At 62.0% G+C, this 57,671-nt stretch carries 44 protein-coding genes (1 of these 44 running past the window's edge); 26 read left to right on the forward strand and 18 right to left on the reverse strand.

Features of this window, described 5'->3' with window-relative positions; genetic code table 11:
* The 4 genes from B0W55_RS07660 to B0W55_RS07675 form a co-directional block, all read right to left on the reverse strand.
* Nucleotides 1–760 (reverse strand): NAD(P)-dependent oxidoreductase (locus B0W55_RS07660; RefSeq protein ID WP_077045405.1); only part of this gene is annotated, 760 nt, incomplete at its 3' end.
* Nucleotides 761–913: 153 nt separating this feature from the next.
* Complete coding sequence (gene glgB / locus B0W55_RS07665; RefSeq protein WP_077045406.1) at nt 914–3,148, reverse strand: 1,4-alpha-glucan branching protein GlgB; 2,235 nt, start codon at nt 3,146–3,148, stop codon at nt 914–916.
* A 2-nt stretch (nt 3,149–3,150) separates the two neighbouring features.
* A complete protein-coding gene (gene treS, locus B0W55_RS07670; protein ID WP_077045407.1) occupies nt 3,151–6,492 on the reverse strand; it encodes a maltose alpha-D-glucosyltransferase in 3,342 nt (1,113 codons plus the stop codon).
* A gap of 184 nt (nt 6,493–6,676) precedes the next feature.
* On the reverse strand, nt 6,677–8,674 hold the full coding sequence (locus B0W55_RS07675; RefSeq protein ID WP_077045408.1) for an alpha-1,4-glucan--maltose-1-phosphate maltosyltransferase: 1,998 nt from the start codon (nt 8,672–8,674) through the stop codon (nt 6,677–6,679).
* Between the two features lie 206 nt (nt 8,675–8,880).
* Here B0W55_RS07675 and B0W55_RS30740 point away from each other — a divergent pair, with 206 nt between their 5' ends.
* Nucleotides 8,881–9,048 carry a hypothetical protein gene (locus B0W55_RS30740; RefSeq protein WP_175645478.1) on the forward strand — a complete coding sequence of 56 codons (168 nt, stop codon included), beginning with the start codon at nt 8,881–8,883 and terminating at the stop codon, nt 9,046–9,048.
* 119 nt (nt 9,049–9,167) lie between these two features.
* On the opposite strand, the gene B0W55_RS07680 is transcribed toward B0W55_RS30740, so the two are convergent.
* The gene (locus B0W55_RS07680; RefSeq protein WP_077045409.1) at nt 9,168–9,671 is read right to left on the reverse strand and encodes an MgtC/SapB family protein; all 504 of its coding nucleotides are present in this window, start codon (nt 9,669–9,671) and stop codon (nt 9,168–9,170) included.
* A gap of 118 nt (nt 9,672–9,789) precedes the next feature.
* Here B0W55_RS07680 and B0W55_RS07685 point away from each other — a divergent pair, with 118 nt between their 5' ends.
* The 3 genes from B0W55_RS07685 to mapR all read left to right on the forward strand — a co-directional run bounded on the left by B0W55_RS07685 (nt 9,790) and on the right by mapR (nt 13,113).
* A complete protein-coding gene (locus tag B0W55_RS07685) occupies nt 9,790–10,023 on the forward strand; it encodes a DUF3203 family protein (RefSeq protein ID WP_077045410.1) in 234 nt (77 codons plus the stop codon).
* Nucleotides 10,024–10,206: 183 nt separating this feature from the next.
* Nucleotides 10,207–11,637 (forward strand): cytochrome c oxidase accessory protein CcoG, encoded by a 1,431-nt coding sequence (gene ccoG, locus B0W55_RS07690; protein ID WP_077045411.1) that lies wholly within the window; start codon nt 10,207–10,209, stop codon nt 11,635–11,637.
* A 66-nt stretch (nt 11,638–11,703) separates the two neighbouring features.
* Nucleotides 11,704–13,113, forward strand: a complete 1,410-nt coding sequence (mapR, locus tag B0W55_RS07695) for a GntR family transcriptional regulator MpaR (RefSeq protein ID WP_077045412.1) — start codon at nt 11,704–11,706, stop codon at nt 13,111–13,113.
* A gap of 122 nt (nt 13,114–13,235) precedes the next feature.
* On the opposite strand, the gene B0W55_RS07700 is transcribed toward mapR, so the two are convergent.
* The 7 genes from B0W55_RS07700 to tpx all read right to left on the reverse strand — a co-directional run bounded on the left by B0W55_RS07700 (nt 13,236) and on the right by tpx (nt 26,253).
* A complete protein-coding gene (locus tag B0W55_RS07700; protein ID WP_077045413.1) occupies nt 13,236–13,982 on the reverse strand; it encodes an SDR family oxidoreductase in 747 nt (248 codons plus the stop codon).
* Between the two features lie 242 nt (nt 13,983–14,224).
* Nucleotides 14,225–16,306: a bifunctional diguanylate cyclase/phosphodiesterase gene (locus tag B0W55_RS07705; protein WP_077045414.1), complete on the reverse strand. Its 2,082-nt coding sequence runs from the start codon at nt 16,304–16,306 to the stop codon at nt 14,225–14,227.
* A gap of 272 nt (nt 16,307–16,578) precedes the next feature.
* The gene (locus B0W55_RS07710; RefSeq protein WP_077045415.1) at nt 16,579–18,057 is read right to left on the reverse strand and encodes an efflux transporter outer membrane subunit; all 1,479 of its coding nucleotides are present in this window, start codon (nt 18,055–18,057) and stop codon (nt 16,579–16,581) included.
* Nucleotides 18,054–21,161: an efflux RND transporter permease subunit gene (locus tag B0W55_RS07715; protein WP_077045416.1), complete on the reverse strand. Its 3,108-nt coding sequence runs from the start codon at nt 21,159–21,161 to the stop codon at nt 18,054–18,056. Before B0W55_RS07715 ends, B0W55_RS07710 begins: the two co-directional genes overlap by 4 nt.
* Nucleotides 21,158–24,262 carry an MdtB/MuxB family multidrug efflux RND transporter permease subunit gene (locus B0W55_RS07720; RefSeq protein WP_077045417.1) on the reverse strand — a complete coding sequence of 1,035 codons (3,105 nt, stop codon included), beginning with the start codon at nt 24,260–24,262 and terminating at the stop codon, nt 21,158–21,160. Before B0W55_RS07720 ends, B0W55_RS07715 begins: the two co-directional genes overlap by 4 nt.
* Nucleotides 24,259–25,575, reverse strand: a complete 1,317-nt coding sequence (locus B0W55_RS07725) for an MdtA/MuxA family multidrug efflux RND transporter periplasmic adaptor subunit (protein ID WP_077045418.1) — start codon at nt 25,573–25,575, stop codon at nt 24,259–24,261. The genes B0W55_RS07720 and B0W55_RS07725 overlap by 4 nt, the downstream gene beginning before the upstream one ends.
* Nucleotides 25,576–25,752: 177 nt before the next feature.
* Nucleotides 25,753–26,253 (reverse strand): thiol peroxidase, encoded by a 501-nt coding sequence (tpx, locus tag B0W55_RS07730; protein WP_077045419.1) that lies wholly within the window; start codon nt 26,251–26,253, stop codon nt 25,753–25,755.
* Between the two features lie 239 nt (nt 26,254–26,492).
* Here tpx and B0W55_RS07735 point away from each other — a divergent pair, with 239 nt between their 5' ends.
* The 16 genes from B0W55_RS07735 (at nt 26,493) to B0W55_RS07810 (ending at nt 47,362) form a co-directional block, all read left to right on the forward strand.
* Entirely contained in the window at nt 26,493–26,918 is a 426-nt protein-coding gene (locus tag B0W55_RS07735; RefSeq protein WP_077045420.1) for a YciI family protein, read from the forward strand.
* A 277-nt stretch (nt 26,919–27,195) separates the two neighbouring features.
* Nucleotides 27,196–27,987: a hypothetical protein gene (locus tag B0W55_RS07740; RefSeq protein ID WP_077045421.1), complete on the forward strand. Its 792-nt coding sequence runs from the start codon at nt 27,196–27,198 to the stop codon at nt 27,985–27,987.
* Between the two features lie 10 nt (nt 27,988–27,997).
* Nucleotides 27,998–29,449 (forward strand): DUF1254 domain-containing protein, encoded by a 1,452-nt coding sequence (locus tag B0W55_RS07745; protein WP_083743164.1) that lies wholly within the window; start codon nt 27,998–28,000, stop codon nt 29,447–29,449.
* 28 nt (nt 29,450–29,477) lie between these two features.
* Nucleotides 29,478–30,881, forward strand: a complete 1,404-nt coding sequence (locus B0W55_RS07750) for a DUF1254 domain-containing protein (protein WP_077045422.1) — start codon at nt 29,478–29,480, stop codon at nt 30,879–30,881.
* 12 nt (nt 30,882–30,893) lie between these two features.
* Nucleotides 30,894–31,841, forward strand: coding sequence for a transporter (locus tag B0W55_RS07755; protein ID WP_077045423.1), 948 nt, complete (start codon nt 30,894–30,896; stop codon nt 31,839–31,841).
* Nucleotides 31,842–31,854: 13 nt separating this feature from the next.
* The gene (locus B0W55_RS07760) at nt 31,855–32,898 is read left to right on the forward strand and encodes a hypothetical protein (RefSeq protein WP_139340879.1); all 1,044 of its coding nucleotides are present in this window, start codon (nt 31,855–31,857) and stop codon (nt 32,896–32,898) included.
* 11 nt (nt 32,899–32,909) lie between these two features.
* Nucleotides 32,910–33,890 carry a MoxR family ATPase gene (locus B0W55_RS07765; RefSeq protein WP_077045425.1) on the forward strand — a complete coding sequence of 327 codons (981 nt, stop codon included), beginning with the start codon at nt 32,910–32,912 and terminating at the stop codon, nt 33,888–33,890.
* Nucleotides 33,887–34,822, forward strand: a complete 936-nt coding sequence (locus B0W55_RS07770) for a DUF58 domain-containing protein (RefSeq protein ID WP_077045426.1) — start codon at nt 33,887–33,889, stop codon at nt 34,820–34,822. Before B0W55_RS07765 ends, B0W55_RS07770 begins: the two co-directional genes overlap by 4 nt.
* On the forward strand, nt 34,819–35,400 hold the full coding sequence (locus B0W55_RS07775) for a DUF4381 domain-containing protein (RefSeq protein ID WP_077045427.1): 582 nt from the start codon (nt 34,819–34,821) through the stop codon (nt 35,398–35,400). The genes B0W55_RS07770 and B0W55_RS07775 overlap by 4 nt, the downstream gene beginning before the upstream one ends.
* The gene (locus tag B0W55_RS07780) at nt 35,387–36,379 is read left to right on the forward strand and encodes a VWA domain-containing protein (protein ID WP_077045428.1); all 993 of its coding nucleotides are present in this window, start codon (nt 35,387–35,389) and stop codon (nt 36,377–36,379) included. The genes B0W55_RS07775 and B0W55_RS07780 overlap by 14 nt, the downstream gene beginning before the upstream one ends.
* A 1-nt stretch (nt 36,380) precedes the next feature.
* The gene (locus tag B0W55_RS07785; RefSeq protein ID WP_077045429.1) at nt 36,381–37,961 is read left to right on the forward strand and encodes a VWA domain-containing protein; all 1,581 of its coding nucleotides are present in this window, start codon (nt 36,381–36,383) and stop codon (nt 37,959–37,961) included.
* Nucleotides 37,958–39,379 carry a BatD family protein gene (locus B0W55_RS07790; protein WP_077045430.1) on the forward strand — a complete coding sequence of 474 codons (1,422 nt, stop codon included), beginning with the start codon at nt 37,958–37,960 and terminating at the stop codon, nt 39,377–39,379. The genes B0W55_RS07785 and B0W55_RS07790 overlap by 4 nt, the downstream gene beginning before the upstream one ends.
* Nucleotides 39,376–40,401 carry an HAD family phosphatase gene (locus B0W55_RS07795; protein ID WP_077045431.1) on the forward strand — a complete coding sequence of 342 codons (1,026 nt, stop codon included), beginning with the start codon at nt 39,376–39,378 and terminating at the stop codon, nt 40,399–40,401. The genes B0W55_RS07790 and B0W55_RS07795 overlap by 4 nt, the downstream gene beginning before the upstream one ends.
* A 68-nt stretch (nt 40,402–40,469) precedes the next feature.
* Nucleotides 40,470–42,059 carry an arylsulfatase gene (locus tag B0W55_RS07800; RefSeq protein WP_077045432.1) on the forward strand — a complete coding sequence of 530 codons (1,590 nt, stop codon included), beginning with the start codon at nt 40,470–40,472 and terminating at the stop codon, nt 42,057–42,059.
* Between the two features lie 198 nt (nt 42,060–42,257).
* Nucleotides 42,258–44,771 carry a fused MFS/spermidine synthase gene (locus B0W55_RS07805; RefSeq protein WP_077045433.1) on the forward strand — a complete coding sequence of 838 codons (2,514 nt, stop codon included), beginning with the start codon at nt 42,258–42,260 and terminating at the stop codon, nt 44,769–44,771.
* Between the two features lie 224 nt (nt 44,772–44,995).
* Nucleotides 44,996–47,362, forward strand: coding sequence for a tetratricopeptide repeat protein (locus tag B0W55_RS07810; protein ID WP_077045434.1), 2,367 nt, complete (start codon nt 44,996–44,998; stop codon nt 47,360–47,362).
* A gap of 135 nt (nt 47,363–47,497) precedes the next feature.
* Here the strand turns inward: B0W55_RS07810 and B0W55_RS07815 are convergent, their stop codons facing one another.
* Nucleotides 47,498–47,977 (reverse strand): DUF934 domain-containing protein, encoded by a 480-nt coding sequence (locus B0W55_RS07815; protein ID WP_077045435.1) that lies wholly within the window; start codon nt 47,975–47,977, stop codon nt 47,498–47,500.
* Nucleotides 47,974–49,647: a nitrite/sulfite reductase gene (locus B0W55_RS07820; RefSeq protein ID WP_077045436.1), complete on the reverse strand. Its 1,674-nt coding sequence runs from the start codon at nt 49,645–49,647 to the stop codon at nt 47,974–47,976. The genes B0W55_RS07815 and B0W55_RS07820 overlap by 4 nt, the downstream gene beginning before the upstream one ends.
* A 242-nt stretch (nt 49,648–49,889) precedes the next feature.
* Here B0W55_RS07820 and ccoN point away from each other — a divergent pair, with 242 nt between their 5' ends.
* Both ccoN and B0W55_RS07830 read left to right on the forward strand, forming a co-directional pair.
* Complete coding sequence (gene ccoN, locus B0W55_RS07825) at nt 49,890–51,317, forward strand: cytochrome-c oxidase, cbb3-type subunit I (protein ID WP_077045437.1); 1,428 nt, start codon at nt 49,890–49,892, stop codon at nt 51,315–51,317.
* On the forward strand, nt 51,317–51,538 hold the full coding sequence (locus tag B0W55_RS07830; protein WP_077045438.1) for a hypothetical protein: 222 nt from the start codon (nt 51,317–51,319) through the stop codon (nt 51,536–51,538). Before ccoN ends, B0W55_RS07830 begins: the two co-directional genes overlap by 1 nt.
* A 28-nt stretch (nt 51,539–51,566) precedes the next feature.
* On the opposite strand, the gene B0W55_RS07835 is transcribed toward B0W55_RS07830, so the two are convergent.
* The 4 genes from B0W55_RS07835 to B0W55_RS07850 form a co-directional block, all read right to left on the reverse strand.
* On the reverse strand, nt 51,567–52,061 hold the full coding sequence (locus tag B0W55_RS07835) for a hypothetical protein (protein ID WP_077045439.1): 495 nt from the start codon (nt 52,059–52,061) through the stop codon (nt 51,567–51,569).
* A 70-nt stretch (nt 52,062–52,131) separates the two neighbouring features.
* The gene (locus B0W55_RS07840) at nt 52,132–52,650 is read right to left on the reverse strand and encodes a GNAT family N-acetyltransferase (RefSeq protein ID WP_077045440.1); all 519 of its coding nucleotides are present in this window, start codon (nt 52,648–52,650) and stop codon (nt 52,132–52,134) included.
* A 175-nt stretch (nt 52,651–52,825) separates the two neighbouring features.
* A complete protein-coding gene (locus tag B0W55_RS07845; protein ID WP_077045441.1) occupies nt 52,826–53,806 on the reverse strand; it encodes a LysR family transcriptional regulator in 981 nt (326 codons plus the stop codon).
* A gap of 109 nt (nt 53,807–53,915) precedes the next feature.
* Entirely contained in the window at nt 53,916–54,356 is a 441-nt protein-coding gene (locus tag B0W55_RS07850; RefSeq protein WP_077045442.1) for a carboxymuconolactone decarboxylase family protein, read from the reverse strand.
* Nucleotides 54,357–54,645: 289 nt separating this feature from the next.
* Here B0W55_RS07850 and B0W55_RS07855 point away from each other — a divergent pair, with 289 nt between their 5' ends.
* The 4 genes from B0W55_RS07855 to B0W55_RS07875 all read left to right on the forward strand — a co-directional run.
* The gene (locus tag B0W55_RS07855) at nt 54,646–54,843 is read left to right on the forward strand and encodes a hypothetical protein (protein WP_077045443.1); all 198 of its coding nucleotides are present in this window, start codon (nt 54,646–54,648) and stop codon (nt 54,841–54,843) included.
* Nucleotides 54,844–55,220: 377 nt separating this feature from the next.
* The gene (locus B0W55_RS07860; protein ID WP_077045444.1) at nt 55,221–56,654 is read left to right on the forward strand and encodes a PLP-dependent aminotransferase family protein; all 1,434 of its coding nucleotides are present in this window, start codon (nt 55,221–55,223) and stop codon (nt 56,652–56,654) included.
* 120 nt (nt 56,655–56,774) lie between these two features.
* On the forward strand, nt 56,775–57,068 hold the full coding sequence (locus B0W55_RS07865) for an antibiotic biosynthesis monooxygenase family protein (protein WP_077045445.1): 294 nt from the start codon (nt 56,775–56,777) through the stop codon (nt 57,066–57,068).
* 483 nt (nt 57,069–57,551) lie between these two features.
* Nucleotides 57,552–57,671 carry the 5' end (the start) of a cupin domain-containing protein gene (locus tag B0W55_RS07875; RefSeq protein WP_077045447.1) on the forward strand. 291 nt of this gene lie beyond the right edge of the window, so the window shows 120 of its 411 coding nt (coding positions 1–120); it begins with the start codon at nt 57,552–57,554; its stop codon lies off the right edge, out of view.

Raw genomic sequence — 57,671 nt, forward strand, 5'->3', positions numbered from 1 at the left:
GCGGCACATGGTTCGGCTCTGCCGCTTTCAACGCCAACCCCACATCCTTCAAACCCAGGCGCAAGGTGAACCCCGCCCCCTCGGTTTCACGCCGGGCAATCTTCGGCCCGTAAACCTTGTAGGCCGGCGCCGCGAACAGGGTGCTGGTGATGAAATCGACGAAATCCTGATTGGCCACGCCATAGCTCTGGGTCAGGGCCATTGCCTCGCCCGTGGCTTCGATGGCGCTGATCAGCATCATGTTGGTGGCGATCTTGAGGATGCCGGCGTTGACCGGATCTGCCCCCATCGGCCAGGTTTTCTGCCCCAGTACGTCCAGCAGCGGCTGAACCTTGGCGATGGCCGCTTGCGGGCCGGCGACGGTGATGTTGAGCATGCCGGATTCGGCCAGGTCGTTGCGGCCGAACACGGGTGCGGCGATCAACTCGACGCCGGCGCTGGCATGCAGTTCGGCCATTTCCCGAATGAAATCCACCGACAGCGTCGCCATGCTCAGGTGGATCAAACCCGGCCGGCTCGACGCCAGCGCACCGCTGTCGATCAGCACCTGGCGGGTCACGGTGTCGTCGGCGAGCATGCTGATCACTACGTCGGCATCGAAGGCCTCGGTGGGGTGGCTGGTGGCGACGGCGCCCTGCTCTACCAATGCCTGCACCGCAGCCGGGCTGCGATTCCACACCCGCACCTGATGCCCGGCCTTGAGCAGATTGGCCGCCATGCCCTTGCCCATGGAGCCCAGGCCGATGAATCCGATTTGCATGATTACCCTCCTGCACACATTACAATGTGAGATCCCTGAAAGCTTCGCGAGCAAGCCCGCTCCCACAGGTTTGTGGGTGTACACAAATGATGTGAACGACCAAAAACACTGTGGGAGCGGGCTTGCTCGCGAAGGAAGCGACGCGGTCCTGAATCAGCCCTCCGGACTCAAGATCAACACCGCCAACGGCGGCAGGTTCAGCACCAGCGACAACGCCTGGCCATGGCTGGCCGTTGCCTCGGCATCCACCCCGCCGTTGTTGCCATAGTTGGACCCGGCATAGGTCGCCGCATCGCTGTTGAACAACTCTTTCCAGCGCCCGGCGAACGGTACGCCAATACGGTAAGCCTCACGGGGCACCGGGGTGAAGTTGGCCACCACCAGCACCGGCTTGCCGTCCTTGCTCCAGCGCAGCCAGGCGTAGACGCTGTTGATCGCGTCGTCGCCAATCAGCCACTGGAAGCCCTGCGGCACGTCGTCCTGCTCGTGCAAGGCCGGCACGTCGTGGTACAGGCGGTTGAGGTCGCCCACCAGTTTCTGCACGCCCTTGTGTTCCGAATATTGCAGCAGGTACCAGTCCAACTGCTGGTCGTGATTCCACTCGCGCCACTGGCCGAACTCGCAGCCCATGAACAGCAGCTTCTTGCCCGGATGGGTCCACATGAAACTCAGGTAGGCCCGCAGGTTGGCGAATTTCTGCCAGCGGTCACCGGGCATCTTGTCGATCAGCGAATGCTTGCCGTGCACCACTTCGTCATGGGAGATCGGCAGGATGAACCGCTCGGACCAGGCATACACCAGGCCGAAACTCAGTTCGTTGTGGTGATGGGCGCGGTACACCGGATCTTGCTGGATGTAATGCAGCGAATCATGCATCCAGCCCATGTTCCACTTGTAGGCAAACCCCAGGCCGCCCTGTTGCGTGCTCTGGCTGACGCCCGGCCAGGCCGTGGATTCCTCGGCGATCACCAGCGCGCCCGGTGCCTCCAGCGCAACCACATCGTTCAAGTGGCGCAGGAAGTCGATGGCTTCCAGGTTCTCGCGACCGCCGTGGCGGTTCGGCACCCATTCACCGGCCTTGCGCGAGTAATCGCGGTAGAGCATCGACGCCACTGCATCCACCCGCAGGCCGTCGACATGGAAGTGTTTGAGCCAGTGCAGCGCGGACGCCAGCATGTAGCCGTGCACTTCGGTGCGCCCCAAGTTGTAGATCAGCGTGTCCCAGTCCTGATGGAAGCCCTCCTGGGGGTTGCCGTATTCGTACAGCGCGGTGCCGTCGAACTGCGCCAGGCCATGGGTATCGGTGGGAAAGTGCGCCGGCACCCAGTCGAGAATCACCCCGATATCGGCCTGGTGACAGGCATTGACGAAGGCGGCGAATTCATCGCCGCTGCCATAGCGGGCGCTGGTGGCGAACTGCGACAGCAGTTGATAGCCCCAGGACCCACCGAACGGGTGCTCCATGATCGGCATCAGTTCGATATGGGTGAAACCCAGTTCCTTGACATAGGGAATCAGCCGCTCGGCCAGTTCCGGCCAGGAGTACTGGCGCGCCACTTCGCCCAGGTCATCCAGCTCGCACTGCCAGGACCCGGCGTGCAACTCGTAGATCGACAACGGTGCGGACGGCTTCTGACGCTCGGCGCGCGACTGCATCCAGTCGTGATCCTGCCAGTCGATGTTCAGCGGCGGCGCCACTTTCGACGCGGTGTCCGGCGGCAGGCTGGTGGCCAGCGCCATGGGGTCAGCCTTCAACGGTAAAATGCCGTGGGCGCCGAGGATTTCGTATTTGTAGGCCTCACCGGCCTGCATCCGTGGAATGAACACCTCCCAGACTCCGGTGGGGTGGCGCAGGCGCATGGGATGGCGGCGACCGTCCCAGTTGTTGAAGTCGCCCACCACCGACACCCGTTTGGCGTTCGGCGCCCACACGGCGAAGCGCACGCCGTCGACACCGTCCACGGTCTTGAGCTGCGCCCCCAGGGCACTGCTCAGATCCCGATGATTGCCTTCGGCGAATAGGTACAGGTCCATCTCGCCGAGCAACGGGCCGAAGCTGTAGGGATCTTCCGTGACCTGCTCGCCACCGGCCCAGCGGGTACGCAGCAGATAGGGTTGGGCCCGGTCGAAGTGGCCGACGAACAGCCCCGGGGTCTGGGTCGCCTCAAGGCTGCCCAGTTCCTCCCCGGAATCTCTGGCCAGCACTTGCACACTCAATGCATCGGGCAGATAGGCCCGGATGAACTGCCCGCCGGCGCCATCGCCATGGGGGCCGAGAATCGAGAAAGGGTCGTGATGCTCGGCTCGCACCAGTGCATCGATGTCCTTCGCACCGGGGAGCAGCGCTTCGCGGTGATGATGACCCTGTTCCTTGTTTGAGAAACTCATGACTACTCTCCACCAAGATCGGAAAAGGGTTTAAGCCCACTCAATAATCCAAATAGACCGTGCAATGGCACGGGCAGCCAGGTGGGGCGGTTTTCCGCCTCATAGGCCACTTCATACGCTGCCTTCTCCAGACCGAACAACGCCAGTGCAGCGTCCTCGCCTTGTGGATCTTGCCACGCATGGCCAAGCGTAGCTGCCGCCAGCCGATAAGCGTCGACAAATGCCTGTCGGGCTTCGCGAAGGTAACGTTCGGCGACCCGCTGACGGGCGGCCTGGGCTTGGGCAGTGTTGTCGACGTTATGCACGTTGATGGTCATCGCCGCTGCATAGTCGAAGGATCGCAGCACGCCGCTGACATCCTTGTACGGGCTGTGCTTGCCCCGTCGTTCGTTGAGCGGCCGCGCCGGCTCGCCCTCGAAGTCGATGAGGTAGGCGTCGCCCTTGATCACCAGCACCTGGCCCAGATGCAGGTCGCCATGCACGCGGATGCGCAAGCCACCGGCCGTCTGTTTCCCCAGCGCCTGGACGTGGCTGAGGATGGCTTTCCTGTTGTCCAGTAAACGGCTGACCAGGGTTTTGTCCGCCGGGTTCAGTTCGTTTTGATGCTGTTTGAGCAACGCCAGCGCACGCTCGATCTGCGCCGCCACATCCTTGGCCGAGGCCAGCGCTTCCTTTTGCGTGGTGACGTGGGGTTCGAAGTCCGGGTTGTCGGTCTGCGCTGCCAGCACCTGGTGCATTTCGCCCAGGCGTTGGCCGAGCATGCCAGCGAAGTCTTTCAGTTCACCCAGGGCGTTGTAGTGCTGTTCCTGCTCGGACATGGCGTCTGCCAATTCGTCGCGCAACGCCCGTTCGAGGTTGTTCTGGGTCCACTCCCAGGCATCGCCCTGGTTGTTCAAATAACCTTGGGCGATCATCAGCAGGTTGTCTTCGCCATCGGTGCCACGGCGCACCACCGAGCCGAGCAGCGGCGAAATATTGGCGAACCCGGCTTCGGTCAGGTAGGCGCTCATTTCCAGTTCCGGGTGCACGCCGGACGCGACTTTGCGGATCAGTTTCAGGACCAGGCTTTTGCCGACCACCACCGAACTGTTGGACTGTTCGGCGGACAGGTAGCGCACCTCCGACTCAGCTGTAAGGCCCAGTTTGCCCAACTCGTCGGTGGGTTCGAAGCGGATCTCGCCACCGTCCGAGGCCAGTACCAGGTTGTCCTGCATACCTTGCAACACGGTGCGGATGAAGTTTTCCAGGCTGAACGCATCGGTGATCAAGCCCACCTGCGGCCCACGGCGAACCCTTGATAACGCAAGTTGCTGCGGCAGTGCGGGGCCGACCTGATCCTCGGCGATGAAACCGAACGGCAGTTGATAGCGGTGGGTCTGGCCGGCGCTGGTGACTTCGATTTCGCTCAGCAGCACCGGGTGCTGCGCATCACCGAAACGCACGCCATAGGCCAGGTTGACTTGCTCGATGGCCGCGTCCTTGCCGGCGAACCAGCGACGGTTCTGCAGCCAAGTGGGCAGGATCTCTTTCTCGAGGGTGGCGCGGGTCGGGGCCTCGAGCAGTTCTTCCATGCGTTTTTTCAACACCAGGGTGGTGAAGTCCGGCAGGCTTTGCGCCGGTTCCACGTGCCAGCTCGGCATCTGGTTTTCCGCCGCCAGCACGAACCAATAGAAGCCGTAAGGCGCCAGGGTCAGCAGAAAGTTGAGCTGGCCGATGGGCGGGAAAGCGTTACCACCGAGCATTTCCACCGGCACCATGCCGACGTACGCTGACAAGTCCAGTTCCGCCGCCTGTGCGCTGCGCGACACGTTGGCCACGCACAGAATGATTTCATGCTTGCCGTCGGCGCCGGTGAATTCCCGGGTGTAGGCCAGAATCCGGCGGTTGCTCGGCGACAGCATTTTCAGCGTGCCACGGCCGAATGCCTTGGATTGCTTGCGCACCGCGAGCATGCGCCGGGTCCAGTTGAGCAGCGAGTGCGGATCGCCCGCCTGGGTTTCGACGTTGACCGACAGGTACCCGTATTGCGGGTCCATGATCGGCGGCAGCACCAGGCTGGCCGGGTCGGCGCGGGAGAAGCCGCCGTTGCGGTCGATCGACCATTGCATGGGCGTGCGCACACCGTCGCGGTCGCCCAGATAAATGTTGTCGCCCATGCCGATTTCATCGCCGTAATACAGGGTCGGCGTGCCGGGCATCGACAGCAGCAGGCTGTTGAGCAGCTCGACGCGCCGACGATCACGCTCCATCAACGGCGCCAGACGCCGGCGGATGCCCAGGTTGATCCGCGCCCGACGGTCGGCGGCGTAGTAGTTCCACAGGTAGTCACGTTCCTTGTCGGTGACCATTTCCAGGGTCAGTTCATCGTGGTTGCGCAGGAAGATCGCCCACTGGCAATTGGCCGGGATTTCCGGGGTCTGGCGCAGGATATCGGTGATCGGGAAGCGGTCTTCCTGGGCCAGCGCCATGTACATGCGCGGCATCAGCGGGAAGTGGAACGCCATGTGGCATTCGTCGCCGTTGAGGCCTTTCTTGTCGGTATCGCCGAAGTACAGCTGGGTGTCTTCCGGCCATTGATTGGCTTCGGCGAGCAGCATGCGGTCCGGGTAGTTGGCATCGATTTCGGCGCGGATCTGCTTGAGGACGTCGTGGGTCTCGGGCAGGTTTTCGTTGTTGGTGCCGTCGCGTTCGATCAGGTACGGAATGGCGTCCAGGCGCAGGCCGTCGATGCCCATGTCCAGCCAGTAGCGCATCACCGACAGCACGGCTTTCATCACTTGGGGGTTATCGAAATTCAGGTCGGGCTGGTGGGAATAGAAGCGGTGCCAGAAGTATTGGCCGGCGACCGGGTCCCAGGTCCAGTTGGACTTTTCAGTGTCGAGGAAAATGATGCGGGTGCCGTCGTACTTCTGGTCGTCATCGGACCACACATAGAAGTCCCGCGCCGCCGAGCCTTTCTTGGCCTTGCGCGCGCGCTGGAACCAGGCGTGCTGGTCGGAGGTGTGGTTGATCACCAGTTCGGTGATCACCCGCAGACCGCGCTTGTGCGCCTCGGCGATGAAGCGCTTGGCGTCGGCCATGGTCCCGTAGTCGGCGTGCACGCCACGGTATTCAGCGATGTCGTAGCCGTCGTCGCGGCGTGGAGAGGGATAGAACGGCAAGAGCCAGATGGTGTTGACACCCAGATCGGCGATGTAGTCGAGTTTGGCGATCAGCCCGGGAAAATCGCCGATACCGTCGTTATTGGAGTCGAAATACGATTTGACATGCACTTGATAGATCACCGCGTCCTTGTACCAGAGCGGGTCCTTGATGAAGGTGGCAGCCTTGGGTTTCTTCGCCATTTGTAACTCCTGAAAAATTAAAGCCAAGCAGGCGTTAACGCCTGCTCTGTGGCGAGGGAGCTTGCTCCCGATGGGTTGCGCAGCGACCCCTTGTATTTCGTCAGTCACACCGAGTTGGCAGGTTTACGGCTGCTGCGCAGCCGGACGGGAGCAAGCTCCCTCGCCACGGGGTTTTGGGGTGTTTCTAAGCAGTGGTAATCCGCCAGATGCCGAACGGCTGATACGCCGGGTCGATGCGCATGAATTGGTACTTGCCGTGCCAGGTCCAGCGATGGCCGTTCATCAGGTCTTCGCCCTGGGTGCTGGCGTCGTCGGGCAGGCCCATTTCCCACAGCGGCAGTTCGAAATTCGCCTCCTGCACGTTATGCGGGTCCAGGCACACCGCCACCAGGATGAAATTGCTGCCGTCGGCGCTGCGCTTGCCGAAGTACAGGATGTTGTCATTCCAGGCGTTGTAGATTTTCAGCCCCAGGTGCGTGTGCAGCGCCGGGTTCTGCCGCCGAATGCGGTTGAGCTGGGCGATTTCGGCAATGATGTTGCCCGGCGCGGTGAAGTCCCGGGGACGGATCTCGTACTTCTCGGAATCCAGGTACTCCTCCTTGCCTGGAATCGGTGCCGACTCGCACAGCTCAAAGCCCGAATACATGCCCCACAGGCCTGAACCCATGGTCGCCAGCACCGCGCGGATCAGAAAACCCGCGCGCCCGGATTCGTGCAGGAACGCCGGGTTGATGTCCGGGGTGTTGACGAAAAAGTTCGGCCGGTAGCATTCGCGCCACGGCGACTCGTTGAGTTCGCTGAAATAGGTCGCCAGTTCCTGCTTGGTGTTGCGCCAGGTGAAGTAGGTGTAGCTCTGGGAGTAACCGACCTTGCCCAGTCGCGCCATCATTGCCGGGGTGGTAAAGGCCTCGGCGAGAAAAATCACTTCGGGGTACAGCGCCCGCACATCGGCGATCAGCCATTGCCAGAACGGCAGCGGCTTGGTGTGGGGGTTGTCGACGCGAAACAGCTTCACGCCTTCGAGCACCCAACCGACGACGATATCGCGCAATTCGACCCACAGGCTGGGAATCGCCTCGACCGCATAGAAGTCGACGTTGACGATGTCCTGGTATTTCTTCGGCGGGTTTTCCGCGTATTTGATCGTGCCGTCCGGGCGCCAGTTGAACCAGCCAGGGTGCTGTTTCAGCCACGGGTGGTCCTGGGAACACTGGATGGCGAAATCGAGGGCGATTTCCAGGCCGTGATCCCTGGCCGCCGCCACCAGCCGCCGAAAATCGTCGCGACTGCCCAGTTGCGGGTGAATCGCTTCGTGACCGCCCTCCTCGCTGCCGATGGCATACGGGCTGCCCGGATCATCGGGCCCAGCGGTCAGGGAATTGTTCGGGCCTTTGCGGAAACTGCGGCCGATCGGGTGGATCGGCGGGAAATACAGGACGTCGAAGCCCATGTCCTGAATCATCGCCAGGCGTGAATGCACATCGTTGAAGGTGCCGTGGCGAGCCGGATCGTCGGTGATCGATCGGGGGAACAATTCATACCAACTGGCGAACTGCGCCAGTTCGCGCTCGACATCAATCGGGTATTCGGGGCTGAGGCTCAAAAAGGCGCGGTGATCGGCCTGGGCCATCAACTCGGCGCTACGTTGGTGCAGAAACAGCGCCACCTGCTCGGTTTCCAGCAGCCCTGACAGTTCGTGGTGCAACGCCGCCAGTTGTTCGCTCAGTTGCCCTTCGGAACGTTCCGCTGCCTGTTGCACGTGAAGGCGACCTTCCTGCAGCTCCAGGCTGACGGGAACGGCGGCGGCGTGTTTTTTTTCCAGTTCGTAGCGAAAACTGGCGAATTGGTCGATCCAGGCTTCGATGCAGAACACATGTCGGCCCTGATCCCGGACGCGGAACCGCCCTTGCCAACCGTTGTTGCCCAGATCGTTCATGACCTCTGCATGCCAGACCTCTTCGCCATCCGCGCGCCAGCGGATGCGCACGGCCAGCTTGTCGTGGCCGTCGGCAAATACCTTGCAGCTGACCACCACATCCTGCCCGGCCACGGCTTTGACAGCGAACTGCCCGCCATCGAGGGTCGGCATGGTGTCTTCGATTGCGATGCGCGGCAGTAACAGGGCCTGAGACAGCGGAATATGCGGGTTGTAGCTCAACTCAGTCGGTTTTTCAGCAGTCATCGAGCATCTCTCCTTTACGCCCCAAGGACGCTCTTGTGTCTGATAGTCATCCACATCGGTAGATCCCTCGCCGAATGAACTCACTTAGGTTCCGAGCCACTGGCCCGGGGAAAAGTTCAGCGAAAATTGCCCGGAATCAAATGACCCGCACGGTGGTCAACCAACTTAAGCACGACTCACGCCATGTGCCACTGGAGGCTCGAACCATGACCAATCCGTTCCCGGCTGAAACCCCCGATCCGAACATCGACGACCCGGTGATCCCGCCGACCGACCCGCAACCGGTGCCGGAACAGGACCCGCCGGGTACCACGGCGCCGCCACGGGAAGAGCCGCCGACCACCATGCCGCCGGTGATTGTCAATCCTGAATGACGACACAATGATGATCGCCATACCTGTAGGAGCGAGTTCGCTCGCGATGGACGTCAATGATGACGCGGGGCAACTGATGCCCCGCGGCGCTCCAAGGTTCATATCGAGCATGCTCGCGCCTACAGGGCGTCGCGGTTTTTATCGAACAGCTTCACGACCCTGGGCATCACACTGAAAATCGCCAGCGCCAGAAACGTACTGACCACCGCCGTGGCTTCTCGCCCCAACCCGGCCGACACGCCAATGGCGGCGGTCATCCACAACCCGGCGGCGGTGGTCAGGCCCTTGACGTGACCTTCATCACCCTCCTGGTTTTTCAGGATGGTTCCCGCCCCCAGGAAGCCGATCCCGGCGATCACCCCTTGCACCACCCGGCTCATGGCATCGGCCTGGGAACCGGACATCTGCGGCACCAACACGAACAGCGCCGCGCCCAGGGCCACCAGCATGTGAGTGCGCACACCGGCGGCCTTGCCCTTGTGCTCCCGTTCGAAACCGAGAATCCCGCCCAATACCGCCGCCATCAGCAGGCGCACGGTGATGCGGGTCAATTGCGTGGCATCGCCGATGTCGGCGAATTCCGCTTGCAGGGTCACCCAGACTTCATGCCACCAGGCGTTCATGACGCTGTCCTTGTGAAGGTCGATGGAGGATGGACCGCGCCGACCATTAATCGGTTGCACAGAACGATGGCTGCAGGCCGTGCCCTAACGTTCATCAGCCTGAAAAAAGGATCACGCCATGACCGTGCGCATCGAGAACCAGACCTGCTTCTTTACCACCGAGAATGGCGAGGAAATTCGCCTGGGGCCGGATGTGAAGATCATCACTGACGGTGAGAAATCCATGTCGGCGGTAGACCTCAACGGCCAGCGCATCTACATCACCGAAGCAGAAGCTGATGCATTGACCGTAGCAGGTGCCGTCGATGGTCGCCGGCACCTGAAGGCTACCAGCAGTGATTCGGTGATTTGACTGACAAGGTGCGAGCCCTTGATACAGGCGCTCGCACCCCGCCGCGGCAAGTGCTTCAACTTGTCGCAGGCGGCTTTCACGCGCCCATCTGATCCGGTTTTTAAAGCAATACCTGAGTCTGTTACGCAAACAGATCGCCGCTCATAGTGCTCACGCCTGATGGAGGCTGATGAGCGGAAGACCATGAGCGAGAGAATCCCCGTCCGAACCCTGGAAAGCGCAACGCCAGTCAAGACTGTCGAGCCTTCGCGTCCAAAGATGAAGGCCAAGTCCAGCGACAACCTGATCCACACCCGCAGCTTCACCGGCCTGTTCCGTTCCCTGCGCATCAGCGGCGCGGGGGTTCTGTTCTTGCTCTTCTTCGGCACGGTGTGGTTGAACTGGGGCGGCCGGCAAGCCGTGCTGTGGGACCTTTCCGAAAGCAAATTCCACATCTTTGGCGCCACATTCTGGCCCCAGGACTTCATCCTGCTGTCGGCGCTGCTGATCATCGCCGCGTTCGGCCTGTTCGCGATCACTGTGTTCGCCGGCCGGGTCTGGTGTGGCTATACCTGCCCGCAGAGCTCCTGGACCTGGATCTTCATGTGGTGCGAGAAGATCACCGAGGGCGAGCGCAATCAGCGCATCAAATTGCAGGCGGCGCCCTGGGGCGTGAACAAGTTGATGCGCCGATCGGCCAAGCACACGTTATGGCTGGCCATCAGCCTGCTGACCGGCCTGACCTTCGTTGGCTACTTCACGCCGATCCGCCCCCTGGCCGAAGAACTGCTGACCCTGCAATTGAGCGGCGTCAGCCTGTTCTGGGTGCTGTTTTTCACTGGCGCCACCTACATCAATGCCGGCTGGCTGCGTGAAGCGGTGTGCATGCACATGTGCCCCTACGCACGGTTTCAGAGCGTGATGTTCGACAAGGACACCCTGACCATTTCCTACGACGTGGCGCGCGGCGAAAACCGTGGGCCGCGCAAACGTGAGGTGAAGCCGGCCGAAGTCGGTTTGGGCGATTGCATCGATTGCCAGGTTTGCGTGCAGGTCTGCCCTACTGGCATCGACATTCGCGACGGTCTGCAGATGGAGTGCATCGGTTGCGCGGCGTGCATTGACGCCTGCGATTCGATCATGGACAGGATGAGCTACGAGCGTGGGCTGATCCGTTATACCTCCGAGCGCGAATTGCAGGGCGGCAAGACCCACCTGTTGCGCCCACGCCTGCTCGGTTACACCGCCGTGCTGCTGGTGATGATTGCTGCGCTGGTGATCGCGTTGATCGAACGGCCGATGGTGTCGCTGGACGTCAGCAAGGACCGGGGCCTGTTCCGCGAGAACAGCCAGGGCCAGATCGAAAACATCTACAGCCTGAAAGTCATCAACAAGACCCAGCAGCGTCAGGATTATCACTTGACCCTCGTGGACAGCGAAGGCTTCCAGCTGCAGGGCAAGACCGAGCTGAGCCTGGCGCCGGGGGAGATTGTCGATGTACCGGTGTCGGTGGCGATGACCACGCAACAGCCAAGCAGCAGTTCGCAGAGCATCGGCTTCAAGGTGATCGACAGCGACGAGCCTGGCGTCTTCAGCGTGGCCAACAGCCGGTTTGTTGCGCCGATGAACCGTTGATCCCTTAGACTGCTGTGCTTGCTTGCCACAACAGCAATTTTGAAACAATTCCATTGCGGGATATCGATGAAACGCTACGAAAAATTCGCCGATGACATCGCTGAACTGATCCGCTCCGGCGTTCTCGGTCCAGGCCAGCGCGTGCCGTCGGTGCGTTATGCCAGCCAGACCTACGGGGTCAGCCCGTCCACGGTGTTCCAGGCTTATTACCTGCTGGAGCGTCGCGGCCTGATCCGCGCCAAGCCGCGCTCCGGTTACTTCGTCAACGCCCTGACACCACGGCCGTTTTCCGAGCCAGTGATCAGCAGCCAGGTCAACGAGTCCACCGAAGTCGATGTCAGCGAATTGGTGTTCTCGGTGCTCGACTCGATCAAGGACCCGAACACCGTGCCGTTCGGCTCGGCGTTCCCCAGCCCCACGCTGTTCCCGCTGCAACGTCTGTCGCGCTCGCTGGCCAGCGCCAGCCGCGAGATGGACCCGCGCATGGTGGTCACCGACATGTCGCCGGGCAACCCGCAACTGCGTCGGCAAATCGCCCTGCGCTACATGGTCGGCGGGCTGATGCTGCCGATGGAAGAACTGCTGATCACCAATGGCGCCCTGGAAGCGTTGAACCTGTGCCTGCAAGCCGTGACCGAGCCGGGCGATCTGGTGGCCATCGAAGCACCGGCGTTCTATGCCTGCCTGCAGATTCTCGAACGATTGAAACTCAAGGCCGTGGAAATCCCGGTACACCCGCGCGACGGCATCGACCTTGGGGTGCTGGCGCAAACCCTGGAACGGCATCCGATCAAGGCCTGCTGGTGCATGACCAGCTTTCAGAACCCCATGGGTGCGACGATGCCCGAGGAAAAGAAACAGGAACTGGTGCAATTGCTTCGCCAGCATCAGGTACCGCTGATCGAAGATGATGTCTACGCCGAGTTGTATTACGGCCAGCAGGCGCCGAAACCGGCCAAGGCATTCGACACCGAGGGCCTGGTGATGCATTGCGGCTCGTTCGCCAAGAGCCTGGCCCCAGGCTATCGCGTCGGCTGGGTGGCCGCCGGGCGCTATGCGCAGAAGATCGAGCGCCTGAAATTGATGACTTCACTCTGCGCTTCCATGCCGGCCCAGGCTGCGATCGCCGATTATCTGCAACATGGCGGCTATGACCGTCACCTGCGCAAACTGCGCTACGCCCTGGAAGAACAGCAAAGCGCCATGATGGCGGCGATTGCCCGCTATTTCCCTGCCGAGACGCGCGTCAGCCAGCCGGCCGGCGGCTACTTCCTGTGGCTGGAACTGCCACCGCAGATGGATTCGTTGAAATTGTTTCAGATGGCGCTGGCCCAAGGGATCAGCATTGCGCCCGGGCCGATATTCTCCCCGGCCCAGCGCTTCAGCAATTGCATTCGTTTGAACTACGGCAGCCCGTGGACCGAGGCTTCGGAGAAGGCCATGGAGACCTTGGGGCGGATTGTGCGGTCGTTCTGATCGTTTGCGGCGCCACAGCTGACGCCTTCGCGAGCAAGCCCGTTCCCACAGGATGCATGCATTCCAATGTGGGAGCGGGCTTGCTCGCGAAGCGGCGGTACAGGCAGCGAAATATTCGGGACCTAGCGCCCACCACCCAGGTCGACAAAGGTCCCCGTCGCATAGGACGCCTTGTCCGACAGCAGCCAGACAATCGCCTCGGCCACTTCATCCGGCCGGCCGCCACGGGCCATGGGGATCGCCGATTCCAGCTTGCTGACCCGATCCGGGTCACCGCTCAGGGCGTGGAAATCGGTGTAGATGTAACCCGGTCGCACGGCATTGACGCGAATCCCCTCGCCGGCGACTTCCTTGGACAGGCCGATGGTGAAGGTGTCGAGCGCACCTTTCGAAGCGGCGTAGTCGACGTATTCATTGGGCGCACCCAGGCGTGCGGCCACCGACGAGACATTGACGATGCTGCCACCCTGCCCGCCGTGCTTGGGCGACATGCGCAGGATCGCGTGCTTGGCGCACAGCACCGGGGCCAGCACGTTGGTCCTGAGGATCTTGAGAATGCGGAATTCGGACATTTCGTCGACCCGGGACTTTTGCCCGACGGTGCCGGCGTTGTTCACCAGCGCCGTGACCCGGCCCAGTTCGTTGTCCACGCGATTGAACAGGGCAATCACTTCGTCTTCGATACTGACATCGGCGCGCACCGCAATGGCTTGGGCGCCCCGGGCGCGAACCTGCTCCAGCACACGTTGCGCAGATTCTTCATCGGAGTGGTAGTTGATGCAGATTCGATAGCCAAGTTCTGCGGCCAACAAGGCGGTGGCGGCCCCAATGCCGCGACTGCCGCCGGTGATGACGATGACTTTGTCCATGCAGGCTTTCCCCGTTTCAAGCGTAAGCGGTCGGGGCCAAGAATAACCGTCATTTCCAGATTTTGCATAAGACTGTTGACCGGCGCCGCACCCGGGGCGAGACACTCATCTGTGGCGAGGGAGCTTGCTCGCGTCCGACTGCGCAGCAGTCGCAATCGGTTGAGCCTGACCCATTGCCGGGGGGCCGCTTCGCGACCCACCGGGAGCAAGCTCCCTCGCCACAAGCACGCCCCCTGCCTGGATCAGGCCAGCGCCACCTTTTCCCCACGGTGAATCTCGACCATGAACCGGTCCGCCGGCAGCGGATGGCCCAGCAGGTAGCCCTGCAGCGAGTTGCAACCCAGTTGCGTCAGGAAGTCCTGCTGGACATCGGTTTCCACGCCCTCGGCAACGATCCGCAGCCCCAGCGCCTGCCCCAGGGCAACGATGGCCGACACGATGGCCGCGTCATCGCTGTCACGTTCCAGGTCACGCACGAAACCGCGGTCGATTTTCAGTTCGTTGGCCGGCAGGCGCTTGAGGTACATCAGGCTCGAATAGCCGGTACCGAAGTCATCGATGGACAGATCGACGCCCATTTCGGACAACTCCTGCAACACTGTCATGCTGGCATCGGCGTCGTTCATGGCGGTGGTTTCGGTGATTTCCAGGGTCAGGCTGTTGGCCGGCAAATGGTGAGTGGCCAGGGCCTTGGCAACACTTTGCACAAGGCCCGCATGACAGAACTGCAAGGCCGACAGGTTCACCGCGATGCGCCAGTCGGTATAGCCCAGCACATACCATTCGCGCATTTGCCGACAGGCCTCGTTGAGCACCCAGTCACCAATCGGAATGATCAGGCCGGTTTTCTCCGCGAGTTCGATGAATTTGTCCGGCAACAACAAGCCCTGGGTCGGATGCTCCCAGCGTAACAGCGCTTCGGCACCCACCGGCCGGCCGTTGCTGGCGTCGAACTTGGGTTGGTAATGCAGGCTGAACTGCTGCTCCTCAACGGCGGCGCGCAGGTCTTGCAGCATTTGCAACTGCTTGCGCGCGTTGCCATTCATCGAGGCATCGAAGAAGCGGTAGCCGTTTTTTCCGGCGCCCTTGGCGTGATACATCGCCGCGTCGGCGTTCATCAGCAGCTCGTGAGCGTTCTGGCCATTGCCTGGATAAAGCGCGATGCCGACGCTGGCAGAGATGTGCAGATCGTGCTCGGCCACCCGGAATGATCGACCAATCAATGCGACCTGACGGCCCGCCAGGTTCATGGCGTCGTCCGGTTCACTGAGCTGCACCAGCAACACGAATTCATCGCCGCCGATGCGCGCCAGGGTGTCCTGGTTGCGCAAGTCTTCGCGCAAACGCAGGCTGACTTCGCGCAGCAACTGGTCACCCATGTGATGGCCGAACGCATCGTTGACCGGTTTGAAGCCGTCCAGGTCAATGAACATCAACGCGAAACAACCGCCCTCTTCATCCACCCGGGAAATCGCCTGATCGATGCGATCGGCCAGCAATACCCGATTCGGCAAGCCGGTCAGGGTGTCGTGCAAGGCCAGTTGGGTCAGTTCGCGGTTGGCTTCAGTGAGCGAGTGGGCCAGGCTGGCGGTACGCGCTTCCAGGCGCGAATCGAGGATCGAGGTCAGCAAGGCGATGCTCAACACCGCCAGGGTGGTGATCAGCACCAGGTTGTCCAGGCCCTTGCCGTTCAAGCCGTCGACCGCCGCGCCGCAGAAACTGCCGTCGGCAAACCGGGCGGCGGCCATGCCGGTGTAGTGCATGCCGACGATGGCAATCCCCATGATCACCGCAGCCCCGCCACGGATCAGCCGTACGTAAGGGCCTTGCTGGCGCAGGCGGAAGGCGATCCACAACGCCGCGCCCGAGGCGCCGAACGCTATCACCAGCGATGCGCTGAACAGCGTCGGGTCGTATTCGATACCCGGTTGCATCTGCATGGCGGCCATGCCGGTGTAATGCATGACGCTGATCCCGGCGCCCATCGCCAGTGCGCCGAGCCCCAAGTGCCAGGCCGGCAATTGGGGCTGACTGACCAGCCACAGAGCGAAGCCGCAGGACAGCATGCTGATCACCAGTGACAGCACGGTAAGCGTCAGGTCGTAACCGAGATCGATCGGCAACTTGAAGGCAAGCATGCCGATGAAATGCATCGACCAGACACCAACGCCCATCGCGAAAGCGCCGCCCGCCGTCCAGAAATGCACGGCGCGACCTTTGGCGGTGGAAATGCGTCCGGAGAGGTCAAGCGCGGTGTATGACGCGAGGATCGCCACACAGAGTGAAATGACAACCAACGTAGGGGAATAACTACCGATGAGCATAAGACGTCTCGCCACCGCCCTGCCGTATCGCTTCCATTCTCGGTGGGGCAAATCGGGCGATTGTACTGATTACAAATGAGAACGACACTCAGAAAATGAGCAAAAGGCCATCAAACCGATGAAACGCTTGTTTGATGGCCTGCGAGCCGTCTACCTCAACGCTTTTAATCTGTAGGAGCCGAGCTTGCTTGCGATGGCGTCAGGACATTCAACCTGGATGTTGACTGATAGACCGCTATCGCGAGCAAGCTCGGCGCCTACAGGGGTTGGGGTCAGTTAGGGGTTTGCTCGAGCTGTCCGTCCCAGCCGCCACCCAGTGCGGCAATCAATTGCACGCTGGCGATCAGGCGGCTTTGCAACAGGCTCAGCGCCGTGCGCTCGTTGCTCAGTGCCGTGGCCTGGACCACCACCACGTCCAGGTAAGCGATGACGCCGGCCTTGTACTGGTTCTGGGTCAGACGCAAGGATTCGCGGGCTGCATCGAGGGCTTGCTGGCGTACCACAGCTTCGTTTTCCAGGACCTTGAGCTGAACCAGGTAGTCTTCGACTTCGCGAAAACCGTCGAGCACGGTCTGGCGGTACTTGGCCACGGTTTCGTCGTAGGCCGCCTCGCTGCGGTCCACTTCCGCCGAGCGCTGACCGCCATCGAACAGGGTCATGGCCAGTTGCGGCCCTACCGACCAGAAGCGGTTGGGCAAACTGAACAGGTCTTTGGAGGTACTGCTGCTGTAACCGCCGTTCATGCTCAGGGTCAGGTCCGGGTAATAAGCCGCCTTGGCAACGCCGATATTGGCATTGGCTGCCACCACCGATCGCTCGGCCGAGGCAATGTCCGGGCGCCGCTCCAGCAACTGCGACGGCAGGCTCAGGGGCACTTGCGGCAAGGCTGGAATGTCCTGGGTTTCTGCCAGTTTGAATTCGGCCGGCGGGAGCCCGATCAGCACCGCGATGGCGTTTTCGAACTGGGCTCGTTGCCAGATCAGGTCGACCATGTCCGCTTCAGTGCTTTTGAGCTGAGTCTGCGCCTGGGCCACCGCGTCCTTGCCGGACACCCCGGCACGGTACTGGTTCTCGGTCATTTTCAGCGAACGCTGGTACGCCTCCACCGTGGCTTGCAGCAGACGTTTCTGCTCGTCCATGACCCGCAATTGCAGGTAGTTTTGCACCAGTTCCGACTGCTGGCTCAAACGCATCGCTGCCAGATCGGCATAGCCGGCCTGGGCATTGGCGGTGTCGGCTTCCAGTCCCCGGCGCAACTTGCCCCAGATATCCGCTTCCCAACTGACCCCGGCCTGGGCCGTGTAGGTATCGCGAATACCGCTGGACGAACTGGTCAGGCTGGAACTGCTGCTGCCGGTGCCCTGGCTGGAACGGTTTTTCCCCAGCGTCAGGTCCACCGTCGGGAAAAATGCGCCCCGGGCGCTGCGCACCAAGGCCTGGGCCTGGCGGTACTGGGCTTCGGACTGGGCGACGGTCTGGTTGGAACTGTTGAGCTTTTCGATCAGCTCATTGAGCTGCCGATCGCCATACAGCTCCCACCACGCACCACGGGCCAGGGAGTCGCTGGGATTGGCCTGACGCCAGCCCGCCGCTTCCTTGTACTGCATCGGGGCCGCCGTTTGCGGGCGCTGGTAATCCGGGCCGATGGCGCAGGCGCTGAGCATCGCCACACACAGCGACAGGCTCAGCAGCCGCGAGCCTCGGGCGGTGATCAGTGGTGCGGCCAGGTTGAACGGCGAACGGTCAGTCATAGCGGAGTTTCCAGAGCAGCATCGGTACGCACGCCACGCCATTTGTTGAAACGATGGCGCGCCTTGTCGAGATAGAGGTAAACCACCGGGGTGGTGTAAAGGGTCAGCACCTGACTGAAAATCAGCCCGCCGATGATGGTCAGGCCCAGCGGCTGACGCATTTCCGCGCCTTCGGCACGGCCGAGCAGCAGTGGCAAGGCCCCGAGGATCGCCGCCAGGGTGGTCATCAGGATCGGCCGCAAACGTTGCAGGCAGGCATTGCGGATCGACTCCAGCGGCGCCAGGCCCTGTTGACGCTCGAGCTGCAGCGCCAGGTCGATCATCAGGATGGCGTTTTTCTTCACCACCCCTATCAGCAGGAACAGCCCCAGCAACGAAATCAGGCTGAACTCGCCGCCAAGGGCATAGATCGACAGCAACGCGCCAACGCCCGCCGACGGCAGGGTCGACAGGATGGTCAGCGGATGAATGTAGCTTTCATACAGCACACCGAGCACCAGATAGACCGCCACCAGCGCGCCAAGAATCATGAATGGCTGGCTCTTCTGGGTGGCCGCGAAGGCATCGGCGGTGCCCGCCATCTTCACGATCACGTCTTCGGGCATGCCCAGCCTGGCTATCGCCCGCTCGATGGCCGCGGTGCCCTGCTCCACCGTGACCCCTTCGGCCATGTCGAAGGCGATGCTTTCCGAGGCGAACTGACCTTCGTGGCTGACCCGGTCGTCTTCGAGGCTGTTTTCGTAGTGAGCGATGGTCGACAGCGGTACCCTCGCACCGTCCGCGGTGATCACCTGAACCTGCTTGAGGGTGATCGGGTCCTGGGCGTATTTGGGGTTGACCTCCATCACCACCTGATACTGGTTCAGACTGTCGTAGATGGTTGAGATCTGCCGTTGGCTGTAGGCGTTGTTCAGCACCGCCGTGACCATGTCCATGTCGATGCCCAGACGCTTGGCCTGATCGCGATCGACGATCAGCGTCACCTGTTGCGCGCCACGGCCTTCGCGGGCGTCAATCGCCGTCAGTTCCGGCAACGCCTTGAGCGCCGCGACGACTTTCGGGTACCACTGGCGCAACTCGCCAAGGTCGGCGCTTTGCAGGATGTAGGAATATTGGGACGTGGTCTGCTCGCGGCCACCGCCGAACTGCAGGTCCTGGTCGGCCATCAGCATCAACTGCGCGCCGGCGACCTTGGGCATTTCCTTGCGCAGGCGTTCGATGACCTTTTGCGCGGAGATGTTGCGCTCCTTGATCGGCTTGAGGCGCACCAGCATGAAGGCGTTGTTGGTGCCGTTGGTGCCGCCGATGAACCCGGCCACGCTTTGCACCGCATCGTCCTTGAGCACCGCACGGCGGAAGGTCTCCATCTTCGGCTGCATCACGCCGAACGACAGGCCGTCGTCGCCGCGCACGAAGCCGATCAACTGCCCGGTGTCCTGCTGCGGCATGAAGGTTTTCGGTACCACCACGTACAGCGCGACGTTGACGCCGATGGTGATGATCAGGCTGAGCAGGGTCAGGCGCCGATGGCGCAGCACCCAGTCGAGGCTGGTGGCGTACTTGCCGACCATCCAGTCGTTGGCCCGTTGACTCCAGCGTTGCAGACGGTTTTCCTGGCCAGGTACATGGGGCTTGAGCCAGCGGGCGCAGAGCATCGGCGTCAGGGTCAGCGAGACCACCAGCGAGACGACGATCGACGCCGCCAAGGTGATGGAAAACTCACGGAACAGGCTTTCGATGATCCCGCCCATGAACAGGATCGAGAGGAACACCGCCACCAGCGACACGTTCATCGACAGCAAGGTAAAGCCGACTTCCTGGGCGCCGAGATAGGCGGCTTTCATCGGTTTGATTCCGGCATCGATGTGCCGGGAGATGTTCTCCAGCACCACGATGGCGTCGTCCACCACCAGCCCGGTGGCGAGGATCAGCGCCATCAGCGACAGGTTGTTCAGGGAAAAGCCGTACAGGTACATCACCGCAAAAGTGCCCACCAGCGACACCGGCACCGCCAGGGTCGGGATCAGCGAGGCGCGGAAGTTGCCCAGGAACAGGAACACCACCAGGATCACCAGGGCCACGGCGATCAGCAACGTCATTTCCGCTTCATGCAGCGTGGCCTTGATCACCGGCGAACGGTCCATGGCCAGGTTCAGTTTGACGCTGGCCGGCAGCACCGCCTGCAACGCCGGCAACTGCGCCTTGATCTCATTGACCGTCTCGATGATGTTGGCACCGGCCTGGCGGTTGATCACCAGCAGCACCGCCGCGTCATCGTTGAAGAAGCCGCTGTTGTAGCGGTCCTCGACGCCATCGCTGACCTTGGCCACATCCTTCAGGCGCAGCGCGGCGCCACCGGCGTAGTGGATGATCAGCGACTCGTAGTCCTTGGCTTTTTCCAGTTGATCGTTGGCCTGTACCTGCCACAGACGCTGCTCGTCTTCCACCGAGCCTTTGGGCCGGCGCACGTTGGCGGTGGCAATGGTGTTGCGCACATCATCCAGGGCCACGCCGTACTGGTTCAGTGCCTGGGGTTCGAGCTCGATGCGCACCGCCGGCAGGGAACTGCCGCCGATCTGCACCTCGCCCACGCCCTGCACCTGGGACAGGCTTTGCGAAAGGATGGTCGAGGCCAAATCATAGAGCTGGCCTTTTTCCAGCACGTCCGAGGTCAGCGACAGCACCATGATCGGCGCCTGGGACGGGTTGACCTTCTTGTAGGTGGGCATGCTGCGCATGCCGCTGGGCAGCAGGTTGCGCGAGGCGTTGATCGCCGCCTGCACCTCCCGCGCGGCACCGTTGATGTCGCGGTCCAGGTCGAATTGCAGGATCACCCGGGTCGACCCCTGGCTGGAGCGGCTGCTCATGGTGTTGACCCCGGCGATGGCACCGAAAGAGCGTTCCAGCGGCGTCGCCACCGTGGAGGCCATGACCTCCGGGCTGGCACCGGGCAGGCTGGCCTGGACCACGATCACCGGGAAGTCCATTTGCGGCAGCGGCGACACCGGCAACAGACCGAAACTCACGCCGCCCAGCAGCATGATCGCCAGGCTCAGCAACATGGTCGCGACCGGGCGTTTGATGAACGGGCCGGAGAGGTTCATGGTTGTTCTACCGCTTCCACGGATTCAGGCTTGCGACCCCAGCGCCGACCGAGGCGGTCGAAGTACAGGTAGATCACCGGCGTGGTGAACAGGGTCAGGACCTGACTGACGAGCAAACCGCCGACCATCACCAGACCCAACGGTTGACGCAACTCCGCGCCGGAACCGGTGGCCAGCATCAGTGGCACCGCGCCGAACAATGCGGCCAGGGTGGTCATCAGGATCGGCCGGAATCGCAGCAATGCCGCCTGATAAATCGCCGTTTGCGGGTCCATGCCCTGATTGCGCTCAGCGTCGAGGGCGAAGTCGATCATCATGATCGCGTTCTTCTTGACGATACCGATCAGCAGGATGATGCCGATGATGGCGATCATCCCCAGGTCGTTGCCGCTCAGAAGCAACGCCAGCAAGGCCCCAACCGCCGCCGACGGCAAGGTCGACAGAATGGTGATCGGGTGGATGTAGCTCTCGTACAGCACCCCCAGCACGATGTACATGGTCACCACCGCTGCCAGGATCAGCAGCAAGGTGCTCGACAACGACGCCTGGAACGCCTCGGCGGCGCCCTGGAACTGGGTCTGCACGCCAATCGGCATGCCGATGTCCTTCTGCACCTGCTCGATGATGTCTACCGCATGCCCCAGCGCCACGCCGGGCGCCAGGTTGAACGACATCATCACCGCCGGAAACTGACCGATATGGGTGATCGCCAATTGCGCCTGGCGCTCTTCGATATGCGCCAGGCTGGACAGGCGCACCTGGCCGCCATCGGTGGTCTTGACGTGGATCTGGTCCAAAGCCTGGGGGCCGATCTTCTCGCCGGACTGCGATTGCAGCACCACGCGATACTGGCTGGCCTGGGTATAGATAGTGGAAATCTGCCGCTGGCCGAAGGCGTCGTACAGCGCATCGGTGATGTTCGACACCGACACCCCGACCCGCGAAGCGGCGTCACGGTCGATCACCAGATAGACCTGCAAGCCCTTGTCCTGCAGATCGCTGGCCACGTCGGTCAGCTCCGGGCGCTCGGCCAGGGCTTCGACCAGCCGGCCGCTCCACAGGCTGAGCAGTTCGGAATCCGGTGACGACATGCTGAACTGGTACTGCGTACGGCTGACCCGGTCCTCGATGGTCAGGTCCTGCACCGGTTGCATGAACAGGCGGATGCCCACCAGTTTGTCCAGTTCAGGTTGCAGGCGAGCGATGACGGCAGTGGCGCTCAGGTCGCGATCGCTGTGGGATTTGAGGTTGATCAGCAGCCGGCCGCTGTTGAGCGTCGAGTTGTCACCGTCGACACCGATGTAGGACGACAGGCTCTCCACCGCCGGGTCGGCCAGGATGACCTTGGCCAGCTCCTGCTGACGCTCGCTCATGGCGGCGAAGGATATCGACTGCGGCGCTTCGGAAATGCCCTGGATCACCCCGGTGTCCTGCACCGGGAAAAAGCCCTTGGGCACCACCAGGTACAGGAACACGGTCAGCGCCAGGGTGCCGATGGCCACCAGCAACGTCAGCGGCTGGTGCTTGAGCACCCACTGCAACCGGCGGCCATAGCCGGCGATCATCCAGTCGATGAAGGCGCCGCTGGCCCGATAGAAACGGCCCTGCTCTTCTTCCTTGGGTTCACGCTTGAGCAAGCGCGCGCACATCATCGGCGTCAGGGTCAGGGACACCACCAGGGAAATCAGGATCGCCACCGCCAGGGTGATCGCGAACTCACGGAACAAACGCCCCACCACGTCCGCCATGAACAGCAGTGGAATCAATACCGCGATCAGCGACAGGGTCAGGGAAATCAGGGTGAAGCCGATCTGTTTGGCGCCCTTGAGCGCGGCATTGAGCGGGCTGTCGCCCTCTTCGATGAACCGCGAGATGTTCTCCAGCATCACGATCGCATCGTCCACCACGAAACCGGTGGCGATGGTCAGCGCCATCAGGGTCAGGTTGTTGACCGAGAAGCCGGCCAGGTACATCACGCCGAACGTACCGATCAGCGACAGTGGCACGGCCACCGATGGAATGATCGTGGCACTGGCCCGACGCAGGAACAGGAAGGTGACCATGACCACCAAGGCAATGGCGATCAGCAATTCGTGCTGTACGTCCTTGACCGAGGCGCGGATGGTCTGGGTGCGGTCGGTCAGCACCACCACGTCCAGACCGGCCGGCAGGTTGTCGGTGATGCTCGGCAGCAAGGCCTTGATCCGGTCCACCACTTCGATGACGTTGGCACCGGGTTGGCGCTGGATGTTGAGCAGCACCGCCTGGTTTTCATTGGCCCAGGCCGCCAGGCGCTCGTTTTCCGCACCGTCGACGATTTCGGCCACGTCCTTGAGGCGCAATGGCGCACCGTTGGCATAGGCGAGAATCAGGTTGGCGTAATCCTTGGGCGAGGTCAGCTGGTCATTGGCGTCGAGCATCGATACCCGGGTCGGGCCGTCGAAGTTGCCCTTGGGCTGGTTGACGTTGGAGGCGCCGATCAGGGTGCGCACGTCCGCCAGGTTGAGGCCGTTGGCCGCCAGCGCCTCGGGGTTGACTTTGATCCGCACGGCCTGACGCTGGCCACCGGCAATGCTGACCATGCCGACGCCGCTGATCTGAGCGATTTTCTGCGCCATGCGGGTGTCGACCAGATCGTTGAGCTTGGGCAGCAGCATGGTCTTGGAGGTGATGGCCAGGGTCAGCACCGGGGTGTCGGCCGGGTTGACCTTGTTGTACACCGGCGGTGCCGGCAAGTCCTTGGGCAACAGGTTGGTGGCGGCGTTGATCGCGGCCTGAACCTGTTGCTCGGCGACGTCCATGTTGATGTCGAGGCTGAAGCGCAGGGTCAGCACCGAAGCGCCGCCGGAGCTGGTCGAGGCCATCTGGGTCAGGCCGGGCATCTGCCCGAACTGCCGCTCCAGCGGCGCGGTCACGGCACTGGTCATCACGTCCGGGCTGGCGCCGGGATAGAGGGTCATGACACGAATGGTCGGGTAATCGACCTGGGGCAATGCCGAGACCGGCAACAGACGGTAGGCGATCACGCCGGCCAGAACGATGGCCAGCATGCTCAGGGTGGTTGCTACAGGGCGTAGGATGAACAACCGCGAGAGATTCATGCGCCGCCCTTTTTCGCCTTGTCGGCAGGTGCCGGCTCAGTGACGGTTGCCGCGGACTTGCCCTGCAGGTGTCCGGCCGGATCAGTCGGCACTTGCTGCGGATCGTTGACCACTTCCACATCGCTGCCGTCCTTCAGGCGGTCGGTGCCTTCCAGCACCACGCGATCACCCGGTGCCAGGCCTTCGGTGACCACGGTGTTTGCACCGTCGCTGGCACCGATTTTCAACTGACGGATCTTGACCTTCTTGTCACCGTCCAAGGCGTAGACGAAAGTGCCGTTGGTGCCGAACTGGATCGCCGCGGAAGGGGCCAGCACGACATCCTTGAGGGTATCAGCCAGCAGCCGCACATTGACGAACTGGTTGGGGAACAGCGACTGGTCGCGGTTCTCATAGCGGGCCTTGAACTTCAGGGTGCCGGTGGTGACGTCGATCTGGTTGTCCAGGCTCTGCAAGACACCGGTGGCCTGCAGTTTGGTGTCGCCGCGATCCCAGGCCTCGGCGGGCAGTTTTGCACCGCTGCGATAACGTGCGAGCACGACATCAAGACTGTTTTCCGGCAGGGTGAAGGCGACGCTGATCGGTTGGGTCTGGGTGATGATCGCCAGTGCCGTGGTGTCGTTGGCCGCGACCAGGTTGCCGACGTCGAGCTGACGCAGGCCCACTCGCCCTGCAATCGGCGCGCGGATCCGGGTGAATTCGAGATTGAGCTTGGCGTCGTTGACCGCCGCCTGATTGGTCTTGACCGTGCCCTGGAATTGCCCGACCAGCGCGACGGCGGTATCCAGGGTCTGCTTGGCGATACTGTCCTCACGGTACAGGCCGGTATAACGCTCGACATCCACCTGGGCGTTTTTCAACTGTGCCTGGTTCTGCAGCAAGGTGCCTTCGGCCTGGAGCAAGGCGTTCTGGTAGGGGCGCGGGTCGATCTCGGCCAGCAGGTCGCCCGCCTTGACCATTTGCCCTTCCTCGAAATAAATCTTGACCAGTTCACCGCCGACCCGGCTGCGCACGTTGATGGTGTTCAGCGCGGTGACGGTGCCCAACGCCTTGTAGTACAGCGGGAAGTCACCCTTGACCGCCGGTGCCACCCGCACCGGAACCGGCCCGGTTGCACCGCCAAAACCCGGGCGCATGGCCCCTGACTTGCCGGTATGCCCGGCCACGGCTTTGGTCCCTGCCCCCTCCTTCGGCGCAGCGCCGCCAGGCCAGAATTTCCAGCACAGGACGGCGATGACCAACAGGACAAGCAGGCCAATCAGCCAGCGACGGGGACTACGGGAAGCGGAGGATTGCATTGAGTGATCAACCATTGGGCGCGTGGGCTTCTTTTACATGAGGCTGAACGATAAGCACTGGCGGTATTTAAGCAAAGCGGCTTTACCGGCAATTTACCTTCGGCTTACGTAACAGGATGTTTGCCTAAGAGACTGAAGCACAAATGAAAACGGCCTGGACAAAGCCAGACCGTTTCATTTGTAAAGTTGTACTTACTTCAGGACAGCGAGAGCCGCTTCGTAGTTAGGCTCCTGACCGATTTCGCTGACCAGTTCGCTGTGCAGCACATTGTCGTTTTCGTCCAGTACCACGACGGCACGGGCGGTCAGGCCCTTGAGCGGGCCGTCGGCGATGGCCACACCGTAGTTCTCGATGAACTCGGCACCGCGCAGGGTCGACAGGTTCTGGACGTTTTCCAGGCCTTCGGCGCCGCAGAAGCGCGCCTGGGCGAACGGCAGGTCAGCGGAGATGCACAGCACCACAGTGTTGGCGACATCATTGGCCTGGGCGTTGAACTTGCGCACGGAGGTGGCGCAGGTCGGGGTGTCGACACTTGGGAAGATGTTCAGCACTTTGCGCTTGCCGGCGAAGTCCTTGAGGGTAACGTCGGACAGATTGCCGGCAACCAGGGAAAAGGCTGGCGCCTTGGAACCGGCTTGAGGCAGTTGGCCGTTGACTTGAACCGGATTGCCTTTAAGAGTGACTTGAGCCATGAACGGAGTCCTTCTGAACGTTGTTGTAGAGATTCTTGAAGAGGCCGAAGTTAACCACGAAATGTGTCTGCGACCTAGACCGGATACAAATCGTGAACAATCGCCGCGAAACCCGGATAAGGCATAAATTCCCGAAGGAGCTGCCGCGGGGTTGTCCAACTATTTGCCAGGCCGCTGTCGATTCCACCGCTGACCATTCGACTATAAGTGAATCATCCCCATCCAGCGGAGACACCACCATGCGATTCATGATCATCATCAAGGCCAGCCAGGCGTCCGAAGCCGGCATCATGCCCAGCACCGAACTGCTGACCGCCATGGGCAACTACAACGAAGAACTGGCCAAGGCCGGCATCCTCCTCGGCGGCGATGGCCTGCACCCCAGCAGCAAAGGCGCCCGTGTACGGTTCTCAGGTGACAAGCGCACCGTGATCGACGGCCCGTTCGCTGAAACCAAGGAACTGATCGCCGGTTTCTGGCTGTGGCAGGTCAAGTCCAAAGAAGAAGCCATCGAATGGGTCAAACGCTGCCCCAACCCGATGCCCGGCACCGACGCCGAGATCGAAATTCGCCAAGTGTTTGAAATGGAGGATTTCGGTGCCGAGCTCACGCCAGAGCTGCGTGAGCAGGAAGAAAGGGCGTTCGGGCAGACGAAAGAAAATTGACTGGCCCCAGATCACCCGACGCCCTGTGGCGAGTGAACTCGCGCCCTCGCCACACTGGCCTCTGCACGCCGACCTATTGATCCGTATTAACTTTTCAGTACAAAAATAACGTGAATCTGTAGACAAAACTAAAGAATTAACTCCTTCGACTGGCTAACCGATATTTAACTGCTAGGGTCAACAGACGTGTCCTACAGCCTTGATAGCAAAGAGATTACGTCGTAACGGCCGCCAAGTGCCGAGTTGTCCATATGAGCCACCAAGGAACCGGGGAATCATGTCGCAAAAAATGGGGATTCACGCCTTCCTTCTGGCGTCGTCGTTCGTGCCTTTTTTCTACGCGCACGCGGAAGATGCCGAGACCGCCAACAAAAGCAACAACCCGTTGAACCTCGCACCGGGGATGAACGTTCAGGATTACTACACCCCGAAATACTACGATTCCAATATCCATACCAATGACCTGTTGGTGCGCGGCACGCTGCCGATTGCGCCCAATGACTTCATCGGCGTACCGCAATTGCTGCGCGCCACGGCGCCGATCAGCACCCGCCCCGACCCTCACGGTGGCTACAGCACCGGTACAGGCGACCTGAACCTGTTCGATATCTTCCTGCTCAAGACCGAGGGCGTGCAGTTGGGCATCGGCCCGCAGATTACTGCGCCCACCGCGGATCAGGACGAGCTCGGTACGGGCAAATGGCAGGCCGGGTTCGCGGCCGTGGCCATCGACTCTTCGCCCCGCGGGCTGCTGGGCGCACTGGTGCAATACCAGAGCTCATTTGCTGGCGACCACGATCGTCAGCACGTGGAAACCGCCACGATGCAGCCGTTCATCATCCATAACCTGGAAAAAGGCTGGTACCTGCGCTCGACCGGCGTCTGGACCTTCGACCTGAAAAACAATACCCACTACATCCCACTCGGTTTGGGTGGCGGCAAGGTGTGGAAGTCAGGGTCCAATATCCTCAACGCCTTTATCGAGCCGCAGTGGACGGTGGATCACAAAGGCGACGACCTGCCGCAATTCACCCTGTTCGCCGGCATCAACGTCACCTTCGGTAAATAAGGACTTCGCCATGCACATAGCCATTCGCGCCGCCGGTTTCAGCCTGATGACCATGTTCGTCAGTTGTGGGGTCGGTGCGCAGGATCTCGATACGCGCATCGGCAAGATCGCCATGGAAGGCGAGCTGCCGGCCCATGAATCGATTCCCGGACTCTATGCCGAACTGGATTTCCAACAAGCGACCCAAAGCTACCTGTGGGCCCTGCCGCTGGTGTCCTACGCCCAGTGGCAGGAAGAGTTTCGCGACAAGCTCGGCGCCAAAAGCGGCGACCTGATGGTGCTCGACAGCTACGAAGACAAGCTCGGCGTGATCACCGCCAACGCCACCACGCCGTACATCCTGGGTTTTGTCGACCTCAATGAAACCGGCCCGCTGGTGATCGAACTGCCACCCGGCCCGACCGCCGGCGGCATCGGCGACTTCTGGCAGCGCGCGATCATCGACATGGGTCAGACCGGCCCCGACAAGGGCAAGGGCGGCAAGTACCTGGTGCTGCCTCCGGGCGCCGAACCGCCGGCCGATGCCGGCAAGTACTACTTGGCCAAATCGGAAACCATGAACGTGCTGGTGGGCTTTCGCGTACTCGACCCGGACCCAGCCAAAGGCAAGGCGCTGGTCGAGCAATTCAAGATGTACCCCTATGCCAAGCGCGCCGAACCGGGCAAGACCCGACTGCTCTCCCCCGGCGGCAAGGCCTGGTCCGGTACGCAACCCCGCGGGATGCCTTACTGGGAACGCCTGCACCAGATCATCCAGAAAGAGCCGGTCAACGAACGTGACCGCTTCTATATGGCCATGCTCGCCAGCCTCGGCATCGAGAAAGACAAGCCGTTCAACCCCAACGACAACCAGCGCAAGGCACTGGAACAAGGTGCGCAGGTCGGCGAGCTGATCGCCAAGGCCAACACCTTCGCCAAGCGTTTCGCGGATTCGCAGTACTGGCCGGACCGGCAGTGGGACACCGTGCTCAACATCGCCGAGCCGTCCCAGCGCGTGGCCTATTACGACCAGTTGTGGGAACGCAGCGCCTGGTTCTACGAAGCGGTGACCAACACCAAGGGCATGGTTTCCAAGACCCCGGGCCTGGGCCAGACCTACCTCGGTGCTTATACCGATGCCAAGGGCAACTGGCTCGATGGCGGTAAAAGCTATCGCCTGCGCGTCGGCGCCAATCCGCCGGCCAAGCAGTTCTGGTCGATGACCGTCTACGACATCGACAGCCGTTGCCTGATCGACAACCCGCAGCGCAAGGCCGACCTGTCGTCCCGCCAGGATCTGAAAAAGAACGCCGACGGTTCCGTGGACCTGTACTTCGGCCCGACCGCGCCCAAAGGCTTCGAGAACAACTGGGTGCAAACCCTGCCGGGCAAGCACTGGTTCAGCTATTTCCGCCTGTACGCACCGACCGAAGCCTATTTCGACAAGAGCTGGAAACTCGACGACATCACGGCTGTGGAATGACGCCCAATGGCTTTGAAAAGGAAGTGTTATGAATAACCGCCTGCTGCTCACCGCACTCTCGCTCACCCTGAGCACCAGTGCCTGGGCCGACTTCACAGCAACCCCGGAACAAGCCCGGGCCATCGCCAAGGAAGCTTACCTGTACGGCTTCCCGGTGGTGGAGATGTACAAGACCCTCTACACCCAGGCCGTGGACAAAAACAGCGCGAACTTCAAGGCGCCATTCAACAGGATCGGCAACACCGCCAAGGCCTTCACCGCCAAGGACACCGCGTTCGTCACCCCCAACGCCGACACGCCCTACTCCTTCGTCTGGATGGACCTGCGTGCAGAACCCCTGGTGCTGACCCTGCCGCCCATCGAAGAACACCGCTATTACTCGGTGCAACTGATCGACGCCTATACCCAGAACTTCGCCTACCTGGGCACACGCAGCACCGGCAACAACGGCGGGCACTTCATGATCGCCGGGCCGAACTGGCAGGGGCAGCAGCCGGTGAACATCGACCGCCTGCTGCGCAGCGAAACCAATATCGCCTATGCGCTGTATCGCACCCAGTTGTTCGATGAAAAGGACTTGGCCAAGGTCAAGCAAATCCAGAGTGGCTACAAGGTCCAGACCCTGAGCCAGTACGACAAACGGCCGGCCCCGCCCGCCGCACCGAAAATCGACTGGCCCAAACCTGCCCCGACCATGAGCGACACGCCGGACCTGTTCCGCTACCTGAATTTCATGCTGGCCTTCGCCCCGGCCCAGGATGTGGAAAAGGACCTGCTGGCACGTTTCAAAACCATCGGTATCGAAGCAGGCAAACCGTTCAACCTGACCCAACTCAGCGCCGATCAACGCCAGGCACTTGAGGACGGTATCGCCGACGCCAAGGCCGAATTCGCCCAGTTCAAGAAAGACAAGGTCGATGCCCACGAAGTCAGCAGCGGCGACCTGTTCGGCACCCGCGATCACCTCAAGGGCAATTATCTGTACCGCTACGCCGGCGCCAACATGGGCATCTTCGGCAACTCCGCTGAAGAAGCGAACTACATCGGCTACTTCGTCGACAAGGACGGCAAACCGGTGGACGCCTCGAAACAGAACTACACCCTGCATTTCGACAAGGGCGCCCTGCCCCCGGCCGATGCCTTCTGGTCGCTGACGATGTACAACGGCAAGAACAAATTGCTGGTGGCCAACCCGCTCAATCGCTACCTGATCAACTCGCGGATGCTGCCCGATCTCAAGCTCGACGCCGACGGCGGCCTGACCCTGTACGTACAGAACAAGGCCCCGGCCAAGGACCTGCAAAGCAACTGGCTGCCGGCGCCGAACGGGCCGTTCTACGGAGTGTTGCGCCTGTACCTGCCCAAACCGGAAGTCACCAGTGGCCAGTGGAAGATGCCGTTGCTGATGCCTGTCTCTCAACAAAAGCAGTAAGCGGAGTTTGTGATGATCAAGCCCTTTGTAGTGCGCCCGTTGCTGGCGTTGTGCATGGTCACCAGCAGTCCGTTGGTGCTGGCGGTCGAAGGCGGCGTCGGACGACCGATCACCGGCCAGCAGGTGTTCTCCAACGCCGGCATCGTGCCACCGGAACCCGGCTGGGTGATGTCCCTGACCAGCATCTGGTACGACGGCGAGCTCAAGGGCAATACCCAGGTGCCGATCGTCGGCGCCTTGAGTACCGGGCTGGACATGAAAGTGTCCTACACCATGGCCAACTTCACCCATGTCTGGGACACCGGCAAAGGGCGCTGGAACTACGCCTCGGCCGTGGGCGTTCCGGTGCAATACACCGACGTCAGCGCCAGCATTACCGGCCCCCGAGGCCGAACCCTGGGCACTGAAGACACGGGCACTCAGTTCGCCGATGCACTGATCACGCCGATTGCCGCCGGTTATCACTTCGACGCGGTCAACCACATTTCCTTTTCCCTGCCGATCTACGTACCGACCGGGGCCTACAACGATGATCGCCTGGCCAACCCCGGCCAGAACACCTACACCTTCATGCCCACCGTGGCCTTCACCCACCTGGACGGCAAGGGCGGCGAACTCACCCTGACCAGCGGCCTGGAGTTCTACACCGAAAACGACGCCACGGATTATCAGAACGGCGACCTGTTCACTTTCGATGCACTGTGGACCCACGGCTTCGGCAATGGCTGGGCAGCCGGCCTGGCGGCGGGCTATATCCAGCAGATCAACGATGACTCTGGATCTGGCGCCAACAGCGGCTTCCGCGGGCGCTCGGTGGGTGCCGGCCCGGTGGTGGGCTGGACCGGCAAATTCGCCGACGCCCAGGCCAACCTGAGCCTGCGCTGGGTGCCGGAGTTCGATAGCAAGAACCGGCCGGAAGGCAATGGCATCGCGGTCAACATGACCCTGGCGTTTTTCTAGGAGGATGTCAGGGATGACGCGCCATACGACATGGACGTTGTGCAGCCTGCTCCTGAGCAGCGTGGCCTGCGCCAGCGGCGAATTGCCGGCACTGGGCAATACGCCGAAAACAGCGGCCGCCAAAGGTGACCCCGAAACCTGCCAGCGCCTGCAACAGAACTTCGACATCGACCTCAAGGAAGTGGTCAAGGCCGGTTGCGAGCCTTCCACCGAACAGATCTCCAAACTGATGGACAACCCGGTGGGCAACCTGGTGCTGCTGTTCAATCAGTTCGACTACACCGCGCTCAAAGGCCCCAACAGCAACGGCACGCGCATGCTCGGCAAATACAGTTTCATGCCGACCTTCCCGATTTCGATCGGCGAAGACTGGAACCTGATCAACCGCCTGCCCATCAGCTACGTCAGCGCACCGGTCAACCACCGAGCCGGCAACCTGATCGGCATGGGCCCCAGCGACATCCTCAGCGACCGGGGCGACTTCGCGTCGGTGGTGCAGGACCCGTTCGACCGCACCAGCGGTTTCGGCGACCTGGCCTACGTCGGCGTGTTCTCGCCCAAAGAGCCGATCCGCTTCGCCGGGGGCGGCAAGATGGTCTGGGGTTTCGGCCCGACCGCGATGTTCCCCACAGCCGAAGAAGACGTGCTCGGCACCGGCAAATACTCCCTGGGCCCGGCATTCGTCGCGGCTTACCTCGGTGAAGACTGGACCCTGGGCCTGTTCCCGCAGCACTGGTGGTCGGTCGGCGGCGACAGCAAGCGCAAGGACGTGAGCCTGACCAACATCCAGTACTTCATCCAGCGCAGCATTCCCGGCCCGGAACAATGGCGCATCGGCATGACACCCAACGTCACCGTCAACTGGAAGGCCGAAGGCGGCAACAAAGTAACCTTCCCCATCGGCCTGGGCGCCGGGCGGATCTTCAATTTCGGCAAGTTGCCGGTACGGATTTCCGGGGAGATCCAGTACTCGGCGATTCACCCGGATGACCTGATCAGCAGCCGCTGGAATTTCCGCCTGTCCTTCATTCCGGTCATTCCGACCTTCATGTTTTGAGCGAGGCCCCCATGACCGCACTCACTGATCTCAATGCCCTGCAAGCGAGCATCGCCGAAGCGGTGCTCGGCCAGGATGAGGTGATCCGGCAGATCATCGTCGGCCTGTTGGCCAACGGCCATATGCTGCTCGAAAGCCTGCCGGGGCTGGCCAAGACCCGCACGGTCAAGGCCTTGGCCAAGCACCTGGACGCGAAAATGAGCCGCATCCAGTTCACCCCGGACCTGCTGCCCTCGGACATCACCGGCGCCGAGGTGCTGCATCAGGTCGACGGCAAGAACGAGATCCGCTTCCAGCCGGGGCCGCTGTTCGGCAACCTGATCCTGGCCGACGAAATCAACCGCGCCCCGGCCAAGGTCCAGGCTGCGCTGCTCGAAGCCATGGAAGAGCGGCAAATCACCGTGGCCGGCAACAGCCATGTGCTGCCGGACCTGTTCCTCGTGATCGCCACGCAAAACCCCATCGAACAGGAAGGCACTTACCCGCTGCCGGAAGCGCAGATGGACCGCTTTTTGATGAAAGTGCTGCTGGACTACCCCAGCGCGGACAACGAGAGCCAGGTGCTGCGCCTGTTGCGCGAAGAAGAGCAGGCCCTTGGCGCCAAAACCGCTGCTGCGCCGGGCTTTGCCTTGAGTCAGTCGGTGATTTTCGCCGCACGCCAGGAAGTCAGCGCGGTGCACGTATCGCCGGCCATCGACCGTTACCTGATCGACCTGATCAACGCCACCCGCCACCCCACCGACTACGACGCCGACCTCGGCCGCTGGATCGCCATCGGCGCCAGCCCTCGCGGCGGCATAGGCCTGGACCGTTGCGCCCGCGCCGATGCCTGGTTGCAGGGCCAGGATTTCGTCTCGCCGGACAACGTGCGCGCTGTCGTTCACCCGGTGCTGCGCCATCGCCTGCATTTGAGCTATGACGCCGTGGCCGATGGGGTGACGGCCGATCAGGTGCTTGACCGCATGCTCGATAGAGTCGCGATTCCTGCATGATCAGCGACGGACTGGTCTACGTCTCTCTGGCGCAGTTGATGGCCCTGGAGTTCAAGGCCCGTGACCTGAGTTTTCTTGCCCGTCAGCCGCAAGCCAGCATTCTGGCGGGCAACCATGCCTCGCGCCTGCGGGGCCGTGGCTTGAATTTCGATGAGTTACGCCGTTATCAGCCGGGCGATGATTTGCGTCACCTGGACTGGCGCGCCTCCCTGCGTACCGGCAAACCGGTGGTGCGCACCTTCACCGAAGAGCGTGACCGCCCGGCGCTGATCCTGGTCGACCAGCGCATGAGCATGTTCTTCGGCTCGCAGCGCAGCTTCAAATCCGCAGTCGCCGCCGAACTGGGCGCCCTGGCGGCGTGGATGGTGTTCAACGCCGGCGATCGGGTCGGCGGGCTGGTGTTCAATGACCAGCGCATCGACAACGTCGCACCGCTGCGCAGCCGTTCGCGGATCCAGGCGCTGTGCAGCCGCATCGTCCAGCACAATCACCAACTGAACGCCGCCAATCCGGACGCCGAAGGCGAAGATCAGCTCGACAAGGTCTTGCAGCGGTGCCTGGCGCTGGCCGGCCACGACCACCTGATCTGCATCATCAGCGACTTCGCCGGTGCCGGCGAACGTACCCTGCAACTGATGCGGCAACTGGCGGCGCACAACGACGTGATCGCCATGCAGGTCTACGACCCCCTGGCGCTCAACCTGCCGAAAAACGGCCGCCTATTGATCACCCAGGGCCAGTTGCAGGTGGAACTGGCGGTGGAACAACGCAGCGTCCACCAGCCCCTGGGCGACTTTCTCGGCGGTCGGCTCAAGGATGTCGCCACCCTGCTGCGGCGCAGTCAGGTGCCACTGATGATGTTCAGCACCGCCAGGGACGCTCAGGAACAGTTGCGTGCCGAATTGGGCAAGCGTGCCGGGGGGCGGCGATGAACCCGGCGGTCCCGAGCATCGATCAGCTCCAGGAAATCGCGTTGCCGGCGCCGGTCAGCTATGCGCCGCAGACGTGGGGGTGGTGGGTGGTGCTCGGGTTGCTGGTGTTGATCGCCGTGGTCATCGGCGCGCGGCGTTATTGGCAATGGCGGCGGGATCGGTATCGGCGCGAAGCGTTGGTGCGGTTGGCGCAGTTGCAGCAGCGCAGTGGTGATCTGAGTGCGTTGCGCGAGCTTCCGGAGCTGCTCAAGCGCACCGCCCTCTCAATGCCGTACACAAGACACCTGGTGGGAGCGGGCTTGCTCGCGAACAGGGACTCCCATGCGCCAGCGATGTCGATTGATCCGACGCCTTCGCGAGCAAGCCCGCTCCCACAAGTGACCGCGCTTGGCGGGATGGATTGGCAAGTGTTCTTGCAGCAGCACCTCAAGCAGCCCCTGCCCACCGATTTCAGTCAGCAACTGGCCCTGCTGGCCTATGCCCCCGATGCCACCCTGCGCGCCCTGCCCGTCGAACAACGCCAGCAGCTGTTCGACACCTGCAAACTCTGGGTGGAGCGTCATCATGTGGCAGCTTGATTACCCCTTGCTGCTCTTGCTGCTGCCGTTGCCGTGGTTCGGTTATCGCTACCTGCCCGAGTACCGTGAAGCGCGCAGCGCGGTGCGGGTGCCGTTTTTCAATGCCATGAGCCGCGCGGTCGGTCAGGCGCCGAGCCAGGCTGGCATCCGGAACAACCGCTGGCAGTTGGCGTTGAACCTGCTGGTGTGGGCCTTGTTGCTGCTGGCGGTCGCCCGCCCGGTGTACGTGGAAAAACCCATCGAACGCCAGCAACCGGTGCGCGACCTGATGCTGGCCATCGACCTGTCACAATCGATGGAAACCACCGACTTCACCGATGCCCGCGGCCAGAAGATCAATCGCCTGGCGGCGGTCAAGGAAGTGGTGCACGGCTTCATCGACAAGCGCAAGGACGATCGCCTGGGCCTGGTCGTGTTCGGCAGCGGCGCCTATCCGCAGGCCCCCTTGACCCTCGATCACGCCAGCCTGTCGCTGTTGCTGGACGACACCGGCATCGGCATGGCTGGTCCCAACACGGCGATCGGCGATGCCATCGGCCTGAGTCTGAAACTGCTGGATCAGGCCCATGAACAGGAAAAGGTGCTGATTCTGCTCACCGACGGCAACGACACCAGCAGTGCCATCACCCCGGACCACGCCGCCGAAATGGCCGCCGCCAAGGGCGTGGTGATTCACACCATCGGCATTGGCGACCCCAAGGCCTCGGGCGAAGCCAAGGTCAACCTGCAAGGCCTGCAAGACATTTCCAAGGCCACCGGCGGGCAGTTCTTTCGTGCCGAGGACCGCCAGGCACTGGACCAGGTCTACAACACCCTCGACACACTCACGCCCCATCAGGTGAAAACCCTCAGCCATCAGCCCAAGCGCGATCTATTCTGGTGGCCATTGGGTACGGCGATGGTGTTGCTGGCGCTGTATCACCTGGGCGCCCTGCTGCGTCCGCGCCTGTCCATGGCGCGCCAGCGGCAGGAGGCCTGAGATGGATATCAACCTCAGCGACTTCCACTTCCTGCGCCCGCTGTGGCTGTTGCTGCTTCCCTTCGCCGCCGCCCTGCCACTGCTGTGGCGGCGCAGCCAGGATGTGCAACGACGCTTGCGCAGCAACATCGCACCGCACCTGCTTGGGCATTTGCTGATTACGCCCACCGACTCTCATCGGCTGCGCCCGGTGCACCTGCTCTGCGGGTTGTTGGTGGTGGGCGCGCTGGCCGCTGCCGGGCCGACCTGGGAACAGGATCGACCGGATTTTCTGGAAAACCGCGCACCGCTGATCATCGCCCTCGATCTGTCGCCGTCGATGGACGCTACCGACGTGCAACCGTCGCGCCTGGAGGCGGCCAAGCACAAGATCCACGACCTGATCCAGCGCCGCGCCGGCGCCCGCAATGCGCTGATCGCCTATGCCGGCAGCGCGCACCTGGTGCTGCCGGCAACCGACGACCCGGCCTTGCTCGACACCTTCATCCAGGCCCTGGGCACCGACCTGATCGGCAAACCCGGGAAAAATGCTGGCGCGGTCATCGAGCAGGCCAAGCGTCTGCTGGCTGCCGAGAAATCCCCCGGCACCCTGCTGCTGATTACCGACGGCGCCGACACCTCGGCGCTGGCAGGGTTGGACAAGCAACTGGACGACAGCCAACTGCAAGTGCTGATCCTCGCGGTCGGCAGCGAGGATGGCGGGATCATCCACGACGCCAGCGGCCAGCCGCGCACCGACAGCAACGGTCGCCCGACGCTGGGCAGTTTCGATCAGGCCGCGCTCAAGCAGTTGGCCTCCGCACTGGATGCGCCGTTGGGTAGCCTGACCCTGAACAACGACGATCTGGACTGGGTCGATCTGCACGCCCAGCAGCATTTCCAGAACGCCAGTGACGAGCAGAAGGAGTTGCACTGGAAAGACGCCGGCTACTGGCTGTGCTGGCCGTTGCTGTTGATCGCGTTTTTCAGCGTGCGCAAGGGCTGGAGTCTGAACTGGATGGCGGGATTGCTGCTGGCCGTTGGGCTGGGCCTGCAACCGGCGCCGGCGCAGGCCAATCCGCTGGTGGATGCCTTTTTCACCCCGGACCAGCAAGGCCGCTGGGCCTTCGAGCACCAACACTTCCCCCAGGCCGCCGCGCATTTCGCCGACCCGTACTGGAAAGGCATCGCCGCCTACAACGCCGCGGATTTCGACCTGGCCCTGGCCAGCTTCGCGCGCCTGCAAACGCCTCAGGCGTACTTTTATCTGGGCAACATCTACGTGCGTCGCTTCAAGTTCGACGAGGCCATCGCCGCCTACACCCAGGCGTTGAAATTGCAGCCGCAATTCCCCGAAGCCACCGCCAATCTGGCCCTGGCCATCGCCCTGCAGAAAGACACCGAAAGCGCCGAACAAAACGCCCCGGAGGTCAAGCCCGACGACATCAAAATGGACAAGGCACCGGGCAAGGGCCAGAGCAAGCCGGTGCAGACCGAGCTGGCGGCGTCGGATGAACAGTGGTTGCAGAACCTCACTACCTCACCGGCGAAGTTTCTCAAGCAGAAATTCAGTTTGCAGGACCAGGCGGGAGTTAGACCATGACCTGCCAGAGAGACCGAGTCGTGGCCTTCGCGAGCAAGCCCGCTCCCACATTGGGTTTGCGGTGTACACAGATCCCATGTGGGAGCGGGCTTGCTCGCGAAAGCGCCCGATCAATCACCAAAAAAATCGGCGCCTTACTCATCACTCTGATCAGCACAACCGCACTGGCCGAGCCTGATCTCAGGGTCATAGCCACTGTCCAACCCGACACCCCCATGGTCGGCAGCCTCGTCGAACTGCAACTCGACGTGCTCACCGACACCTGGTTCACCGACGCCCCCACCCTGCCCGACCTGAAACTGCCGGGCGCGCTGGTCATGCCACCGGACGGCCATGCCGAGCACCTCAACCAGACCCTCGACGGCAAAGCCTTCAACGGCATGCGCTACAGCTACCGCATCACCCCGAACGTGGCCCAGGGTTTCGACATCCCTGCGCTGACCGTACAGGCCACCCCGGGCCAGGCCACCACCGTGCTCAGTGCACAGAGCCAGCCGCTGCACTTCACCGCAGCACAACCGCCGGGGTTCAAACCCGGTGAGCCGGCGTTGGTCGCCCAAGGCCTGCGCTTGACCCAGAAAACCATCAACTCCGCCACCCCGCTGAAGGTCGGCGACAGCGTCACCCGCGAACTGACGCTACAGGCCGACGGCGCCCTGGCCATGTCACTGCCGACACCGTCGCTGGGCGATGTGCACGGCCTGAGCGGTTACCCGAAAACCCCGCAAATCAGCAATCTCGATGACGGACGCGGCCACTTCACTGGCGGTCAGCGCATCGATACCGTGACCTATCGGATTGACAGCGCAGGCCACTACAGCCTGCCGCCGCTGGAAGTGAAATGGTGGGATGCCGTCACGCAAGAAACCCGCACCGCGCAGGTGCCTGCCGTCGAGTTCGATGCGGCGGCCAACAGTGCCTACAAACCCGTGTTCTCCATCGCCCAAGACCTGAAGAAACTCGGCCAGCAACACCGTCTGCATGTATCGGGAACGCTCTTCAGCCTGCTGGCTCTGCTGTCTGTTCTGGTGCTGCTGGCCTGGTTTTCCCGACCATTCATCCAGCGCGCACGCCTGCGCTGGCAGGCCCGGCGCCAGGCCCGTCACACCCAATGGCTACAATCGGCCGACTATGCCTGGCAACAAATCCCGCCACAGCTTGACGGCCAACCGCCGCAACTCAGCGCGCTCTACCTGTGGACCCGCCGCAGCCGCAAAGGCCTGAAACTGACCGGGCTCGGCCCGCGCCTGCAAGCACTGTTACGCGCCTGTTACGGCCGTGCACCGACCAAAGATCAGGCGCTGCATCAACTCAAGGATTCCTTGACTACGCTGCATAGTCAGGCCGAACACAACAAGCAATCAGTCGCACCCGCACTGCGACCACTCAACCCCATTCACGAGAAGGACTTCCCATGACCAAGCCGATATCACTGCGCCATCTTCAGGGATTCAGGTTTGTGCTGGCGCTGGCCCTGAGCCTGCCGTTGCTGGTCCAGGCGGCCGAGCCCCTGCCTTCCTGGAACGACGGCCCCTCGAAAAAGCACATCATCGAATTCGTACAGGCGGTGACCGACCAGAGCAGCAAGGATTTCGTCAAACCCGAAGACCGCATCGCCGTGTTCGATAACGACGGCACGCTGTGGAGCGAGCAGCCGATGTACTTCGAGTTCCTGTTCGCCCTCGATGAAGTCAAGCGCAATGTGGCGCAGCACCCGGAATGGACAACCACGCAGCCGTTCAAGGCGGTGCTTGAAAACGACCATAAGACTCTGGCCGCGTCCGGCATGGACGGCCTGATGAAGATCTTCGCCGCCACCCACACCGGCATGACCACCGAAGCCTTCGAGGACTACGCCAAGACCTGGCTGAGCCAGGCCCGTCACCCGAAAACCGGCAAGCCATACACCGAGATGATCTTCCAGCCGATGCTGGAAATGCTCGACTACCTGCGCAGCCAGGACTTCAAGACTTACATCGTTTCCGGCGGCGAAACCGGCTTCATGCGCGCCTTCGCCGAGAAGGTCTACGGCATTCCGCCCGAGCAGGTGATCGGCACCACGTTCGTCACCACCTTCGATTACAAGGACGGCAAGGCCTCGATCCTGCGCACCCCGAAACTGGCCCACAACGATGACGGTCCGGGCAAACCGGTGAGCATCGAAGCGGTGATCGGGCGCCGGCCAATCCTTGCGTTCGGCAACTCCGACGGCGACCTGCAAATGTTGCAGTGGACGGCCGCCGGCACGGGCAAACGCTTCATGGGGCTGGTGCATCACACCGACGCCAAACGCGAATGGGCTTATGACCGTCAGTCACAGATCGGCCGGTTGGACAAGGCCCTGGACGAGGCAAAGAACCGAGGCTGGACGGTGGTGGACATGGCGGCCGAATGGCGCCGCATCTACCCCTTCGATACCCCCACCGGGCAAGTGCAATAAAAAGCGTGACGCAGGACCGCAATAAACGTTTGTCGCACCGAGCGACGTCAGTGAAAGGAGCAAGTCAGATGACTCGCATACGCAAGTGGTTACCCAAGCTCGCCCTGGTGGCAGCCTCGGTAATGGCAATTTCGGCGACGGCCGGGGCTGCTGAAAAACCCAATATTCTCGTGATTTTTGGCGACGACATCGGCCAGACCAACATCAGTGCCTATTCCATGGGCGTGGTCGGGTACAAGACTCCGAACATCGACCGCATCGCCAAAGAAGGCATGATGTTCACCGACTACTACGCGGAGAACAGCTGCACGGCCGGACGCTCGTCGTTCATCACTGGGCAGACGCCACTGCGTACCGGACTGTCAAAAGTCGGCATTCCTGGCGCGCCTGTAGGCCTGCAAAAACGTGACATCACCATCGCCCAGGCGCTGAAGTCCCAAGGCTACGCCACCGGGCAATTCGGCAAGAACCACCTGGGGGACAAGGACGAGTACCTGCCGACCAACCACGGTTTCGACGAGTTCTTCGGCAACCTCTACCACCTCAATGCCGAAGAGGAACCCGAGCGCCCCTACTGGCCCAAAGATGACGCCGAATTCGTCAAGGCCAACACCCCGCGCGGGGTGATCCACAGCTTCGCCGACGGCAAGATCGAAGATACAGGCGCACTCACCACCAAGCGCATGGAAACCATCGACGACGAAACCACCGCGGCGGCGCAGGCATTCATCGAGAAGCAGGCCAAGGCCGACAAGCCGTTCTTCGTCTGGATGAACACCACGCGCATGCACCTGTTCACCCATGTACGCGATTCGATGAAGGGCCAGAGCGGCATGCCCGGCAACGAATACGCCGACGGCATGCTCGAGCACGACGGCGACGTCGGCAAACTGCTGAAGACCCTCGATGACCTGAAAATCGCCGACAACACCATCGTTGTCTACACCACCGACAATGGCCCGAACCAGTTCTCCTGGCCGGATGCGGCGACCACGCCGTTCCGCAACGAGAAGAACTCCAACTGGGAAGGCGCCTACCGGGTGCCGGCGATCATTCGCTGGCCGGGCAAGATCAAGGCCGGTGAAGTGTCCAACGAGATGTTCTCGGGCATGGACTGGTTCCCGACCCTGCTCGCGGCAGCGGGTGAAACCGAAGTCAAGGACAAGCTGCTCAAGGGCTGGGCGCCGACTGCCGGTGGCACCAACTTCAAGGTGCACCTGGACGGCTACAACCAATTGCCGTACCTGACCGGGCAACAGCCTAAAGGCGAGCGCAAGGAGTTCTACTACTTCAACGACGACGGCGTGCTGGTATCGATGCGCTTCGACAACTGGAAAGTGGTGTTCTGCGAGCAGCGTGAGCCGGGTGGCTTCAAGGTCTGGAGCGAACCGTTCGTGTGCCTGCGCGTACCGAAAATCCTCAACCTGAGGATGGACCCGTACGAACGTGCCGACGTGGTGTCCGATCAGTATTACGACTGGCAAACCAAGAACGTCTACCTGGCCGCTCAGGCGGTACAAAAATCTGCGGCGTTCCTGCAGACGTTCATCGAATATCCGCCTAGCCAGAAACCGGCCAGCTTCAGCGTCGACCAGATCCGTGCTGCGGTGGATGCCAAGATCGCGGAAAAAATGAAAGCTGCACCGGCGCCACAGTAAGACCGCTTGACCGCCGCTCGCCCTGACCGGCGAGCGGCCTCATTTTTTGCATGCGAACGCATTCCCTGCGGGAGCTGGCTTGCCAGCGATGGCGGGCGTCCAGTCACTGGAGATGTTGCCTGAGCCAACGCTATCGCTGGCAAGCCAGCTCCCGCAGTGGGTGTGTTCAATACTGATTTTGTACAAGGCAACAAACCCATGTCCTCACGTGTCGCCAGCAAGTCGTCGGCCATACCCGCCCCCCACGTCGCCTCCCCGGCGCTGTTGATCCCCGCCCTGCTGTTGTTCATCTCCGGCGCCGCCGCGCTGGTGTATCAGGTGCTGTGGATCAAGCAACTGTCGCTGGTGGTAGGCGTCGAGGTCTACGCCATCACCACCGGCATCAGCGCGTTTTTTGCAGGCCTGGCCTTGGGTGGCCTGCTGTTCGGGCGCTGGGCCGACCGCTTGCAGCAACCGGTGCTGCTGTACGCCGGGCTGGAAGTGCTGGTGGCGGTGCTGGGTGTCGGCGCGACCTTCGCCATGAGCCTGGCGGCCAGTCCGTTTGCCTGGCTGGAGCAGCAGGTGGGCTTGCTGGCCTGGGTGTTGCCGTTCGCGTTGGTGGGGATTCCGGCGCTGTTGATGGGCGGCACCCTGCCGGTACTGGTGCGTTCCCTGGCCAGCGATCCCCAGCAACTGGGCAAGGCCGGCGGTCACCTGTATGCGGCGAACACGGCGGGGGCCATCGCCGGCACCCTGCTCGCGGCGTTCGTGCTGATCGCCACCTTCGGCGTGCGTGGCAGCGCCTTGTTCGCGGCGATGCTCAACCTGCTGGCCGCGGCCGGTGCCCTGTGGTTTCAGCGCCATCGTCCGCGGCCGGTCGATGCGCCAACCAAACCTCACGCCGACAAGGCACCGGATCGCCTGGCGCTGTGGCTGTACGCGATCGCCGGCGGCGTGGCCCTGGGCTACGAAGTGGTGTGGTCGCAATCGATCGTGCAGTTCATGAGCACCCGCACCTATGCTTTCGCCGTGGTATTGGCGACCTACCTCACCGGGTTGTTTATCGGCAGTGCACTGCTGGCCCGTCGGGTCGATCGCCTGCGCGATCCCTGGGGCGTGTTCGGTTTGCTGATTGCCGGTGCCGGGTTGGTTGCCTTGCTGGAAATCGCCCTGCTCGGTCGCTGGCTGGTGCTGGCGCAAAGCGTGGTGGAAGCCTGGGTGCTGTCATTGGGCGCCAGTGAACTGGTGGGCATGAGCGCGCGGTTTGCAGTGGCGGCGCTGAGCATCGTATTCGTGCCGACTCTGCTGCTGGGCGCGGCGTTTCCCGTGGCCCTGCGTTTGAGCGTCGGGCGTGAACAGGTGGGGCGCAACGTCGGCGAAGTGGTCGCGTTCAATACCTTGGGCGGGATCATTGGCGTGATGCTGTGCGGGTTTGTGCTGATCCCGCTGTTGGGTCTGGTGCGCACGCTTGGCTTGCTGGCGATCATCGCGGCCGTCATTGGCTACTTCGCCGTGCGCAAGGGACATGGGGTCAAGAAAGGTCGGCGTCAGGGTGTGATCGCGGTCGGCCTGCTGTCGGTGATCGTCGCGCTGCTGACCCCGGTTGACAAACTGGCCAGCCTGCTGCCCGGCGCGCGTAACGGCACGCTGGCCTTCTACGAGGAGGGACGCGGCGGCACCGTCGCCGTGGTCACCCAGGGCAAGGGCCAGAAGGCCTTCCAGCGCTTGTACATTCAAGGGGTATCGAACACTGGCGACGCCATGCCGTCCCTGCGCTACATGAGGATTCAGGCACTGTTGCCGCTGCTGATCCACAACGGCGAGCCGCGTTCGGCACTGGTGATCGGCTTCGGTACCGGCATCACCGCCGGCGCACTGACCCGTTATCCGGGGCTGGAGCAGCGCGTGGTCGCCGAGTTGCTGCCGTCGGTGGTCAAGGCCGCGCCGCTGTTCAAGGGCAACTTCAATGCCGCCGCCGATCCAGCGGTCGATGTGCGACTGCGTGACGGGCGCCAGGAGTTGCTGCGCAACCCGCAGCGCTACGACCTGATCACCCTCGAACCGCCGCCGCCCTCCGCTGCCGGTGTGGTCAACTTGTATTCCCGGGACTTTTACGCATTGGCCGCCAGCCGCTTGCAGACACAGGGCCTGGTGGCGCAGTGGTTGCCACTGCCGACGCAGAACATCGACGACTCGCGCTCGCTGGTGCGCAGCTTCCTCGACGTATTCCCCTACGCCAGCCTGTGGACCAGCGAGTTCCACGAGATGCTGTTGGTGGGCTCGCTGGAACCGATCGAGCTGGATGCCGCGAAAATCAACGCGCGTTTCCAGCAGGACAGCGTGCGCAGCACCTTGCAGGATGTCGGCATCGGTTCGGCGGCGGCGCTGCTGGCCACCTGGGTGACCGATCGCACGGGGCTTGAGCGCTTTGCCGCCGACGCACCCGCGGTGACCGACGATCAACCTCGCATCGAGTACGCCCCCTGGGTTCGGTCCAAGGAAATCACCCGGGTACTGCCGGCGTTGCTGGACCTGCATACGGCGCCGCCACTGGTGAATGCCGACGAGGGTTTCATTGAACGGATGAACACCCAGCATCAACGCCTGATGCAGTTCTACCGGGCGAGCCTGCACGCCTACGACGGCGACCGCGATGCCTGGGCCCGAGATGCACGCGAGGTGATGCGCGGCGATGGGGGCAATCCGTATTTCCGGTGGTTTGTCGGGGAGTGATGTGGCGCCTGGAGCACCGTCTTCGCGAGCAAGCCCGCTCCCACAGGAACACGCATTCCAAAGGTGGGAGCGGGCTTGCTCGCGAAGCTTTTGATTCTGACTGCGGGCCCGAAACCCAAGCTGAAATTCACAACGTCATTTGACAGCCACCCGCCATCCGGCAAAGCTGCACCGAGCATCAACGCGCGCCTGACGGCACACGCACCTGGACCACGGAAGTCGTAATGCCGAAAGATAAAAACAAAGCGGTAAAGCCAACCCCTGATTCGCAACCGAGCCCGATCAATCGCTATCTGTTCCCGGTCACCATCGGCATTCTGCTGCTGGCGGTCGCCGGCATCGGCTGGTTTCTGCTGAGCAGCCAACCTGTGCCCGCCCCCCATGCGCCGGTCAGCACGCCCGTGGCGCAATCCGCCAAACCGCAACCGGTGGCCCCTGCGGTGCAGATGGCACCGGCGACAATGGTCGACGAACAACAATGCCAGGGCTGCCACAGCGCCCAGGTCAAGGACTGGCAAGGCTCCCATCACCAATTGGCGATGCAGGAAGCGAATGCCGACACCCTGCTCGGCGACTTCAACAACGTCACCTTCAAGGCGGAAAACGAAACCACCCGTTTTTCGCACAAGGACGACGGCTTCTGGGTCAACACCCCCGGCATCGACGGCAAGAACGCCGACTTCAAGGTCGCGTACACCTTCGGCATCGCGCCGTTGCAGCAGTACCTGATCGAAGTCGGTGAGGGTCGCTTGCAGGCCCTGGGCGTGGCCTGGGATACCGAGAAGCACCGCTGGTTTCATCTGTATCCGGGCCAGGGCGTGACCTTCAAGGACCCGCTGCACTGGAGCAAACCGAGCCAGAACGCCAACTTCATGTGCGTCGAGTGCCATACCACCGGCTACAAGCGCAATTTCGATGCGGTGAAAAACACTTTCGACAGCCAGTGGAACAGCCTCGGCGTCGGCTGCCAGGCCTGTCACGGTCCGGCGTCCAATCACCTGGAATGGACTGCGAAGAAAACCGACCTGATCCACGCCGGGTTCGCCGTCGACCTCAAGGACAAGAACGCCACCGTCGAAATCGAAACCTGCGCCCGCTGCCACGCTCGCCGAGCCCCGCTGGGCGACGGATACACCGTCGGCAAACGGCTCATGGACGATTACCTGCCGAGCACCCTGACCCGTGAGCTCTATGCCCTGGACGGCAAGATCAAGGATGAGGTGTTCGAACACGGCTCCTTCGCCCAAAGCAAAATGTTCGACAAGGGCGTGCGTTGCAGCAATTGCCACAACCCCCACAGCACGCAGCTCAAGGCATCGGGCAACGGCGTCTGTCTGCAATGCCACAACACCGCGGGCAAGACCTCGGTCGAGGGCGTCGACGGCAAGGGCTTGCAGGCGAAGGACTATGACTCCATCGAGCACACTCGCCACACCATGGGCCAACCGGGATCGCAGTGCGTCGATTGCCACATGCCCGGAAAGTTCTACATGGGCAACGACTTCCGGCATGACCACAGCTTCAGCATCCCGAACCCCGAACGTGCGCAGAAGCTTGGCACGCCGGACGCTTGCCTGACCTGTCACCAGGGCAAGGCCGCAGACAAGGTCACCGAGCAGTTCAAACTGTGGACCGCCAGCAGTACGCCACAGGCCCCTCGCTACGACGAAAGCCTGTGGCTGATTCGCAAGGGGCAGCCCGGTGCGGCGAACGCGCTGTTCGAGCAGCTGCAGCGCAGCAACCTGCCGGCGATCCAGCGGGCGACCCTGATCAACGAACTGGCGTCGTACCCCAGCGAACAGGCGCTGAAACTGGCGACCAAGGACCTGAGCAATCCGGCCCCGCAAGTGCGTGAAAGCGCAGTACATGCGGTCAGCGCCTTCCTGCCGCCACCGGAGCGCGCACCGTTGCTGACGCCGCTGCTGAACGACCCCGTGAAAGCCGTGCGCATCGCCGCCGCTCGGGACCTGCTCAGCGTGGCGCGCAATGGTCTGGGCAATGCCCAGGACAGCTGGAACCAGGCCATCGCCGAATACGAGGCGGTCCAGAAAAGCCTGGCCGAACGCGCCGAAGCCAATCTCAACCTGGCCATGCTGTATCAGGCCGATGGCCGAGGTGGCGAGGTCGAAGCGCTGCTGCGCACTTCGCTCAAGCGAGATCCGGACTTTTACCCGGCGCTGGTGACGCTGGTGCAGTGGCTGGAAGCCAACGGCCGCAGTCAGGAGGCCCAGACGCTGCTGGCGCAAAGCCTCAAGGACCACCCCGACGCCGCGCTGCTGCAACACACCCAGGGCTTGTCGCTGGTGCGCGCGGGCAAATCGGAGCAGGCCATGCCTTTCCTGCGCAAGGCGGCGCAACTGGAGCCCCAGAGCCCGCAGTTCGGTTACGTGCTGGCGGTGGCGTTGCATGACAGCGGCAAGGTCGATGCCGCATGCGAAGAACTGGAAAGACTGCTGAAAGTCCAGCCCACCCACCGCAACGCGCGCCTGGCCCTGATCCAGTACTACCTGAACAACGGGCAGGAACCCAAGGCCCAGGTGCTGTTGCAGGGCTGGAAGAAGATGAACATGGGGGATCCGGCGTTGAAATGATCGGCGGTGGATGCGAAGGCGCCTTCGCGGGCAAGCCTCGCTCCTACAGGGTTTTTGTGCCGTACGTAGATCCTGTGGGGGCTGACTTGCCGGCGATGTCATTTGCAAAGGCGAACCCAACGCCGGATCCATTCACTATCGTCGGCGAAACAGCGGCCGTGGCTCGATCACCGAGCGTCCGTACAACACGCTCATTCCGGCCAGCCCTTTCAACGCGTCCTCGGCGGATTTGTCTGCGCGTACCGCAAAGCTGTCGAAACCGCACTGGCGCATGTGGCTCAGTTGATCACGCAACACATCGCCAATGGCGCGCAGCTCGCCGGTCCAGCCCAGGCGAGTGCGCAGCAGGTAGGCCTGGCTGTAGGCTCGGCCATCGCGAAAGCTTGGAAAATCCAAAGCGATCAGCGGCAGTTGGTCGAACCACGGTTTGAGGCCTTCCACTTCATCGTCCGGCCCCAGCCAGACAGCGTTTGCCTGCGGATCCTCCAGCCAGCGCGCCAGCGGCACAATCAATGCCCCCGTCGGCCAGGGTCCATCCAGATCCCTGACCAAGGTCCAGCGGTCTTCGCCATCGATCCGCGCCACGCCCTGCTCCAGCCGCAACAGATTGTTCATGCCGACGCCTCCAGCACTTTCGGATAGACCGATTCCTTGAACGGTTCCAGGCCGATGCGCTGCACGGTGTCGACGAACAGCTCTTCGCTTTCACGGTAATCCACAAAAGTCTCGATGATGCGCTCGATGACCCCGGGCACTTCGGCGGCGCTGAAGGACGGGCCGATGACCTTGCCCAGTGCGCTGTCCTTGCCCTGGGCACCGCCGAGGGTGATCTGGTACCACTCGCTGCCGTTCTTGTCGACGCCGAGGATGCCGATGTTGCCAATGTGGTGGTGACCGCAGGCGTTCATGCAGCCGGAAATATTCAGGCTGATGTCGCCCAGGTCGTGCAGGTAGTCGAGGTCTTCGAAGCGCGCGGCAATGCCTTGAGCGATGGGGATTGACTTGGCATTGGCCAAGGCACAGAAGTCGCCGCCGGGGCAGGCGATCATGTCGGTGAGCAAACCGGCGTTGGCGCTGCCCAGATTGTGCTCGCAGGCCAGGCGCCACAGTGCGAACAGCTCGGACTTGGGCACATCGGGCAGCACGACGTTCTGTTCATGGGCGATACGGATTTCGCCGAAGCCGAAGCGCTCGGACCAGTCGGCCATGGCCTCCATCTGCGCGGTGGTGACGTCGCCCGGCGGCGCACTGATGCCCGGTTTGGTCGACAGGATCACGCTGACGTAACCCGGCACTTTGTGCGGTTGCACGTTGCGGGTTACCCAGCGGGCGAACGCCGGGTTCTGCGCCAGATGGGTGCCGAATTCCAGGTCGGTATCGGCCAGGTCCCGGTAGGCCGGCGCGACGAAGGCACTGGCCACGCGCTCGAACTCGTCAAGGGTCAGTTGCGCCGGGCCGTCCTTGAGGTACTGCCACTCCTCCTCCACTTCCCGGGCGAAGGCCTCGATGCCCAGCGCCTTGACCAGGATCTTGATCCGCGCCTTGTACTTGTTGTCGCGCCGGCCATGGCGGTTGTACACGCGCAACACCGCCTCGACGTAGGACAGCAGGTGCTGCCACGGCAAGCCTTCGCGAATCTGCAAGCCCAGGATCGGCGTGCGCCCCAGGCCGCCGCCGACGATCACCCGCAGCAGCATTTGCCCATCTTCACCGGGATACAGATAGAGGCCGATGTCATGCATCATGATCGCCGCTCTGTCCTGCTCGGCCGAGCAGATGGCGATCTTGAACTTGCGTGGCAAAAACAGGAATTCCGGGTTGATGGTCGACCACTGGCGCAGGATCTCGGCCAGTGGCCGAGGGTCGATCATTTCATCGGCCGCGACCCCGGCGAAGGCTTCGGTGGTGATGTTGCGCACGCAGTTGCCGGAGGTCTGGATCGCGTGCATTTCCACTTCGGCCAGGCGCTCGAGGATCTCCGGCACCTGGGCCAGTTCGATCCAGTTGAACTGCATGTTCTGGCGGGTGGTGAAGTGGCCGTAGCCGCGGTCGTAATCCCGGGCGATGCTGGCCAGGGTGCGCATCTGCCGGGCACTGAGGGTGCCGTAGGGAATCGCCACCCGCAGCATGTAGGCGTGTTTCTGCAGGTACAGACCGTTTTGCAGGCGCAGCGGCAGGAACTCTTCTTCGCTCAGCTCACCGGCCATGAAGCGCTCGACCTGATCGCGAAACTGCGCAACACGCTCGAATACCAGCGCCCGGTCATAGTCGTCGTACTGATACATCTGGCTACCTCATCAGGGTTGTGCCCAACCACTATGGGCTCGCGCCGATCTGCATAACAGATTCAGCTGTTTATGAAAAAACCGTATCAGAGAGCCTGTAACCCCTTGCGGGCGCGCAACTGATCTGATCCGCATAAAACAACTTTTGCTGAGCCTGTTTTGTTTTCCCCATGGTTTTTACAGTTCAAGGCCTGCCAGACCGGGTGGTGTGGCACGTCTTTGCAACCATGGAAGCAATGAGCATGAGCACAGCAACTCTCGGACAGGCCTACAACTACAAGGTCGTCCGCCAATTCATCGTGGCGACCGTGTTCTGGGGCGTCGTGGGGATGGCGATGGGCGTGTGGATCGCCTCGCAACTGGTATGGCCCGAAATGAACCTGGACCTGCCATGGACCAGTTTCGGCCGCCTGCGACCGCTGCACACCAGCCTGGTGATTTTCGGTTTTGCCGGCAGCGCGCAGTTCGCCGCCAGTTACTACGCGGTGCAGCGTACCTGCCAGGTGCGACTGTTCTCGGACACACTCGCGGCCTTCACCTTCTGGGGCTGGCAGTCGGTGATCGTGGTGATGCTGATCAGCCTGCCGCTGGGCTACACCACCACCAAGGAATACGCCGAGATCGAATTCTCCGGCGCGGTATGGATGACCGTGGTCTGGGTGGCCTACGCCATCGTGTTCTTCACCACCCTGGTGCAGCGCAAGACCCAACATATCTATGTCGGCAACTGGTTCTTCGGCGCGTTCATCGTAGTGATCGCCATGCTGCACGTGGTCAACCACCTGTCGATCCCGGTGAGCTGGTTCAAGTCTTACCCGGTGTATTCCGGGGCCACCGACGCCATGGTCCAGTGGTGGTACGGGCACAACGCGGTGGGCTTTTTCCTGACCACGGGTTTTTTGGGGATGATGTATTACTTCGTGCCCAAGCAAGTTGGGCGGCCGGTGTACTCCTATCGCCTGTCAATCGTGCATTTCTGGGCGCTGATCACCCTGTACATCTGGGCCGGCCCGCACCACTTGCACTACACCGCGCTGCCGGACTGGGCGCAGTCGCTGGGCATGGCCATGTCGCTGATCCTGCTGGCGCCGAGCTGGGGCGGGATGATCAACGGCATGATGACCCTGTCCGGGGCCTGGCATAAGTTGCGTACCGATCCGATCCTGCGCTTTCTGGTGCTGTCCCTGGCGTTCTACGGCATGTCGACCTTCGAGGGGCCGATGATGGCGATCAAGACGGTAAACGCCCTCTCCCACTACACCGACTGGACCATCGGCCACGTCCATGCCGGCGCCCTGGGCTGGGTGGCGATGATCACCTTTGGCGCGACCTATCACATGGTGCCGAAAGTCTTCGGCCGGGAGCAGATGCACAGCACGGCGCTGATCAACCTGCACTTCTGGCTGGCGACCATCGGCACCGTGCTGTACATCGCCTCGATGTGGGTCAACGGCATCACTCAGGGCCTGATGTGGCGCGCGATCAACGATGACGGCACGCTGACCTACTCCTTCGTCGAGGCCTTGCAGGCCAGTCATCCGGGGTTCGTGGTGCGCTTTGCCGGGGGCGTGTTCTTCCTCAGCGGCATGTTGCTGATGGCCTATAACGTGTGGCGCACGGTGCGGGTGTCAGACCTGGGCATGGCCGAACGCGAGGCGCAGATAGCCTGATGATGGACATCGTGTTGAATATTCTGGGGGTGGCGTTCCTGTGGTTCGCCATCGAATACTGCCTGCGCCACCAGACTGTCGAGAGCCTGGAGGACGCCAGCCTGATCCCCTTTGCCGATGATCCGCAGGTGGCACGACGGGTGGAAGCGGCGACCGGTAGGTCGATCCATGCGGTGGCGCCGGAAGAGGCGAAGCCGGGCTGGATCAACCTCGATATGTGAAACGCTCCTGCACGGGGAGACTCGGGGATCAGCCGCGTTCGCGGGGGATCAGGCTCTGCAGCTGTTGCGCCAGAAAACCTGCATCGAACGCGAAGGTGTCCGGGTCTTTCAGACCGTTGGTCTTGCGCCATTGCCAGGTCTGCGAGGGCGGCAGGCAGACCAGTGACACGCTGCCATGGCGCGTGGCGGTGAACCCCATGACCGCCAGGGAAATCTGACCGCCGGCCCCCATCACATCAGGGACGAACTCCACCGGTTTGCCGGCGATCACGATCGACAGCTTTTCACTCTTGAACGTCGACGTTTCCACCGGCAGGCTCGGCCCGAACGCGGTATAGGGTTCGCGGCTGACCGCCAGCAGGTTCGGCGCCATGACCGGCTCCAGCCACTGCTGGATCTGATCGAACAGCTCGCCAATGCGCGTCGCCCACACGGCGGACTGTGACTCGAACAGTTGCTTCTTGTGCGCTTCGCTTTCTGCGTAATGACGAAGCATCTCGCCCAATTGCTGTACATCGTCCATTGCGGTGTTCCTTTGCCGGAATCGGTGCTGCGGACATCGAGCATGGCAGATGCTGGCGCATCGCGTACGACTAAACGCTGGGAGGTCGTCGCAGCCGCGCCATGCTCAACACATCGACCCATTGGCCTTCGCGCATCCCGTAGTCGCGCAAGCGGCCTTCGGTTTCGAAACCGAACTTGCGATACAGGCCGATGGCGGCTTCATTGTCGGCGTACACGGTCAGTTCGACGCGGCGCAGGTTCATCCAGTTGTCAGCGATATCCAGCGCCGCCGCCAACAGTTTCGAACCCACGCCCTTGCCCTGCCACTGCCGCGCCACGCCCATGCCGAAGCTGCCGGCATGGCTGCGGCGGATGCGCGAAAACTGCTCCAGCGTGATGTTGCCGACCACCGCCCCCTGGTGCAGCGCCACCAACTGCATCACCCGCTCGTCGTCCGCCGCCAGGCGTTTGCGCCAGATCTCGGCGGACAGAAATGGCATTTGCAGCGTTTGACGGTAAACCAACGGGTCGCGGTAAAGCGCAGTGATGGCTTGGAGGTGGGATTCGTCGAGGCGTTCGAGGGTGATGACAGAGTCAGTGACAGGCATGGGTGATTCATCCTTGAGGCAGACATGGCCTGTCACTCTACCGCGCCACCCATCGGCTGACGAGATCCCCTGTAGGAGCGAGCTCGCTCGCGATGGACGAGCAGACAGCGCGTTTATTCAGGCTGCCTGCGTCATCGTTGACCACCATCGCGAGCGAGCTCGCTCCTACAAATAATCAGCGCTCGAACCATTCCTGGCGCTCGTGGAAGGTATTGCGGATCAGCTCCACGATCATTTGCACCTGCGTCTCGTCTTGGGATTGAGCGTTGACCGCCATCCACACCTGCCGCTGCATCGGCTGGCCGAACAGATCCGGCAAGCCGATCAGCCCGCGGTCGAAGCGGCTCATGTAGCCGGGCAACAGGCCTATGCAGGCGCTGCTGCGGATCATCTCGAGCATCAGTTCATAGGCCTGCAACTGCACGACGCCGGCCAGGCGCTGGTCCACCAGGTTGTTCCAGGGCGCAAAGCTGTCGACTTCCCGGTCAGGCTGCCATTGCACCAGCAGGAAATCGGCCAGGTCGTCGAGGGTCTCCGGACGCGAAGCGGCCCGCGAGTAGCGTTTGGCAATGTGCGGCAGGTAGTCAAGACACGCCAGCCGTTCAGGCTCGCCGGCGGCGAAACTCGGGGCGGGGGCAGGCGCATCGGTTGCCCCCAGCCACAACACCACATCGGCGCTCACCGCTTGCAGGGCCAACTCACTGTCCAGGGTGATGATGTCCAGGCGCACACTGGCGTTACGTCGCAGCAATGCCACCAGATCGCGGCCGAGTACGTCGTGCAGGATCGGCTCGGAAACAGCCAGGCGCACACGAGCTTGTTCAAGGACGGGTAAATCCCGCTCATGGGCCAGGGCGATCAGTTGCGCCTGCAACTGCAACCCGTCACGACTGAGAACCGCGCCGTTGTCCGAAGGGCTGAACAGCGAGCACTGCAGTTGAGCCTCAAGTTGAGTCAGCTGCTTGCGCAAAAGCGTCGCTTTGATGTTGAGTCGACGGGCCGCCTGCATGAAGCAACCGCAACGGGCACTGACAGTGAAACACTGCGCCAGCAGCGGATCGATCTGCGCCGCACGGGCGCGCCAGGAAGGCACCGTATCGAGGGGTGCGCGGTATTGGGCAATACGCCGATGACCGGCGGTTTCCATGAATGACATCGATGACTCCCTGTCGATTGATCACTGGGAACTCCATCCTGCGCATCGTTCATGAAACGGGTGTGACAGGCGCGCGAAACTGCAGGAGCGAGCATGCTCACTCCTGCACTCAGGTGCTGGGGCTTTGACGAAAGCTCACAGCCAGGCGGTTCCAGCTGTTGATGGTGGTGACGGCAATGGTCAGGTCAACCAGTTCGCCTTCACTGAACTGCCCCCGCGCCTGCTCATAGACATCATCGGGCACTTGGTTTTCCGACAGCAGCGTCACCGCTTCGGTCCAGGCCAGGGCGGCACGTTCGCGGGGGTTGAAGAAGTTGCTGTCGCGCCAGACCACGATGGAATACAGGCGTCGATCGGTCTCGCCCAGGCGCCGGGCATCCACCGAGTGCATGTCGGTACAGAACGCGCAGCCGTTGAGTTGCGAGGCGCGGATCTTGATCAGGTGCAACAGCGCCGGCTCGATGCTCAAGCTGCTGGTGAGCGCTTCCATGGCGATCATCGCCTTCATCGCCTTGGGCGAGGCGCTGTAATAGTCCAGTCGAGGGTTCATGGCAGGCCTATCCAATCGGGTGAGTGATTAGAAGATTGGCACAAGCAACCCGTGACGCCAGATCCAATTATGCGAAATACCAGGTGACCACTTTACGGCTGCCTTCGACCCACTAACCGATAACTTACGACCCTGCCTGTAAACCTTCTTCATTGTCTTCACTGAACGTTCAGCCACGCCATTGGCCACCTCAATAAGTGCGCAATTGGATATATCTACGTGGTTACCTGTTACTTAAACTGGCGCCGTCATCCAGACACCTCACACTTAACACCCCAGGTGAATCATCATGAAAAACTTCGTTATCGTCGGCAGTTTGTTGTGCGCAGCGTTTTCGGGCCTGACGTTTGCCGAAGGTGGCAGCGACCGCCTGATAGAACGTGCAAACGCCCGTTCTCAAGAGGCTGCAGCTCAAAATTCGCGCATTCAGAACGACAACGGCAATACCGCTGAACGTGCGCAAACCCTGCCAGCCAAAGCCAGCTGAAGTGCCTGCCCGGCTATGGCTCGAACGCTGCCTCATCCTTGCAAGTTAACTAACCTGCAAGGATGAGCGCTTATAAGTGCAACACGAAAGCCATGAAACCATCTCTACAATAAAGATGCCTTAGCAAATCCATAATGTTCAATAACCTCTCGCGGACGCTGACTTTAAAACTTACCAGCGAGACAACTAATACTGCCGAAAGCCTATCCAGTGTCATTCCGCCGGCCGATAGATAAGTCTTCGGCATCCGGTCAAACCATGGCCCACTAGTCCAATTCCGCGTTTTTTCCCTTGGCAACTTCTTCACTGCTCGCGAAAGCAGGTAATCTTGCGCAACGCACACCGCGAACAAGATCACCGCGCAGGAGCTTGCCAGTATGGAACTACATGTTGTCATCAACGGCCGCAAGGACCTGGCAGGCCAGTTGTACAACCAACTGCGCAGCGCCATCGAATCGGGTCGCCTGGCAGCAGGGACTCAGCTTCCTCCCAGCCGCTTGCTCGCCGAGCAACTGGGCATTTCGCGCAAGACCATTTCTGACACCTATGCCCAGTTGACCTACGAAAACTTCCTCACCGGAGTGATCGGCAAGGGTACCTACGTCAATGCCCGGGCCTCGAAGGTCGAGCGCAAACAGAACCACAGCGATCTGGCCGGCTTCGAGGTGATCGAGTCCTGGCGCAATCTGCCGGTGTTTTTGCGCCATCCGACCCTGGAAGGTTCGCTGCGTTATGACTTCATCGGCGGCGCCACCAGCCGGGGCCTGTTTCCCCAGGACGATTGGCGGCGCTGCACGTCCCATGCACTGCGACAGATAGCTGGAACCAAGGGCTTTTACAGCCTGGCAGAAGGCCTGCCGGCGCTGCGCAATGCCATTGCACGGCATATCTCTTTTTCGCGGGGGGTCAATTGCCAGGATGAGGACGTGGTGGTGTGCAATGGCGCTCAGCAGGCGCTGGACCTGATTTCCCGGGTGCTGACCCGCCCCGGCAGCATCGTCGCCATGGAAGACCCCGGTTATCCGCCGGCTCGCCTGCTGTTCGGCACTCACGGCGCCACGGTGATCGGAGTTCCGGTGGACGCCGAGGGCATTCAGGTCGACAAGATCCCCCTCGGCACCCGGCTGATCTACGTCACCCCCTCGCACCAGTTTCCCCTCGGCATGCCCATGAGCCAGGAGCGCCGGGTCGCCCTGCTGGCCAGGGCCCATGAGCTGGGGGCGATCGTCATCGAGGACGATTACGACAGCGAGTTTCGCTACGAAGGACGACCGACCGACTCGCTGCAAAGCATGGACGAACGAGGGATCGTCGCCTACGTCGGGACTTTTTCGAAGACTCTGCTGCCCGAATTGCGCCTGGGCTACGCAATTCTGCCGCCGGCGATCCTCGAGGCGGTCGTGCGCGCCAAGCAGCTCACGGACCTGCACACCTCCACCCTGCCCCAGTGGGCGCTGGCGAAATTCATCGCCGAGGGGTGCCTGCTCAAACACATCCGTCGTTGCCACACCATTTACGCCGGCAGGCGCGATCGCATCCTGGCGCGCATGACCGGGGACCTGTCGCCCTGGCTCGAAGCGGTCCCGACCAGGGCGGGCTTTCACATGGTGGTGCTGTGCAAAGTGCCGATTGACGTGCCCCTGGTGATCGAACTGGCGAAAAAAGTCGAAGTCGGGCTGTATGCCATCGACAGCTTTTTCTACCAGCAACCCCCGCAAGACGGGTTTTTCCTCGGTTTCGGCGCCATCGAAACCCTGGATATCGACACCGCTCTGGACCGCTTGAGAGACATTCTGCAACAAGTGGCCTGATTGGACTGCCGCTTTATCCGGCGATTGGCTATTGGTTGTCTGCGGGTGCAGGCCTATCCTGCTTAGGCGTTATCCCTCAATGAGCAGGATTAGTCCGGCCTGATTCAGGAGTGTGTACCAATGTCCTACAAAGTGATCAATACCGTACAGGTCAAGGCCGTCGCCGGCCGCTCGGAAGAACTGGGTAAGCAACTGCAAAAGATTGTCGACACCCTGCGCGAATTACCGGGCTGTGATTCCTATATGGTCGACCGCTGCCCCGAGGACGGAAACCGCTGGACCGTCAGCGCACACTGGCAGTCGGAAGCCGCCATGCAATCGCATTTCAACAGCCCTCAGGTGCAGGGTTTCATCGATTTGATCGACTGCCAACTGGCCAACGCCGTGGACTTCAACAGCTTCCCGATTCGCTGAAGGCCTCGTTTCACCCAGGGCTGATCGCTGCCGTTTTACCCGGTTCGTTGTGGGGGATTCCGTGGTGCCCGGCCACCCTGAATTCTGAAGATGCCCCCATTCCCCTGCAGGGGCCGAGCTTGCTCGCGATGAGCCTGTGAACACCCCGGGGCATCAGTTGCCCAGCGTCATCGTTGACGTCCATCGCGAGCGAGCTCGCTCCTACAGAAAAGCGCGCATTCCCCAAGTCAGGTCGGCTCGCTTGGCTTTCGATTTTGGTATTGAGTTGCCCCGCCCAAACCCAAGGCGCCTGACAAGAAGCCATCGCTGGCAGGCCAGCTCCCACAGGGTCCGTGTGTCTGGTGCCTCTGCGCACCATTGACCAGCACTCCTCATTCGAGCAAGCCAATTGGTCTCCTGACCTTCCCGAATATTGGCTGTTTGCTTGCCCTGCGCAGCGCACTAGATTGGTTCCCGACAACCCATCCAACTCAGGTAATGAACATGAACGTTTTGCGCTTCTGTGCCGCCTCCCTTGTTGCCCTGACCCTGACCATTTCAGCCTCTGCCTTCGCCCATGACCCATCGGAAAAGGTCACGATCCTGCAGGATCAAATGCTGAAA

The organism is Pseudomonas sp. KK4, assembly GCF_001984065.1.
Classification (GTDB): Bacteria; Pseudomonadota; Gammaproteobacteria; order Pseudomonadales; family Pseudomonadaceae; genus Aquipseudomonas.

What these genes read in the sequence shown, in the direction of transcription:
- glgB (WP_077045406.1), bottom strand. Translation starts at nt 3,148, where the DNA reads ATGAGTTTCTCAAACAAGGAACAGGGTCATCATCACCGCGAAGCGCTG.
- treS (WP_077045407.1), bottom strand. Translation starts at nt 6,492, where the DNA reads ATGGCGAAGAAACCCAAGGCTGCCACCTTCATCAAGGACCCGCTCTGG.
- B0W55_RS07675 (WP_077045408.1), bottom strand. Translation starts at nt 8,674, where the DNA reads ATGACTGCTGAAAAACCGACTGAGTTGAGCTACAACCCGCATATTCCG.
- B0W55_RS30740 (WP_175645478.1), top strand. Translation starts at nt 8,881, where the DNA reads ATGACCAATCCGTTCCCGGCTGAAACCCCCGATCCGAACATCGACGAC.
- B0W55_RS07680 (WP_077045409.1), bottom strand. Translation starts at nt 9,671, where the DNA reads ATGAACGCCTGGTGGCATGAAGTCTGGGTGACCCTGCAAGCGGAATTC.
- B0W55_RS07685 (WP_077045410.1), top strand. Translation starts at nt 9,790, where the DNA reads ATGACCGTGCGCATCGAGAACCAGACCTGCTTCTTTACCACCGAGAAT.
- ccoG (WP_077045411.1), top strand. Translation starts at nt 10,207, where the DNA reads ATGAGCGAGAGAATCCCCGTCCGAACCCTGGAAAGCGCAACGCCAGTC.
- mapR (WP_077045412.1), top strand. Translation starts at nt 11,704, where the DNA reads ATGAAACGCTACGAAAAATTCGCCGATGACATCGCTGAACTGATCCGC.
- B0W55_RS07700 (WP_077045413.1), bottom strand. Translation starts at nt 13,982, where the DNA reads ATGGACAAAGTCATCGTCATCACCGGCGGCAGTCGCGGCATTGGGGCC.
- B0W55_RS07705 (WP_077045414.1), bottom strand. Translation starts at nt 16,306, where the DNA reads ATGCTCATCGGTAGTTATTCCCCTACGTTGGTTGTCATTTCACTCTGT.
- B0W55_RS07710 (WP_077045415.1), bottom strand. Translation starts at nt 18,057, where the DNA reads ATGACTGACCGTTCGCCGTTCAACCTGGCCGCACCACTGATCACCGCC.
- B0W55_RS07715 (WP_077045416.1), bottom strand. Translation starts at nt 21,161, where the DNA reads ATGAACCTCTCCGGCCCGTTCATCAAACGCCCGGTCGCGACCATGTTG.
- B0W55_RS07720 (WP_077045417.1), bottom strand. Translation starts at nt 24,262, where the DNA reads ATGAATCTCTCGCGGTTGTTCATCCTACGCCCTGTAGCAACCACCCTG.
- B0W55_RS07725 (WP_077045418.1), bottom strand. Translation starts at nt 25,575, where the DNA reads ATGGTTGATCACTCAATGCAATCCTCCGCTTCCCGTAGTCCCCGTCGC.
- tpx (WP_077045419.1), bottom strand. Translation starts at nt 26,253, where the DNA reads ATGGCTCAAGTCACTCTTAAAGGCAATCCGGTTCAAGTCAACGGCCAA.
- B0W55_RS07735 (WP_077045420.1), top strand. Translation starts at nt 26,493, where the DNA reads ATGCGATTCATGATCATCATCAAGGCCAGCCAGGCGTCCGAAGCCGGC.
- B0W55_RS07740 (WP_077045421.1), top strand. Translation starts at nt 27,196, where the DNA reads ATGTCGCAAAAAATGGGGATTCACGCCTTCCTTCTGGCGTCGTCGTTC.
- B0W55_RS07745 (WP_083743164.1), top strand. Translation starts at nt 27,998, where the DNA reads ATGCACATAGCCATTCGCGCCGCCGGTTTCAGCCTGATGACCATGTTC.
- B0W55_RS07750 (WP_077045422.1), top strand. Translation starts at nt 29,478, where the DNA reads ATGAATAACCGCCTGCTGCTCACCGCACTCTCGCTCACCCTGAGCACC.
- B0W55_RS07755 (WP_077045423.1), top strand. Translation starts at nt 30,894, where the DNA reads ATGATCAAGCCCTTTGTAGTGCGCCCGTTGCTGGCGTTGTGCATGGTC.
- B0W55_RS07760 (WP_139340879.1), top strand. Translation starts at nt 31,855, where the DNA reads ATGACGCGCCATACGACATGGACGTTGTGCAGCCTGCTCCTGAGCAGC.
- B0W55_RS07765 (WP_077045425.1), top strand. Translation starts at nt 32,910, where the DNA reads ATGACCGCACTCACTGATCTCAATGCCCTGCAAGCGAGCATCGCCGAA.
- B0W55_RS07770 (WP_077045426.1), top strand. Translation starts at nt 33,887, where the DNA reads ATGATCAGCGACGGACTGGTCTACGTCTCTCTGGCGCAGTTGATGGCC.
- B0W55_RS07775 (WP_077045427.1), top strand. Translation starts at nt 34,819, where the DNA reads ATGAACCCGGCGGTCCCGAGCATCGATCAGCTCCAGGAAATCGCGTTG.
- B0W55_RS07780 (WP_077045428.1), top strand. Translation starts at nt 35,387, where the DNA reads ATGTGGCAGCTTGATTACCCCTTGCTGCTCTTGCTGCTGCCGTTGCCG.
- B0W55_RS07785 (WP_077045429.1), top strand. Translation starts at nt 36,381, where the DNA reads ATGGATATCAACCTCAGCGACTTCCACTTCCTGCGCCCGCTGTGGCTG.
- B0W55_RS07790 (WP_077045430.1), top strand. Translation starts at nt 37,958, where the DNA reads ATGACCTGCCAGAGAGACCGAGTCGTGGCCTTCGCGAGCAAGCCCGCT.
- B0W55_RS07795 (WP_077045431.1), top strand. Translation starts at nt 39,376, where the DNA reads ATGACCAAGCCGATATCACTGCGCCATCTTCAGGGATTCAGGTTTGTG.
- B0W55_RS07800 (WP_077045432.1), top strand. Translation starts at nt 40,470, where the DNA reads ATGACTCGCATACGCAAGTGGTTACCCAAGCTCGCCCTGGTGGCAGCC.
- B0W55_RS07805 (WP_077045433.1), top strand. Translation starts at nt 42,258, where the DNA reads ATGTCCTCACGTGTCGCCAGCAAGTCGTCGGCCATACCCGCCCCCCAC.
- B0W55_RS07810 (WP_077045434.1), top strand. Translation starts at nt 44,996, where the DNA reads ATGCCGAAAGATAAAAACAAAGCGGTAAAGCCAACCCCTGATTCGCAA.
- B0W55_RS07815 (WP_077045435.1), bottom strand. Translation starts at nt 47,977, where the DNA reads ATGAACAATCTGTTGCGGCTGGAGCAGGGCGTGGCGCGGATCGATGGC.
- B0W55_RS07820 (WP_077045436.1), bottom strand. Translation starts at nt 49,647, where the DNA reads ATGTATCAGTACGACGACTATGACCGGGCGCTGGTATTCGAGCGTGTT.
- ccoN (WP_077045437.1), top strand. Translation starts at nt 49,890, where the DNA reads ATGAGCACAGCAACTCTCGGACAGGCCTACAACTACAAGGTCGTCCGC.
- B0W55_RS07830 (WP_077045438.1), top strand. Translation starts at nt 51,317, where the DNA reads ATGATGGACATCGTGTTGAATATTCTGGGGGTGGCGTTCCTGTGGTTC.
- B0W55_RS07835 (WP_077045439.1), bottom strand. Translation starts at nt 52,061, where the DNA reads ATGGACGATGTACAGCAATTGGGCGAGATGCTTCGTCATTACGCAGAA.
- B0W55_RS07840 (WP_077045440.1), bottom strand. Translation starts at nt 52,650, where the DNA reads ATGCCTGTCACTGACTCTGTCATCACCCTCGAACGCCTCGACGAATCC.
- B0W55_RS07845 (WP_077045441.1), bottom strand. Translation starts at nt 53,806, where the DNA reads ATGTCATTCATGGAAACCGCCGGTCATCGGCGTATTGCCCAATACCGC.
- B0W55_RS07850 (WP_077045442.1), bottom strand. Translation starts at nt 54,356, where the DNA reads ATGAACCCTCGACTGGACTATTACAGCGCCTCGCCCAAGGCGATGAAG.
- B0W55_RS07855 (WP_077045443.1), top strand. Translation starts at nt 54,646, where the DNA reads ATGAAAAACTTCGTTATCGTCGGCAGTTTGTTGTGCGCAGCGTTTTCG.
- B0W55_RS07860 (WP_077045444.1), top strand. Translation starts at nt 55,221, where the DNA reads ATGGAACTACATGTTGTCATCAACGGCCGCAAGGACCTGGCAGGCCAG.
- B0W55_RS07865 (WP_077045445.1), top strand. Translation starts at nt 56,775, where the DNA reads ATGTCCTACAAAGTGATCAATACCGTACAGGTCAAGGCCGTCGCCGGC.